The sequence below is a fragment of the Arthrobacter sp. B10-11 genome (assembly GCF_033142195.1).
In the GTDB taxonomy this organism is placed as follows: Bacteria; Actinomycetota; Actinomycetes; order Actinomycetales; family Micrococcaceae; genus Arthrobacter; species Arthrobacter oryzae_C.
The window spans coordinates 340,725-398,395 of record NZ_JAWMTH010000003.1; the positions used below are offsets into that span (position 1 = coordinate 340,725).

General features: G+C 66.2%; 53 protein-coding genes (2 of these 53 cut by a window edge). 11 read left to right on the forward strand and 42 right to left on the reverse strand.

Features of this window, described 5'->3' with window-relative positions; translation table 11 throughout:
- Window positions 1-362: the 3' end of a GerMN domain-containing protein gene (locus RW112_RS11500; RefSeq protein WP_317781873.1), read on the forward strand. Its footprint begins 604 nt before the window's first position; only the last 362 of its 966 coding nucleotides appear in the window; its start codon lies off the left edge, out of view; it ends in the stop codon at window positions 360-362.
- 48 nt (window positions 363-410) lie between these two features.
- On the opposite strand, the gene RW112_RS11505 is transcribed toward RW112_RS11500, so the two are convergent.
- From RW112_RS11505 to hrcA, 3 genes are all read right to left on the reverse strand, one after another.
- Entirely contained in the window at window positions 411-1,187 is a 777-nt protein-coding gene (locus RW112_RS11505) for a 16S rRNA (uracil(1498)-N(3))-methyltransferase (RefSeq protein ID WP_317781874.1), read from the reverse strand.
- A gap of 2 nt (window positions 1,188-1,189) precedes the next feature.
- Complete coding sequence (gene dnaJ / locus RW112_RS11510; RefSeq protein WP_305941155.1) at window positions 1,190-2,317, reverse strand: molecular chaperone DnaJ; 1,128 nt, start codon at window positions 2,315-2,317, stop codon at window positions 1,190-1,192.
- Between the two features lie 112 nt (window positions 2,318-2,429).
- Window positions 2,430-3,443, reverse strand: a complete 1,014-nt coding sequence (hrcA, locus tag RW112_RS11515; RefSeq protein ID WP_317781875.1) for a heat-inducible transcriptional repressor HrcA — start codon at window positions 3,441-3,443, stop codon at window positions 2,430-2,432.
- A gap of 247 nt (window positions 3,444-3,690) precedes the next feature.
- On the opposite strand from hrcA, the gene RW112_RS11520 reads away from it, so the two are divergent.
- Both RW112_RS11520 and RW112_RS11525 read left to right on the forward strand, forming a co-directional pair.
- Window positions 3,691-4,542 carry a DUF3097 domain-containing protein gene (locus RW112_RS11520; protein WP_317781876.1) on the forward strand — a complete coding sequence of 284 codons (852 nt, stop codon included), beginning with the start codon at window positions 3,691-3,693 and terminating at the stop codon, window positions 4,540-4,542.
- Between the two features lie 110 nt (window positions 4,543-4,652).
- Window positions 4,653-5,072, forward strand: coding sequence for a DUF4870 domain-containing protein (locus RW112_RS11525; RefSeq protein ID WP_317781877.1), 420 nt, complete (start codon window positions 4,653-4,655; stop codon window positions 5,070-5,072).
- Between the two features lie 48 nt (window positions 5,073-5,120).
- On the opposite strand, the gene hemW is transcribed toward RW112_RS11525, so the two are convergent.
- Both hemW and lepA read right to left on the reverse strand, forming a co-directional pair.
- Complete coding sequence (hemW, locus tag RW112_RS11530) at window positions 5,121-6,350, reverse strand: radical SAM family heme chaperone HemW (protein WP_317781878.1); 1,230 nt, start codon at window positions 6,348-6,350, stop codon at window positions 5,121-5,123.
- Window positions 6,351-6,386: 36 nt separating this feature from the next.
- A complete protein-coding gene (gene lepA / locus RW112_RS11535; protein WP_305941160.1) occupies window positions 6,387-8,240 on the reverse strand; it encodes a translation elongation factor 4 in 1,854 nt (617 codons plus the stop codon).
- Between the two features lie 178 nt (window positions 8,241-8,418).
- On the opposite strand from lepA, the gene RW112_RS11540 reads away from it, so the two are divergent.
- The gene (locus RW112_RS11540; RefSeq protein ID WP_317781879.1) at window positions 8,419-8,985 is read left to right on the forward strand and encodes a type II toxin-antitoxin system PemK/MazF family toxin; all 567 of its coding nucleotides are present in this window, start codon (window positions 8,419-8,421) and stop codon (window positions 8,983-8,985) included.
- Window positions 8,986-9,174: 189 nt separating this feature from the next.
- Window positions 9,175-9,435, forward strand: coding sequence for a 30S ribosomal protein S20 (rpsT, locus tag RW112_RS11545; RefSeq protein WP_011692086.1), 261 nt, complete (start codon window positions 9,175-9,177; stop codon window positions 9,433-9,435).
- Window positions 9,436-9,519: 84 nt separating this feature from the next.
- Here the strand turns inward: rpsT and holA are convergent, their stop codons facing one another.
- The 3 genes from holA to RW112_RS11560 are packed head-to-tail and all read right to left on the reverse strand — an operon-like array spanning window position 9,520 to window position 13,419.
- Window positions 9,520-10,536: a DNA polymerase III subunit delta gene (gene holA / locus RW112_RS11550; protein WP_317781880.1), complete on the reverse strand. Its 1,017-nt coding sequence runs from the start codon at window positions 10,534-10,536 to the stop codon at window positions 9,520-9,522.
- The gene (locus RW112_RS11555; RefSeq protein WP_317781881.1) at window positions 10,470-12,446 is read right to left on the reverse strand and encodes a ComEC/Rec2 family competence protein; all 1,977 of its coding nucleotides are present in this window, start codon (window positions 12,444-12,446) and stop codon (window positions 10,470-10,472) included. The genes holA and RW112_RS11555 overlap by 67 nt, the downstream gene beginning before the upstream one ends.
- A gap of 1 nt (window position 12,447) precedes the next feature.
- Window positions 12,448-13,419 (reverse strand): helix-hairpin-helix domain-containing protein, encoded by a 972-nt coding sequence (locus RW112_RS11560; RefSeq protein WP_317781882.1) that lies wholly within the window; start codon window positions 13,417-13,419, stop codon window positions 12,448-12,450.
- Between the two features lie 198 nt (window positions 13,420-13,617).
- Between RW112_RS11560 and RW112_RS11565 the strand changes: the two genes are divergently transcribed.
- The gene (locus tag RW112_RS11565) at window positions 13,618-14,091 is read left to right on the forward strand and encodes a hypothetical protein (protein ID WP_317781883.1); all 474 of its coding nucleotides are present in this window, start codon (window positions 13,618-13,620) and stop codon (window positions 14,089-14,091) included.
- 11 nt (window positions 14,092-14,102) lie between these two features.
- On the opposite strand, the gene RW112_RS11570 is transcribed toward RW112_RS11565, so the two are convergent.
- The 6 genes from RW112_RS11570 to RW112_RS11595 all read right to left on the reverse strand — a co-directional run bounded on the left by RW112_RS11570 (window position 14,103) and on the right by RW112_RS11595 (window position 22,615).
- On the reverse strand, window positions 14,103-14,288 hold the full coding sequence (locus RW112_RS11570; protein WP_317781884.1) for a hypothetical protein: 186 nt from the start codon (window positions 14,286-14,288) through the stop codon (window positions 14,103-14,105).
- 59 nt (window positions 14,289-14,347) lie between these two features.
- Complete coding sequence (locus RW112_RS11575) at window positions 14,348-15,352, reverse strand: DegV family protein (RefSeq protein WP_317781885.1); 1,005 nt, start codon at window positions 15,350-15,352, stop codon at window positions 14,348-14,350.
- A gap of 68 nt (window positions 15,353-15,420) precedes the next feature.
- Window positions 15,421-17,946, reverse strand: coding sequence for a leucine--tRNA ligase (gene leuS, locus RW112_RS11580; protein ID WP_317781886.1), 2,526 nt, complete (start codon window positions 17,944-17,946; stop codon window positions 15,421-15,423).
- 365 nt (window positions 17,947-18,311) lie between these two features.
- Window positions 18,312-19,826, reverse strand: a complete 1,515-nt coding sequence (gene glpK / locus RW112_RS11585; RefSeq protein WP_317781887.1) for a glycerol kinase GlpK — start codon at window positions 19,824-19,826, stop codon at window positions 18,312-18,314.
- A gap of 61 nt (window positions 19,827-19,887) precedes the next feature.
- Window positions 19,888-20,637, reverse strand: a complete 750-nt coding sequence (locus RW112_RS11590) for an MIP/aquaporin family protein (protein WP_317781888.1) — start codon at window positions 20,635-20,637, stop codon at window positions 19,888-19,890.
- Between the two features lie 160 nt (window positions 20,638-20,797).
- The gene (locus RW112_RS11595; RefSeq protein WP_317781889.1) at window positions 20,798-22,615 is read right to left on the reverse strand and encodes a glycerol-3-phosphate dehydrogenase/oxidase; all 1,818 of its coding nucleotides are present in this window, start codon (window positions 22,613-22,615) and stop codon (window positions 20,798-20,800) included.
- Between the two features lie 124 nt (window positions 22,616-22,739).
- Here RW112_RS11595 and RW112_RS11600 point away from each other — a divergent pair, with 124 nt between their 5' ends.
- The 4 genes from RW112_RS11600 (at window position 22,740) to RW112_RS11615 (ending at window position 26,661) form a co-directional block, all read left to right on the forward strand.
- The gene (locus tag RW112_RS11600) at window positions 22,740-23,702 is read left to right on the forward strand and encodes a sugar-binding transcriptional regulator (RefSeq protein WP_317781890.1); all 963 of its coding nucleotides are present in this window, start codon (window positions 22,740-22,742) and stop codon (window positions 23,700-23,702) included.
- A gap of 69 nt (window positions 23,703-23,771) precedes the next feature.
- Window positions 23,772-24,647, forward strand: a complete 876-nt coding sequence (locus RW112_RS11605) for an aldo/keto reductase (protein ID WP_317781892.1) — start codon at window positions 23,772-23,774, stop codon at window positions 24,645-24,647.
- Between the two features lie 11 nt (window positions 24,648-24,658).
- Window positions 24,659-25,588: an alpha/beta hydrolase gene (locus RW112_RS11610; RefSeq protein ID WP_317781893.1), complete on the forward strand. Its 930-nt coding sequence runs from the start codon at window positions 24,659-24,661 to the stop codon at window positions 25,586-25,588.
- Window positions 25,585-26,661: a glycosyltransferase family 1 protein gene (locus RW112_RS11615; RefSeq protein WP_317781894.1), complete on the forward strand. Its 1,077-nt coding sequence runs from the start codon at window positions 25,585-25,587 to the stop codon at window positions 26,659-26,661. Before RW112_RS11610 ends, RW112_RS11615 begins: the two co-directional genes overlap by 4 nt.
- Window positions 26,662-26,697: 36 nt before the next feature.
- Here RW112_RS11615 and RW112_RS11620 read toward each other — a convergent pair whose 3' ends face one another.
- From RW112_RS11620 to pyrR, 13 genes are all read right to left on the reverse strand, one after another.
- Complete coding sequence (locus RW112_RS11620) at window positions 26,698-28,779, reverse strand: primosomal protein N' (protein ID WP_317781895.1); 2,082 nt, start codon at window positions 28,777-28,779, stop codon at window positions 26,698-26,700.
- 241 nt (window positions 28,780-29,020) lie between these two features.
- Window positions 29,021-30,256: a methionine adenosyltransferase gene (gene metK / locus RW112_RS11625; RefSeq protein WP_305941177.1), complete on the reverse strand. Its 1,236-nt coding sequence runs from the start codon at window positions 30,254-30,256 to the stop codon at window positions 29,021-29,023.
- Between the two features lie 80 nt (window positions 30,257-30,336).
- On the reverse strand, window positions 30,337-31,572 hold the full coding sequence (coaBC, locus tag RW112_RS11630; RefSeq protein ID WP_317781896.1) for a bifunctional phosphopantothenoylcysteine decarboxylase/phosphopantothenate--cysteine ligase CoaBC: 1,236 nt from the start codon (window positions 31,570-31,572) through the stop codon (window positions 30,337-30,339).
- Window positions 31,573-31,612: 40 nt separating this feature from the next.
- On the reverse strand, window positions 31,613-31,873 hold the full coding sequence (gene rpoZ / locus RW112_RS11635; protein WP_011692102.1) for a DNA-directed RNA polymerase subunit omega: 261 nt from the start codon (window positions 31,871-31,873) through the stop codon (window positions 31,613-31,615).
- Between the two features lie 39 nt (window positions 31,874-31,912).
- Entirely contained in the window at window positions 31,913-32,485 is a 573-nt protein-coding gene (gene gmk / locus RW112_RS11640) for a guanylate kinase (protein ID WP_305941179.1), read from the reverse strand.
- On the reverse strand, window positions 32,482-32,832 hold the full coding sequence (gene mihF / locus RW112_RS11645) for an integration host factor, actinobacterial type (protein ID WP_317781897.1): 351 nt from the start codon (window positions 32,830-32,832) through the stop codon (window positions 32,482-32,484). The genes gmk and mihF overlap by 4 nt, the downstream gene beginning before the upstream one ends.
- Window positions 32,833-32,940: 108 nt before the next feature.
- Window positions 32,941-33,807 (reverse strand): orotidine-5'-phosphate decarboxylase, encoded by an 867-nt coding sequence (gene pyrF / locus RW112_RS11650; RefSeq protein WP_317781898.1) that lies wholly within the window; start codon window positions 33,805-33,807, stop codon window positions 32,941-32,943.
- A complete protein-coding gene (gene carB / locus RW112_RS11655; protein ID WP_317781899.1) occupies window positions 33,800-37,099 on the reverse strand; it encodes a carbamoyl-phosphate synthase large subunit in 3,300 nt (1,099 codons plus the stop codon). Before carB ends, pyrF begins: the two co-directional genes overlap by 8 nt.
- Window positions 37,099-38,385 carry a glutamine-hydrolyzing carbamoyl-phosphate synthase small subunit gene (gene carA, locus RW112_RS11660; RefSeq protein WP_317781901.1) on the reverse strand — a complete coding sequence of 429 codons (1,287 nt, stop codon included), beginning with the start codon at window positions 38,383-38,385 and terminating at the stop codon, window positions 37,099-37,101. The genes carB and carA overlap by 1 nt, the downstream gene beginning before the upstream one ends.
- On the reverse strand, window positions 38,366-38,887 hold the full coding sequence (locus RW112_RS11665; RefSeq protein WP_317781902.1) for a hypothetical protein: 522 nt from the start codon (window positions 38,885-38,887) through the stop codon (window positions 38,366-38,368). Before RW112_RS11665 ends, carA begins: the two co-directional genes overlap by 20 nt.
- Window positions 38,887-40,278 carry a dihydroorotase gene (locus RW112_RS11670; RefSeq protein ID WP_317781904.1) on the reverse strand — a complete coding sequence of 464 codons (1,392 nt, stop codon included), beginning with the start codon at window positions 40,276-40,278 and terminating at the stop codon, window positions 38,887-38,889. The genes RW112_RS11665 and RW112_RS11670 overlap by 1 nt, the downstream gene beginning before the upstream one ends.
- A complete protein-coding gene (locus RW112_RS11675) occupies window positions 40,278-41,306 on the reverse strand; it encodes an aspartate carbamoyltransferase catalytic subunit (RefSeq protein WP_317781905.1) in 1,029 nt (342 codons plus the stop codon). The genes RW112_RS11670 and RW112_RS11675 overlap by 1 nt, the downstream gene beginning before the upstream one ends.
- Entirely contained in the window at window positions 41,303-41,887 is a 585-nt protein-coding gene (pyrR, locus tag RW112_RS11680; protein WP_305941187.1) for a bifunctional pyr operon transcriptional regulator/uracil phosphoribosyltransferase PyrR, read from the reverse strand. The genes RW112_RS11675 and pyrR overlap by 4 nt, the downstream gene beginning before the upstream one ends.
- 221 nt (window positions 41,888-42,108) lie before the next feature.
- Between pyrR and RW112_RS11685 the strand changes: the two genes are divergently transcribed.
- Entirely contained in the window at window positions 42,109-43,389 is a 1,281-nt protein-coding gene (locus tag RW112_RS11685; protein ID WP_317781906.1) for a PrsW family intramembrane metalloprotease, read from the forward strand.
- 80 nt (window positions 43,390-43,469) lie between these two features.
- On the opposite strand, the gene nusB is transcribed toward RW112_RS11685, so the two are convergent.
- The 15 genes from nusB to RW112_RS11760 all read right to left on the reverse strand — a co-directional run.
- Window positions 43,470-43,880, reverse strand: coding sequence for a transcription antitermination factor NusB (nusB, locus tag RW112_RS11690; RefSeq protein WP_011692113.1), 411 nt, complete (start codon window positions 43,878-43,880; stop codon window positions 43,470-43,472).
- On the reverse strand, window positions 43,880-44,443 hold the full coding sequence (gene efp / locus RW112_RS11695; RefSeq protein WP_028267136.1) for an elongation factor P: 564 nt from the start codon (window positions 44,441-44,443) through the stop codon (window positions 43,880-43,882). The genes nusB and efp overlap by 1 nt, the downstream gene beginning before the upstream one ends.
- Window positions 44,444-44,586: 143 nt before the next feature.
- Window positions 44,587-45,105 carry a tetratricopeptide repeat protein gene (locus tag RW112_RS11700; RefSeq protein WP_411709905.1) on the reverse strand — a complete coding sequence of 173 codons (519 nt, stop codon included), beginning with the start codon at window positions 45,103-45,105 and terminating at the stop codon, window positions 44,587-44,589.
- Between the two features lie 14 nt (window positions 45,106-45,119).
- Window positions 45,120-46,211 (reverse strand): 3-dehydroquinate synthase, encoded by a 1,092-nt coding sequence (gene aroB, locus RW112_RS11705; protein ID WP_317781908.1) that lies wholly within the window; start codon window positions 46,209-46,211, stop codon window positions 45,120-45,122.
- Window positions 46,208-46,747, reverse strand: coding sequence for a shikimate kinase (locus RW112_RS11710; RefSeq protein ID WP_317781909.1), 540 nt, complete (start codon window positions 46,745-46,747; stop codon window positions 46,208-46,210). Before RW112_RS11710 ends, aroB begins: the two co-directional genes overlap by 4 nt.
- Window positions 46,748-46,806: 59 nt before the next feature.
- Window positions 46,807-48,006, reverse strand: a complete 1,200-nt coding sequence (gene aroC / locus RW112_RS11715; protein ID WP_317781910.1) for a chorismate synthase — start codon at window positions 48,004-48,006, stop codon at window positions 46,807-46,809.
- A gap of 26 nt (window positions 48,007-48,032) precedes the next feature.
- Complete coding sequence (locus RW112_RS11720; protein ID WP_317782189.1) at window positions 48,033-48,893, reverse strand: shikimate dehydrogenase; 861 nt, start codon at window positions 48,891-48,893, stop codon at window positions 48,033-48,035.
- Complete coding sequence (gene mltG / locus RW112_RS11725) at window positions 48,890-50,623, reverse strand: endolytic transglycosylase MltG (RefSeq protein ID WP_317781911.1); 1,734 nt, start codon at window positions 50,621-50,623, stop codon at window positions 48,890-48,892. Before mltG ends, RW112_RS11720 begins: the two co-directional genes overlap by 4 nt.
- Window positions 50,620-51,219, reverse strand: a complete 600-nt coding sequence (gene ruvX / locus RW112_RS11730; RefSeq protein WP_317781912.1) for a Holliday junction resolvase RuvX — start codon at window positions 51,217-51,219, stop codon at window positions 50,620-50,622. Before ruvX ends, mltG begins: the two co-directional genes overlap by 4 nt.
- Window positions 51,220-51,226: 7 nt before the next feature.
- A complete protein-coding gene (gene alaS / locus RW112_RS11735) occupies window positions 51,227-53,905 on the reverse strand; it encodes an alanine--tRNA ligase (RefSeq protein WP_317781913.1) in 2,679 nt (892 codons plus the stop codon).
- A 111-nt stretch (window positions 53,906-54,016) separates the two neighbouring features.
- The gene (locus RW112_RS11740) at window positions 54,017-54,247 is read right to left on the reverse strand and encodes a DUF6167 family protein (protein WP_305941194.1); all 231 of its coding nucleotides are present in this window, start codon (window positions 54,245-54,247) and stop codon (window positions 54,017-54,019) included.
- 17 nt (window positions 54,248-54,264) lie between these two features.
- Window positions 54,265-54,639, reverse strand: coding sequence for a DUF948 domain-containing protein (locus RW112_RS11745; RefSeq protein WP_011692124.1), 375 nt, complete (start codon window positions 54,637-54,639; stop codon window positions 54,265-54,267).
- A 143-nt stretch (window positions 54,640-54,782) separates the two neighbouring features.
- A complete protein-coding gene (gene rpsD, locus RW112_RS11750; RefSeq protein WP_078027880.1) occupies window positions 54,783-55,409 on the reverse strand; it encodes a 30S ribosomal protein S4 in 627 nt (208 codons plus the stop codon).
- Between the two features lie 198 nt (window positions 55,410-55,607).
- Entirely contained in the window at window positions 55,608-56,006 is a 399-nt protein-coding gene (locus tag RW112_RS11755; protein WP_317781914.1) for a cupin domain-containing protein, read from the reverse strand.
- A gap of 243 nt (window positions 56,007-56,249) precedes the next feature.
- Window positions 56,250-57,671: the 3' portion of a replication-associated recombination protein A gene (locus RW112_RS11760; protein ID WP_317781915.1), read on the reverse strand. 6 nt of this gene lie beyond the right edge of the window; 1,422 of the gene's 1,428 nt are visible here — the last part of the coding sequence; its start codon lies beyond the right edge, outside the window — the gene reads right to left on this strand; it ends in the stop codon at window positions 56,250-56,252.

The following is a 57,671-nucleotide window of genomic DNA, read 5'->3' on the forward strand; positions in this document are numbered from 1 at the left end:
CCTTCAACCACGTCAGGCTGGGCACTCCCACTCCCCGCGCAGCGGGCATGGTGGCCCCCGTATGGATCATCGATCCGCAGGAAGGCGTGGGCGTTGCCGACGGCAGCGTCAAGATCAGCGGACGGAGCACGCTTCCCGGGGCGAAACTTCGGTGGAAGATCCTTAAACTTGTCGGCAGCAGCGACAAGACCGCGTATTTGGGCGGCGAGGTGACGGCGTCGGCGGAACAGAACCAGTCAGGGCTGTTCTCGCTGAACGTCAACCTGGCGCCCGGAAACTATGAGGTCCGCGTTTCACAGATCGACCCGGGGGCTCCCGACCGTGAGATGAACGTGGACACCCGCAGCTTCAAGGTCGAATAGCGGCTGAGTAGCGATTAAGCTGCCGGCGGTCCGCTGCCGGCAGCCTTACTACCAGCGGCCCAGGATATCGCTGGCCAGCACTGTCGCCGCAGGACCTGCCGTAGAAGACCTGAGCACGTGGTGCCCCAGCAGGGCCGTTACGGCGCCGGCGCCGCAGAGCCTGGTGACTTCCCGCGGACTGATGCCGCCCTCGGGACCCACGATGAGGAGTATTTCGCGGGGCCCCGGGGCCGGGATCCCGCCGTCGCCCTCGCGCCATGACTCCAGGACCCTCCGGAGCGGGCGGACGGCATCCTCGTGGAGGATGATCGCCAGGTCCGCCGCGGAAACCGCTGCCTGCAACCCGGAACCGTCGACGGCGGCACGCACCTCGGGGATCCACGCCCGCCGCGCCTGTTTTGCCGCCGCAGTCACCACGGACTGCCATTTGGCGTGCGCCTTGGCTGCGCGCTCCCCTTTCCACCGGACGATGGAGCGTTCCGACTGCCACGGGATAATGGCGTCGATCCCCAGCTCGGTGGCGGTTTCAGCGGCGAGTTCGTCGCGGTCCCCTTTTGCCAGCGCCTGGACCAGGACCAGGCGGAGATCCGGGCGCTCCTCCGATTCGAGGACGGAACATTCCACCGTCAGTTCGCCGTGGCCGACGGCCGCGACAGTACCGGTGAGCCTTTTGCCGGCACCGTCCGCTATGTCAACGGACTCCCCCACGGTGATCCGCTTGACGGTGACCGCATGACGGGCCTCGGCACCCTGCAGGACAAAGTGCGAACCGGGCCCCTGGTCGTCCAGGGCGCCCGGGTTCGCGAAAAAGACCGGATTGCTCACCGCTACAGGTTACCGAGACGGTCCCGCAGCTTGGCGAAGACCCCGCCGCTGGCGGAGAGTTTTCCTTCGGTGTACTGCTCGCCCCGCAGTTTGGCGAGCTGCCGGAGCAGGTCTTCCTGCGCGGCGTCAAGCTTGGCGGGGGTTTCGACCTGCAGGTGGACTTTCAGGTCGCCGCGGCCGTAGCCACGGAGGTGCGTGACTCCGAGCCCGCGCAGGGTGATCACCTCACCGGACTGGGTGCCTGCCTTGACGTCGATCTCCTGCTGGCCGTCAAAGGTGTCCAGGCTGAGCTCGGTGCCCAGGGCCGCGGCTGTCATCGGGATGTGCAGGGTCGCGTGGAGGTCGTCGCCGTCGCGGACGTAGGTGGCGTCATTGTTGACCCGGATCTCCACGTACAGGTCGCCGGAGGGGCCGCCGGCAGGTCCGGCTTCGCCCTGGCCGCCAAGCTGGATCCGCGTTCCGGTGGCTACGCCGGCGGGGACCTTGACCGTCAGGGAACGGCGGCTGCGGATGCGGCCCTGTCCGTTGCACTCGTTGCAGGGATCCTTGATGACGGTCCCGAAGCCTTCGCAGGAGCCGCAGGGCGCGGCAGTCATGACCTGGCCCAGGATGGAGCGGACGGCCCGCTGGACCTGGCCGCTGCCGCCGCAGATGTCGCAGCGCACGGGGTGGCTGCCGGGCTGGCAGCAGGAGCCCTCACAGGTGGGGCACGTGACGGCAGTGTCCACTTCCAGCTTCTTGTTGACCCCAAAAACGGCGTCGCGGAGGTCGATGCGGACGCTGATGAGGGCGTCCTGCCCGCGGCGGACCCGCGATGCCGGGCCGGCCGAGCCGCCCGCACCGAAGAAGGTGTCGAAGATGTCCTGGAAGGCAAAGCCCTGCCCCGAGTAGCCGGCGCCGCCGAAACCGTTGTCGGTGCCGTTCTCGTTACCGGTGGTGTCATAGACACGGCGCTTCTGCGGATCGGACAGCACTTCATAGGCGTGCGTGACGGCCTTGAAGCGGTCCGAGGCATCCTCACCGGGGTTCACGTCCGGGTGCAAGGTGCGCGCAAGCTTTCGGTAGGCCTTCTTGATCTCTTCGCCCGTCGCTTCGGGCGAGACTCCAAGAACGTCGTAGTGGCTGCTCAAAGTTCGTATCTCTTCCTGGTTGTACTGCCTGTAATGCCTTGGGTGTCTATGATGCTGCTGCCGTCCCCCGGAAGCCGGGGCACGGAGGCCCGGGTGGCTGATGTATTACCGTTTACGGCCCGAGGATCCTGGAAAGGTAGCGTGCCACGGCACGAACCGCGGCCATGGTGGTGGGATAGTCCATCCGGGTGGGGCCCAGCACGCCCACCTTGGCACTGGAACCGGGGCCGTAGCCCGTGGCCACCACCGAGGCTTCCGCGAGGCCGTCGTACGGGTTCTCCCGGCCGATACTGACCGTGACGCCGCGCGGGTCCTGCGCCATCTCGCTCAGGAGGCGGAGCATCACCACCTGCTCCTCGAGGGCTTCGAGGACCGGGCCGATGCTGAGCGGGAAATCAACGTTGGACCGCGCGAGGTTGGCGGTACCGGCCATGACCATCCGCTCCTCGCGGGTGCTGCTGGCAAGGGCGTCCAGGCCGCGGGCCAGCCCTTGGGCTGCGTGCCGGCGGGAGGGTTCGCAGCCGGCGACGACGGCGGGAAGCGCCTGCGGGAGCAGGCTCAGAGGCGTCCCGGCCAGGCTTTTCAGGAACCGTGTCCTGAGTCCTGCGAGGGCCTCGTCGCTGAGTTCCTGTCCGACGTCGATAACCCGCTGCTCGACTTTTCCTGTGTCCGCAATGAGAACGGCAAGGACCTGGCGCGGGGCCAGCAGCACGAATTCGATGTGCCGCACCATGGCCCGGCTAAGGTGCGGATATTGCACCACGGCCACCTGGTTGGTCAGCTGCGACAGCAGCCGCACCGTGCGCTCCAGGACGTCGTCCAGGTCCTCCGACCCTTCCAGCAGCGTTTGGATGGCGCGGCGCTCAGCCGGCGACAGCGGCTTGACGGCAGAGATCTGGTCGACGAACAGCCGGTAGCCCTTGTCGGTGGGGATCCGGCCTGCGCTGGTGTGCGGCGCCGTGATCAGGCCCTCGTCTTCCAGCGCTGCCATGTCATTGCGGATGGTGGCGCTGGAAACCCCGAGGTGGTGCCTCTCCACCAGCGCCTTGGAGCCCACAGGTTCGCGGGAATGGACGTAGTCCTCCACGATGGCGCGCAATACTTCAAGCTTGCGTGGTTCGCTCATTCTCCACCTCCGATCGGCTTTGCCGGGCTGCGGCCCCGGTGCGGGGACCAGCGCATCTGCCCGGGCGACAGTTAGCACTCGTCATGTCTAAGTGCTAACCAGTCTAATATGAGTCGCCCCGTTGTTAGCATTGGTACCGCTCCGGGCGAAACTCCGGCGCGGAACAGGACGTGCACGCCGCATAGCCGCAGCCGGCCTGTTCGCTTCCCTTCTTTCACTTTTTCTAGCGCAAGGTTGTGTCTAACGGATGTCGTACCAGAACTGGGGCCCGCAGGACATCACGGTTCCCCGGAAATCGGAGCTTCCCGAAGTGCCGGTGGAGCGGGGCATGGTGCTGGAGGACGTCCAGTCCGGCTGGGTGGGGGCCGTCACCAGGGTGGAAAAGTCCGGCGGCATGCATGTGGTGGCCCTGGAGGACCGGCGCGGCAAGTCACGCACCTTCCGGCTTGGCTACGGCTTCCTCCTGGAAGGCCTGCCGATCCGGCTGATGCCACCGGCGCCCCGGGCGCAGTCAGCTTCCGCGGCAGCCGGCAGGACGGCGTCGGGTTCGGTGCGGGTGGCCGGCCAGCGTGCGCAGGTGGCCAAAGCCAGCCGCATCTGGGTGGAAGGCAAGCACGACGCCGAACTCGTGGAAAAAGTCTGGGGTGACGACCTCCGCGTGGAGGGCATCGTCGTCGAGCCTTTGCACGGCATTGACGACCTCGCTGCGGCAGTGGCCGCGTTCCGGCCCGGCCCCGGCCGGCGGCTGGGAGTGCTCGTGGACCACCTGGTTGCCAATTCCAAGGAATCACGGATCGCTGAGGCCGTGATGGCCTCCCCCGGTGCCGCCGGTAACGTGCTGATTGTGGGCCACCCGTACGTGGACGTGTGGCAGGCCATCCGGCCGGCCGTCCTCGGCATAGACGCGTGGCCGGTCGTCCCGAGGGGCGTGGACTGGAAGACCGGAATCCTGACGGCCTTCGGCTGGCCGCACGAGACCAAGGAGGACATCGGCCTCGGCTGGCAGAAGCTACTGGGTGCAGTCCGCAGCTACGCGGACCTGGAACCGTCGCTGCTGGGCAGGGTGGAAGAGGTCATCGACTTCCTGACGGTCCCTTAGGGGCAACTTGCACTCCTGACCCAGTATTCTTGATACGGCGGTTGTTGCTTTTCTTGCAGCGTCCGCTTTTCCGGGAACCACCGCACCACTGCAATCCGAAGGACGACACCGTGGCAGAAGACGCACGCGAACAACGGGACAACCAGGCCGGCCATGGCCAGCCCCAGTATCATGGTGTCCCCGCCAATGCCCTGCCGCTGACGGCCAACGAAGACCGGCAATGGGCAACCCTCGCCCACTTCGGCGGCATCCTAGGGTGCGTCCCGTCGCTGTTGATCTACCTTATTTTCAAGGACCGCGGCCCGTTCACGGCGCAGGAATCCAAGGAAGCCCTGAACTTCACCCTGCCGCCCACGATCGCCGCTGTCATCTGCAACGTCCTGGTGATGCTGCCTGTGGTGGGCAATATCTTCGCGGTGCTGGCCACACTGATCTGGATCGCCGTGACGTGCTTCTCGGTGGCAGCCGGGATCCACGTAAACCGCGGACAGCCGCACCGCTATGACTACAACCTGCGCTGGATCATGTAACCAGCCGGATTCAACCGGCCGGGACGGCAGCCGGCCGGATCCCGCAACTTAGTCGGGCAGGATCCTTCTGACCACGGCGTCGGCAAGGAGCCTCCCCTTCAGGGTGAGGACAAGCCGGCCCCGGAAGGCCGCTGCGGGATCCACCAGGCCATCCGCGATCAGCCCGGCGACGGCGTGCCGTCCGGAGGATCCCAGCTCTGACACCTCAAGTCCGCTGCTCAGCCTCGCCTCCAGCATCACGCGCTCGACGTTCCGGGTCTCGGCGTCGAGCGTTTCCCTGCCGGCTGCCGGCGATGCCCCGGCGGCGAGCCTGCCCGCGTAGGCGGTGGGGTGCTTCACGTTCCACCAGCGGACTCCGCCGACGTGTGAGTGAGCCCCGGGGCCGATGCCCCACCAGTCGTCCCCGCGCCAGTACGCCAGGTTGTGCCGGCACGCCTGCTCCGGCGTACGGGCCCAGTTGCTGACCTCGTACCAGTCCAGGCCGGCGGCGGTGATGAGTTCGTCGGCGAGTTCGTACTTGGCCGCGTGGTCGTCGTCGTCGATTCCGGGAACTTCGCCCCGGCGGATCTGGGCGGCCAGCTTGGTGCCGTCCTCCACGATCAGGGCATAGGCGCTGATGTGGTCCGGCCCGTACGACAAGGCGGTTTCGAGCGAACACCGCCAGTCCTCGAGGGATTCGCCGGGGGTGCCGTAGATGAGGTCCAGGCTGACCGCTAGGCCGGCGTCACGTGCCCACTGCACCACCTGCGGCACCCTGCTGGGCGTGTGGGTGCGGTCGAGCACCTTCAGAACATGCGGGACTGCGGACTGCATCCCGAAGGAAACGCGGGTGAAGCCGGCATCAGCCAGCAGCTGCAGCGACTCGGGTGTGACTGAATCCGGGTTGGCTTCGGTGGTGACTTCGGCCCCGGGCGCCAGCCCCCATTGCGCTATTGAGGCGGCGAGGATGCGGGCCAGGTCCTCCGCGGGCAGCAGTGTGGGCGTGCCGCCGCCGAAAAAGACGGTGCCGAGCTGCCGGGCAGGCAGTCCGCTGCCTTGCAGCGCCTTGGCGGCGAACTCCACCTCGGTGATGGCCGTGGAGGCGTAGGCGTCCTGCGATGCCCCGCCGCCGAGCTCGGTTGCGGTGTAGGTGTTGAAGTCGCAGTAGCCGCAGCGGACGGCACAGAAGGGAATGTGGACGTAGAGTCCGAATCCCCGCTGCGCAGCTCCGTCGGCGGCCTGCTCGGGAAGCAGGCCGTCCGACGGCGCCGGGTCGCCCAGCGGTAGAACGCTAGGCACGGGTGCGGCCTCCGGAAGTTCCGGCCACGATCATCACTACTTCTTGGCCTTGTCCTTGGATTCGTCCGTGGTGAGCGCTGCGATGAAGGCTTCCTGCGGCACTTCCACACGGCCCACCATCTTCATGCGCTTCTTGCCTTCCTTCTGCTTTTCCAGAAGTTTGCGCTTACGGGTGATGTCACCGCCGTAGCACTTGGCAAGGACATCCTTGCGGATGGCGCGGATGCTTTCACGGGCGATGATCCGGGAACCGATGGCCGCCTGGATGGGCACCTCGAACTGCTGCCGGGGAATGAGCTCACGCAGCTTGGTGGTCATCATCACGCCGTAGGCATAGGCCTTGTCCCGGTGGGTGATGGCGCTGAAGGCGTCCACCTGTTCACCCTGGAGCATGATGTCAACCTTCACAAGGTCGGCAACCTGGTCGCCGTCGGCCTTCCAGTCCAGCGAGCCGTAACCACGGGTCTTGGACTTGAGGATGTCGAAGAAGTCGAAGACGATTTCGGCCAGCGGCAGGCGGTACCGGATTTCCACCCGGTCCTCGGAAAGGTAGTCCATGCCGCCCATCACGCCGCGGCGGCTCTGGCACAGCTCCATGATCGCACCGACGAACTCGTTCGGCGCGAGGATGGTGGCGGACACCATCGGCTCCCGGACCTCGGCGATCTTGCCGGTGGGGTATTCGCTGGGGTTGGTGACATGGACAACCTTCTTGTCCTCCAGGGTCACCTCATATTCCACGTTGGGTGCGGTGGAAATCAGGTCCAGCTTGTACTCGCGTTCGAGGCGTTCACGGGTGATTTCCAGGTGAAGCAGGCCAAGGAAGCCAACTCGGAAGCCGAAGCCCAGGGCGGCCGAGGTCTCCGGTTCGTACACCAGTGCGGCGTCGTTGAGCATCAGCTTCTCCAGCGCATCCCGGAGCACCGGGTAGTCCGTGCCGTCCAGCGGATACAGGCCGGAGAAGACCATGGGCTTGGCGTCGGCATAGCCCGGGAGGGATTCCGCGGCAGGCTTGGCAAGGTTGGTGACAGTGTCGCCCACCTTGGACAGGCGGACATCCTTCACGCCCGTGATGAGGTAACCCACTTCGCCGACCCCGAGGCCCTTGGAAGGCGTGGGCTCCGGGGAACTGACTCCAATTTCGAGGAGTTCGTGAGTGGCGCGGGTGGACATCATCTGGATGCGTTCGCGAGGGTGCAGCATGCCGTCGACCACGCGGACGTACGTGACCACACCGCGGTACGTGTCGTAGACCGAGTCGAAGATCATGGCGCGGGCGGGCGCGTTCGGGTCGCCCACGGGGGCCGGCAGGTCGCGGACGATCTTGTCCAACAGGACCTCGACTCCCATGCCCGTCTTGCCGGAGACACGCAGCACGTCATCGGGGTCTCCGCCGATCAGGCTGGCAAGTTCCTCCGCGTACTTCTCGGGCTGGGCGGCGGGGAGGTCGATCTTATTAAGGACCGGAATGATGGTGAGGTTGTTCTCCATCGCCAGGTACAGATTGGCGAGGGTCTGTGCCTCGATGCCCTGGGCCGCGTCAACAAGCAGCACTGCACCTTCGCAGGCGGCAAGCGACCGGGAGACCTCGTAGGTGAAGTCAACGTGCCCGGGAGTGTCGATCATGTTCAGCGCGTAGCTGGTGCCTTCAACTTCCCATGGCATGCGGACGGCCTGGGACTTGATGGTGATGCCGCGCTCACGTTCGATATCCATGCGGTCCAGATACTGGGCCTTCATGTCGCGGGACTGAACGACGCCGGTGTACTGCAGCATGCGGTCGGCCAGAGTGGACTTACCGTGGTCAATGTGCGCAATGATGCAGAAGTTCCGGATGATGGCCGGATCTGTTGCGGCGGGCACCGGGGCGGTGCGGGCCATGGGAGACACGCAGGGTCCTTACTGTTGGCATTTCCGCGGCTGTGCTCAGGATGGCCAAGGCCATCGCGCGACCGGCCGCACGTGAACTTCTAGTGTCCCACGTCCAGCCGCCACACAGTGCATTGTTAGTACGGCCGGTCCGCGGGAACGCCTCCGGCACCGTCCGGGGGCACAGTATCGTTGCAGGATGGCTTTCAATCTCCGCTCCCTCGGCAGGGCTGTCCGCACCGCCCTGCGCCTTCTGGAAGGGCGCCCCGCAGTCCCTGCCCCACGCGCCGGAACCCGCCCGGCGCCCGCCCGAACAACACCCACCCGGTCCACACAGCCGCGCGACGCCGTCGCCGGTATCCGCGGAAACTACCCGGGCGACTTTAAGGGCACCGCGACTATCAAGTACGCCCCCTCCCCCAACGGCAAGCCGGAACCGGGCGAAGTGGTGTGGACGTGGGTCCCCTATGAAGAGGACCACTCCCAGGGCAAGGACCGGCCGGTCCTCCTGATCGGCAGCCGCGGGCGCTTTCTGTTGGGTCTGATGCTCACCAGCAAGGACCACGACCGGGACCGCCGCGATGACGCGAACTACGTGGATATCGGAACGGGCAGCTGGGACCGGCAGCGCCGGCCCAGCGAAGCCAAGCTGGACCGCGTCATCCAGATCAGCCCGGATGACATCCGCCGGGAAGGCGCAGTCCTGGACCGGAAGCGCTTCGACAGCGTCTCGACCGTCCTTCGCGAGCTCCACGGCTGGAGATAAAGGACTGTCTCACCGAAAATGGCGGAAGGACACCGGCATTGGCGCGCGTCTGCTATTATTGACAGCTGTGTGTCCGTGCAGGTCGACGGCCACTGATGGTTGGCCGCCATAGGTATCCCCACGCCGCTCAGTCAATGGCCAATCTGAAAGCCCTCTAGACCATTTCCGCATTAAAAAGAGAGTTCACACGTGGCTAATATCAAGTCCCAGAAGAAGCGCATCCTCACCAACGAGAAGGCTCGCCTGCGTAACAACGCAGTCAAGTCCGAGCTGAAGACGGCCATCCGCGCCGTCAACACTGCCGTTGAGTCCACCGACAAGGATGCCGCTGCTGCTGCGCTGGTTGCTGCAAGCCGTAAGCTGGATAAGGCTGTCAGCAAGGGCGTTCTTCACAAGAACAACGCTGCAAACCGCAAGTCGGCGATCTCCAAGAAGGTCAACGCACTCTAAGGTTTTCCAGTTCAACTGAACTGATGATTGTGGCCGGCACCCCGTACGGGGTGCCGGCCACATCCATTTAACGACGGCATGGAACTAGTTGCGGCGGACCGACGTGGCGATGACGGTGACGGCGTGCTCCACCGCATACACCGGATCCCGGGACAGGCCCTTGACCTGCGCGTCCGCCTCGGCAGTTACCTGGATGGAGCGGACCAGGCCGTCCGGAGTCCAGCGACGGACGTCCCGCTGCGCCTGTTCCACCAACCACGGCTGCATGCCCAGCTGCCGCGCGATCTGGGCCGATGACCCCTGCGCGCCGGCAACTTTCGCCACCGTGCGAAGTTTGGCGGCCAGGGCAGCCACCAGCGGAACGGGGTCAGCGCCCGTCGCCAGGGCGTGGCGAAGCGTGGAGAGGGCCAGCGGGGCGTTGCCTGCCAGCGCGGCATCGGCGACCTTGAAGGCTGTCGCCTCGATCCGGCCGCCGTAGTAGCGGTCCACCATGTCGGTATCAACGGCTGTGGCAGCGTCGGCGATGAGCTGGCTGCAGGCGGCGGCGAGTTCCGAAAGGTTGGCTCCTACCGCATTGACCAGGGCATGGACGGCTTCCGGCTCGATGCGGCGGGAGGCGCCCCTGAATTCGGCTGTGACGAACGCTGATTTGTCCGCATCCTTCTTCAGCGGCTGGCAATCAACCACCGGCCAACCGGCCGCCTTAATAGCATCGAGCAGCTTTTTGCCCCGGACGCCCCCGCCGTGGCGGACCACCAGGACGGCGTCGGGTTCGGGGTCAGCCAGGTACTTGAGGGCGTCCGCCAGGAAAGCGTCGTTCATCGCTTCCGCGGACTCCACCTCGATCAGCTTGGATTCGCCGAACAGCGACGGGCTGACGTTCATGGCGAGGGAGCCGGGTTCGTAGCTGCCCGCGTTGAGCCTGGTGATTTCAACATCGGGGTGGGCCGCACGGACCTGTGACCTGATGCGGTCCATGGCGCGGATGCCGAGATACTCTTCGGGCCCGCCGATCAGCACCACAAGGGCGGGGGTTACGTCACGCCAGGTGGCCGTCGCCGACGTCGCCGGCTTGGATCGTGCTTTTTGCGCAGCGGCCACTCTTGGTTCCTCCCGGACATCAGATTAATACCTCTAAGACTCCCATGGCAGCGGCGCTCGTCCAAGCCGGCCATGGGCGGCCATAGCTCCAGCAGATCGATGGTCTTTTGGTGTGCCGCCAGAACCAGCCGCCACACCGTCCGCGGGTGCAGAACGGTCCAGAGCAAGGCCGTGGTGCAGGCCGAGAATGATGCCATGGTGGCTGCGCCGAATACTCCCTCCGGCCACGGCAGGGCGGCCCCGGGGAGGGCAGCGAAAAACCTGGCAACGCCGGCAACTCCGGCAGAGAATACCCCCGCCACCGCGATGGGAACGGCAGCTATCCACGGGGCAAATGGCACCACCGGGACCGCGGCGGTGCCGAGGATGGTGACCGGTGCCACCAGCGGCGCAGCCACCATGTTTGCCAGCAGTGCGTAGGACGAGAACTGCGGCTGCAACAGGACTATCACCGGGCCGCAGAAGAGCTGTGCGGAGAGCGGAACGGCCAGGCCGGCGGCCAGCCAGCGCGGAACAACGGGCGGCAGCCATTCCATCATCCGCGGGCCGGCAACCACGATGCCGAGCGTTGCCAGAACGGACAGGAGGAAGCTGAAACTGGTCCCCAGTGCCGGATCCGCCATGAGGAGTCCGATCACCGCGAGGCTGAGGAAACTGAGTCCGCGTCCGGTCCGGCCCCCGGACAGGGACACCAGTCCGATCGCTCCCATGAGCGCGGCGCGGAGGACGCTGGCGTCCGGGCCCACCATCAGGACGAACAGTGCCAGGCCGGCGAGGGCGGCTGCGGCAGCGGGAGCCCTCGGTAGGCGAACAGTCCGGGCTGCCAGCAGGAGAGCCCCCAGGATGAGGCTGCAGTTTGCCCCGCTGACAGCCGTCAAGTGGGTCATTCCCACGGTTTTCATGGCACTTTCGAGCTGTTCATCGAGAAAGGTCGTGTCACCCGTAACCATTCCCGGCAGCAGGCCGCGGGCATCCCCGCCGATCCATTCCGCTGCCGCAGCGAACCCGCTACGCAGGGCGCCGGGCCCCTCCTGCAACACCGAGGCAGCAACCGTGGTGGCCGGGCCCGTGGTGGCTGACAGGGTGCCCGCCTGCGTTTGGCCGTCTTCGGCCGGCCTCAGCTTTCCCGTCGTCCGGATCCGCTCGCCGGGCACCACGTGCTGCCACTCTGCTCCGCCCACAATCAGCAGGCGGGCCTCGCCCCTGATAAGGGCGCCCTTGGCAATGATCCCGAACGCCGTGGCCTGGACCGCCCACCGGCCCGACCCGGCCCGGCCGGGAACCTTGAGCTGGCGCGGAGTCCCGGTGATTTCCGCCTCAACCACCACAGCAGCGCCGGCCCTCACGGCACCGGCCACCGGCCCGTCATGCTTCTGCGAGGCGGCAATCGCCGAATGGGACGCGACCGCTGCCGACAGCAGCAAGGCAACGGCGAGGGTCGTCAGGAAACTGCGTGCGGCCAGCCCGGACCCGGGGGCGCGGACGCGCCGACGGCGGATCGCAACGAGCAGCACCGCGGCCGCCACGAGGAATCCCCCGATCAGGACACTGAGAGCCGGCAGCGGCAACCAGACGCCCGCGACGGCGGCCGCCCAGGCGAGGAGGACGGGAGGCGCCAACCGCAGGTCAGTCCGGCGCCGCGGCCTGTCGCCCGTTCCGGATGCAGCGGCCTTTCGCGAGCTGCCCGCCTTTTCCTCGGGCCCCGGAAGCAGCCGGCCGGCGAGCATTCCGCGCAATCCTGTCGACGTCCGCGGAAGGATGCCCTTTATCCCGGCGGCGCGGACTGCCGGTCCCGCCTGGGGTGCAGCCATCGAGTCCCGGGAAGCGTCCGGTGGCAGCGGTTGGGCTGCGTGCTGCTCACCCCGGACTGCGGCTTCGACGAAACGGTGCCACGGGCTCGGCCTGCCCATCTCAGGAAATCCGCACGAGTGGCAGCAGCGTTTCCAGCATCTTGGGCCCTACGCCGTCCACGGCGTCGAGTTCTTCAACCGAACTGAACCGCCCATGTTCCTTGCGCCAGTCCACGATGCGCTGGGCCAGGACCGGACCCACCCGGGGCAGTGCCCCCAGTTCCTCCACGGATGCCGAGTTCAGATCGATTTTGGCCCCGTCTGCTCCGGGTTCGCCGGCCCCGGACCCGCCTCCGTCGGACCCGGTTTCGCTGGCTGCAGTCCCGGGTGAATCCGCCGGATCGCCGAGCTGCGGAACATGGATCTTCTGGCCGTCGGTCAGGACAGCAGCCAGGTTCAAGCGGTTGAGGTCCGCTCCGGGCCCGCTGCCACCCGCCGCGGCGATCGCCTCGTGGATCCTGCTCCCCGGCGGCAGTTCCACCACGCCTGCCCTGTTCACCGCCCCCGCGATGTGGACCACGATCTTCGCACCGGATGCGGCATCCCTGGCCCCCTCCGCTGCCGGGCCACCGGACTCCGGCGGCGGCCCGGCGCCCGGCCCTGCTTCCGGCTGCCCGCGTGCCTCCGGGCTGCTGACGTCGCTCAGGGGCACCACGTGGGGACGGCTGACTGCAACGTCCCACCAGAACCAGCCGCCCAGCAGGAGACTCAGGATGCCCAGCACTACCGCAACGCGCAGCCCGGTACGCCATCTGTATTTCGCCGGGGCCAGGGTCCCGTGGCCGGCAGACGCGTCGATGCCTCCCGGAGCCTGCTGCGCACCGCCGTCGTACGTGAAGGGCTGACTCCCCACGGTTCCGGCCACCTGCTGCAAGAGTCCCGTCAACCCCGTTTTGTCCGTCCCCGCCGCATTGCCGTCGTCACCGCCATTATGGTCCTCACCGGTGGCTGCCGGGCTGAGGGAAGCCGTCAGCCGCCGCCGTGCGCGGGTGGCCGCGGCAGGTGCTCGCGCTTCCGCGTTCCGGCGTGACATACAGCCCACGCTAGAAGCACAAGCCCGGGAGAAACAGCGGGAACGGCCGTATGTGGAAAGCACAGCGCGCCAAGGGCCCCCGGCTGGCGCGCGGGACTTTCACCATTCACTGGAGTTATTGACCGCGAAGGCCGACCGGGCCTACGATTTTGCCCTGCCCCCGAAAATCGGCGGCAGTTCTGAGCGATGGGGGCGGTCATGGTGTCGAAAAAGTCTGTGCTCTTTTCCGGTTGCGGCGTGGGTTTGGTGCTGGTGTTTGCGGCCGGGGCGGCGCCAGCCAGCGCGGCCAGCAGCGACGGCACGCAATTCACCGAAACCTCCACGTGCGTCACGGATGAGGTCTCAGGGTGGACGTTCTGCCAGACGGGCTCGGAACGGCACATCGAGGTGCGGACGCCAAGCGGAGTCGCTGTCTTCCAGGGAAGCGGCCAGGTCAGCGCCACCCAGGTCTCCCCCGACGGCGAAACCACCACCGTGGACAACACGCACACGTTCGTCAGCGTGTTTTCCTACTACGAAAGCCCCTGGTCCTTCGACCCTAATGTCATCAAGACCGACGCAACCAGCGTCTACACCTTCCCCGGCGGCGCCACCTGCACCATCGTGTCGGACAGCATCAGCGTCCTCGAGGATAGCCGCTACAACCGCGACACGGTGACCTGCAGCCCCTGAAGAGGGGCTTGTTACTTCTGGTAGGTGATGTAGGCCTCGTACTGGACCCGCCAGGAGTCCGGGGCTTTCGGATCGGGAACGCTCGTGGTCAGGAACTGGACGCTTGTCACCTGGCCTTTGAGATATTTCAGCCAGTTGGTCACTTCCTCCGACACGTCCTTGTCGAACTGGGCAACATGGTGCACCTGCATTGTCATGGGAGCCTCCTTGCTCGGCGGAGAGCTTGCTCGGTGGGGAGACTGTACTACCGGCGCAGCTACTGGACCAGAGCGGGTTCCTTCTGCGGCGTGCTGCTCTCCCCCACGATCACGGCGAGCACGCCCAGCCCGGCGTGGGCCGCGAGGACTGCCGGCAGCGAACTGATCTGGGCCGGGGGCACGTCCGGGAGCGACGCCGAAAGCCTGTCCGCAAGCTCAGCGGCTTCCCCGGGGTTGCCGAAGTGGTGGACGGCCAGGCGGGCCTGGCCGGTTGGCCGTCCCGCGGCATCGGCAACCACGATTTCCTCGAGCCGCGCCACAGCCCGCACGGCGGACCTGACCTTCTCCATTGGAACGATCTTCCCGTCCTCCACCGCGAGGATCGGCTTGATGGCAAACACGGTCCCCCAGAGGGACGCCGCCGCTCCGATCCGGCCTCCGCGGCGAAGCTGCTCCAGGCTCGGGACGTAGAAATACACCTTGGTGCGGGCCAGCCGTTCTTCGGCAAAGGTGCGCACGTCGGCCGCCACCCGGCCATCGGCAGCCGCGACCACCGCGCTCTGAACGCCCATGCCCAGCGCCATGCCCACGGTTTTCGAGTCGACCACTTCCACGGGGATGTCCACGCGTGATGCGGCAAGCCTGGCAGAGTCTGCAGTCCCGGACAGCGCTCCGGAGATGTGCACTGAGACCACCGCTTCGAAGCCGCGGCGCTGCGCCGCAAGATAGGCCTGCTCGAACTGGCCGGGCGACGGCCGTGACGTCTTGACCGGCGTGCCCGTGGCCAGCGCCACCGCAATGGTCTCGGAGATGTCGTCTTCGCCTTCGCCGTAGATCTCCGGCCCCACCATCACGGGCATGGGAACCACGGTCAGCCGCCCGTCGGCGGCGAAGTCCCTGACCCAGTCGGCGGGAAGGGCTGCGGCCGAATCCGTCACCACCGCGGTGCGCACGACGACGGCCGGCACCACTGCTTCCGGTGCAGCTCCCGTTCGGGAAGACTGCCGCAGGCGGATCAGCCGTTCCTTCAGCCACGGCCAGCCGGCCGGTTCACGGTCGTTCACGGCGTCCCCCTGCTGTTCCGGCCAAACGTGGTGAACGGCCGCCGGCATGCCGGCGGCCGGTGTCCCGGCTACGACGGGACGATGTTGACCAGTTTAGGGGCTCGCACGATGACCGTGCGGATACCCCGCCCGTCGAGGGCGCGCTGGACATTATCCGACGCGAGGGCCAGTTCACGCAGCTCGTCCTCGCCGATCTCCGGTGAGACCTCAAGGCGGTCGCGGACTTTGCCCTGGACCTGGACCACAGCGGTGACGGTCTCCTGGACCAGCAGTGCTTCATCGTGGGCAGGCCAGCCGGCGTTCGCCACCGACGCGGGGTGCCCCAGGACGTTCCACATGTCCTCGGCCGTGTACGGCGCGAAGAGGCTGAGGATGACGGCGACTGCCTCGGCAGCTTCGCGGACAGCGGGATCCGCCCCGCCGGCGCCGGCATCGATGGTCTTGCGGGTCGCGTTGACCAGCTCCATCAGCTTGGCCACCACCACGTTGAACTTGTTGCTGTCCAGGAGCGTAGCGGCATCCGCAATAGTGCGGTGCGTGACGGACCGCAGGGCACGGTCCCCCTGCGCTGCGTCCGCACCGGGCGCGCTGGTGACGTCCTGCGCCAGGCGCCAGGCCCGGGCCAGGAACTTCGCAGAGCCCGACGGCGAAACATCCGCCCAGTCGACGTCGTCCTCCGGCGGGGAGGCGAAGATCATGGTGAGGCGCACGGCGTCCACGCCGAATTTGTCCAGCTGCTCACCGAGGTCAACACCGTTCCCCAGGGATTTGCTCATGGCCTTGCCCCCGTTGAGGACCTGGCCCTGGTTCAGCAGCGCGCTGAAGGGCTCGTCGGCGTCGATCATGCCCAGGTCATGGATGACCTTGGTAAAGAACCGGGCGTACAGCAGGTGCAGGATGGCGTGCTCCACGCCGCCCACGTATTGACCCACGGGCATCCAGTCGTTGATCTTCTCAGGATCGAACGGGCCCTCGGTGTACTGCGGGGAAACGAACCGCAGGAAGTACCAGGACGAGTCGACGAACGTGTCCATGGTGTCAGTGTCGCGCTTTGCGGCACCGTGGCAGTTGGGGCACTCAACGTTGACCCAGCCCTCGGCCGCGGCCAGCGGGGAGGTGCCCTTCGGGGAGAGGTCCTCGCCGCGCAGGTCGGCCGGCAGGGTGACCGGCAGCTGCTCGTCGGGAACAGGAACTTCACCGCAGGCGGGGCAGTGGATGATCGGAATGGGCGTGCCCCAGAAGCGCTGACGGCTGAGCAGCCAGTCACGAAGGCGGAAGTTGACGAATTTTTCGCCCGTGCCCTGCTTTTCCAGCATGGCGATCGCTGCCGGAATGGCTTCGGACTTGGGCAGGCCGTCCAGGTTGCCGGAGTTGATCAGCGTTCCCTCGCCCGCGGTGGCCGTACCGGTCACCACGGGGTCGTCTTCGCCGGTGTCCAACACAGCACGAACAGGCAGGTCGAACGTCTTGGCGAAGTCGAGGTCGCGCTGGTCGTGGGCCGGAACAGCCATGATGGCCCCTGTACCGTAGTCGGCCAGCACGTAGTCGGCGGCCCAGACCGGCAGCTTCTCCCCGTTCAGCGGGTTGACGGCGTACCGGCCGGTGAACACGCCGGTCTTCTCGCGCTCGGTGGACTGGCGTTCGATCTCGGACAGTGCCTTGACCTGCTCGCGGTAGGCGTCCAGGTCGGCGGCGTGGGCCTCCGTCACCAGCTCAACAGCAAGCGGCGCGTCTGCCGCCACCACGAAGAACGTCGCGCCGTACAGCGTGTCGGGCCGGGTGGTGAAGACGGTCACGTCCTTGGCGGGCTTGCCGCCGTCGGCTTCAATGACGAAGTTGACATGGGCACCTTCGGAGCGGCCGATCCAGTTCTTCTGCATGGCCAGCACGCGCTCGGGCCAGTGGCCGCGCAGTTCGTCCATGTCATCCAGCAGGCGGTCGGCGTATTCGGTGATCTTGAAGTACCACTGGTTCAGGGACTTCTTGGTCACGGCGGTACCGCAGCGTTCGCACGCACCGTTGACCACCTGTTCGTTCGCCAGCACGGTCTGGTCCTTGGGGCACCAGTTGACCGGTGAATCCTTGCGGTACGCCAGGCCGCGCTCGTAGAAGCGCTTGAACAGCCACTGGGTCCAGCGGTAGTACTCGGGATCCGATGTGTGCAGGCGCCGCGACCAGTCCGCCGAGATGGCGTAGCGCTTGAAGGACGCCGCCTGGGTGTCGATGTTGGCGTAGGTCCACTCGCTGGGGTGTGCATTGCGCTTGATGGCGGCGTTCTCCGCGGGCAGGCCGAAGGAGTCCCAGCCGATCGGGTGCAGGACGTCGAAGCCCTTCTGCCGCAGGTACCGTGCCACGACGTCGCCCATGGCAAACGCTTCAGCGTGGCCCATGTGCAGGTCACCTGAGGGGTAGGGGAACATGTCGAGGACGTAACGGCGCTCGCGCGAGCCGTCATCAACGGGTGTGAACACCTTGAGGTCTTCCCACACCTGCGGCCACTTGGCCTCCATCGCGGCAAAGCTGTAGGTGCCCTCCTCGGGGCCTTCCGTCGCGACTGCTGCTGTTCCGGTCTCTGTCTCCGGCTGAACGCTCACTGCTGCCCTCTTCTGTTCTGTACCGCTTTTCGTACGGCCACGGCGTGCTGTCCCGCCCCGGCCCCCTGATCCCCTGCTTGCGGGCCGGGAAATACCCCAGACACACAAAAGCCCCTCGACATGGAGGGGCGGCCGCTCGGCAATCCGTATTTGGTCGGGATACCGGGCGGCTAGCTAAGCAGAAGGATCGCACGCATAGAACTACTTTAGCGCACCCTCACCCTGCGCTAAACGTAAGTCGCCACGAGCGGCTGAAGTAGGCAAGTGTGCGAAGAGGGGGGCCGGTGACTCCCCGCCATGGTGTGGTGGGCACCGCGAAGCGGGCGGGCGGGAGTCACCGGCCCCTCTCTCATCTCAACTCACGCCTACTTCACGTCCTCGTCGACCCAGTCCATGGACTTCGTGACGGCCTTCTTCCAGAGGCGCATCTGGCGGTCCCGTTCAGCCTCGTCCATCTGCGGTTCCCAGCGCTTGTCCTCGGACCAGTTGGCCGAGCACTCCCCCAGGTCCTTCCAGAAGCCGACGGCCAGGCCTGCGGCGTAGGCGGCACCGAGGGCCGTGGTCTCCACAACCTTCGGCCGGATCACCGGAACGCCCAGAATGTCCGCCTGGAACTGCATCAGGGCGTCATTGGCAACCATGCCGCCGTCGACCTTCAACTCCGTCAACGGAACCCCGGAGTCCGCGTTGACGGCGTCGAGCACCTCACGGGTCTGGAAGGCCGTGGCCTCCAGGGCCGCGCGGGCAATGTGGTTCCTGTTCACGAAGCGGGTCAGGCCAACGATGGCGCCGCGGGCGTCGGACCGCCAATAGGGTGCGAACAGTCCGGAGAACGCCGGCACGATGTAGACGCCGCCGTTGTCCTTAACCGCGGCCGCCAGCGTCTCCACCTCCGGGGCGCTGCTGATCAGGCCGAGGTTGTCACGCAGCCACTGGATGAGGGATCCGGTGACGGCGATGGAGCCTTCCAGCGCGTAGTGCGGAGCCGCGTCCCCCAGCTTGTAGCCCACGGTGGTCAGCAGGCCGTTCTTGGAGTGGACGATTTCCTCACCGGTGTTGAAGATCAGGAAACAGCCTGTGCCATAGGTGTTCTTGGCCTCGCCGGCGTCAAACGCCGCCTGTCCGAACGTGGCCGCCTGCTGGTCGCCCAGGATGCCGGCAACCGGCGTTTCGCGGAGCAGCTGGGACGTGTGCACGGTGCCGTAGACCTCGGAGGAGGACTTGATGGCGGGCATCATCGACGCCGGAACGCCGAAAGCGTCCAGGATCTCCTGGTCCCAGGAGAGCGTGTCGAGGTCCATGAACATGGTCCGCGAGGCGTTGGTGACGTCGGTGACGTGCACCCCGCCGTCCACACCGCCGGTGAGGTTCCACAGCACCCAGCAGTCGGTGTTGCCGAAGACGAGGTTGCCGGCTTCGGCCTTGGCGCGGGCGCCTTCCACGTTGTCCAGGATCCACTTGATCTTGGTGCCGGAGAAGTACGTGGCCAGCGGCAGGCCCACCTTCTGCTTGAAGCGCTCCGGCCCCCCGTCCTTGGCGAGTTCATCCACGATGTCCTGGGTCCGGGTGTCCTGCCAGACGATGGCGTTGTAGACGGCCTCACCGGTTGTTTTGTCCCAGACCACGGCCGTTTCGCGCTGGTTGGTGATGCCGACGGCGGCGATGTCGTGCCGGGTGAGGTTCGCCTTCGACAGTGCGGAGGCAATGACTTCGCGGGTGTTGTTCCAGATTTCGGCGGGGTCGTGCTCCACCCAGCCGGCCTGCGGGAAGATCTGCTCGTGTTCCATCTGCCCGGAGGAGACGATGCTGCCGCTGTGGTCGAAGACGATGGCGCGCGTGCTGGTGGTGCCCTGGTCGATGGCGATTACGTACTGGTTCATGTTGACGTCCTTGTCTGTTGTCTGAAGTGCTTGGAGTGGGTCTTGGTCCGCAGGGCGGGAATCAGGAGGCTGCGGCGGCGATGATGGGGACAACTGCCGCCACGGCACCGGCCAGGCTGCCGCCTACCAGTGGCCCGACAACCGGGATCCACGAGTAGCTCCAGTCGCTGGAGCCCTTGCCCTTGATGGGGAGCAGGGCGTGCGCGACACGGGGCCCAAGGTCACGGGCGGGGTTAATGGCGTAGCCGGTGGGACCGCCGAGGGACACGCCGATGCCGACAACCAGCAGGGCCACAGCGAGCGGGCCCAGGCCGGACGGGGTGCCGCCGAACGTCAGGATGACGAAGACGAGCACGAACGTGCCGATGATCTCGGTGATCAGGTTCCAGGGGGTGGAGCGGATGGCGGGGCCGGTGGAGAACACGGCGAGCTTGCTGGCGGGTTCCGGTTCGGCGTCAAAGTGCTGCTTGTGGGCCAGCCACATGACCACTGCGCCCAGGAACGCACCCAGGAATTCACCGCCGAAGTAGGTCAGCGTGGACGCGAAGTCGACGCTGACGCCGGGAGCATACTCCGCCTTTCCGTTGACCAGCAGGCCAAGGGTCACGGCCGGGTTGAGGTGCGCGCCGGACCTGGCGGCGACGTACACGCCGGCGAAGACTGCGATGCCCCACCCCCATGTGACCATCAAGAATCCACCGTTGTTGCCCTTGGTGCCTTTGAGCGCGACGTTTGCCACGACGCCGCAACCCAGCAGGGTCAGCATCGCGGTTCCGAATACTTCGGAAAGGAAAACTATTCCAAGAGACATCTTTGACTCCTCTATTTTCTGTTGTCAGCCCCTCGCGAGTTTGAGGGGCTGTGGGGCCGGCATCGTTTGTGCGATGCCGGCCGGCTGCTGCGCCGGTGCTCCTCCAGCGGAACCGCGCAGCCCTTGCGCCCGGGCATCGCCGCCCGGGCACGCAAGCTTTCTAAGCGACCAGGCTGTGGACCTGGACGCCGTGGAAGCGTTCAAGCACCTCCTGGGCATGGTGGATTTCGGCTGTCTTGGCGGCGGCGTCCCAGCCCAGCGGACCAGCGAGGACGTCCGCAACCTCGTTAAGGAGCTCACCGGTCACCAGCCCGCGGAAGGCCAGGGACGTGCGCCGGATCAAGATATCGACGAGGTGTCCCACCTGTTCGTTCCGGGCCATGAACTCCAGTTCGCGGACGCTGAGTTCCCGCGTGGAGTGCAGGGGCCGGTCCGGTCCGGCATCGAGGTAGCGCAGGACCTCTTCGGCGCGTGTGCCGTAACGGGTCAGCAGTCCGGAGATCCGGTCGGCGTCGCGGCCGGCGGACATATGCGCCTTGATCCACTGCTGGATTCCCGCGTCGGTATCCGGGAACCCGGCCCCGCCGCCGATGGCGAGCTTCGCCGTCGAAACCTTCCGCTCCAGGCCCAGTTCCTTGAGCACGTCATTCGTGAGGTGCTCGGCCAGCGCCCGGAACGTAGTCCATTTGCCGCCCACCAAGCTGAGTACGACGGCGCCGCTGGCTGACGTTGCCTGTCCGCCGGACACCGCTTCATGCCCGCCGGCCCTGCGTTCGATGCGGTAGTCGCGGCTGACGAAGCCGGGCTGGGTGGCGTCGTGCTTAGGCAGCGGGCGGACGCCGGCAAAGGTGTAGACGATCTGGTCCCTGTTCACGGCAACTTCCGGGAAGACGTGGCCGATCAGGTCGAAGAAGTAGTCGATCTCGGCGTCGGTGCAGACGGCGTCTTCGGCCATGTCTGCGTCCACGTCGGTGGTGCCCACGAGGACGCGGTCGCCCATCGGATAGATGAGGACAATCCGGCCGTCGGTGTGTTCGAAGAAGATTTCACGGCCGTTGCAGGCTTCGAGGAGCTCCGGGTGGTCCAGCACGATGTGCGAGCCCTTGGTGCCGCCCATAAAGGTGGACGCGGCGCCCATGGCCTGGTTGGTCAGGTCCACCCAGGCGCCCGTGGTGTTCACGATAACGTCCGCTGTGAAGTCAAAGACCTCGCCGGTAAGCTCGTCGCGCAACTGGACTGTGCTGCCGCCCGTGGAGCCCGTCGGGTTCCCTGCCGCTCCGCCCATGGACAGGAGCGAGAGGTAGTTGCTGGCCCGCGCGTCGCTGTGGCCGCCGGCGCCGGCTTTCTCGCCGTCCTGGAGGACGTCGAGGGTGAGGCGCTCGGGGTTGTGGACCGAGGCGTCGAAGTAGGTGGCCGCGTACTTGATGCCCGGGTGCAGCCGCGGCAACTCTGCCAGGGCCTGGGTCCGGCCGCGGAACTGGTGGCGCGGAACCGTGCCGCCGTCGCGTGAGAAGAAGTCGTACATGCTGAGGCCGAGCTTGATCAGGAAGGCACCGCGTTCCTTCGGTTTGCCCTGCTGCTTGTGGGTCAGGAACCGCAGCGGCGCGGACAGTACACCCGAGAAGGTACTGAAAATGGGGATAGTGGTCTGGAGCGGCTTGACGTAGTGGGGAGCGATGCGCAGGAGCCTGTTACGTTCGACGACGGACTCCTGGACCAGCCGGAACTCACCGTTCTCCAGGTACCGGATCCCGCCGTGGATCATGTGCGACGACGCACCGCTGGCCCCCTGGCAGTAATCACCCCGTTCAACGAGCGCAACGTCGACGCCCTGCAGTGCCAGGTCGCGGAACGTGCCGACTCCGTTGATCCCGCCGCCGATGATCAGGACTTGTGCGCGGGGCCGCTGGCGCAGGCTCTGCACTGATGACCGCTGGCGGCTGGAAGCCGGATGGCCGGATGAATCGTTGGTTCCCAAATCTGCTCCTTTGGGTTTGGTCCTGTGCGGCGCGCCTCACAGCGCGGCGCCGTTCACCACTATTGTTTGGAGTAATGGAAAATGGAGTCAAGCACTATGCACAAACGTGCAGAACGGAAGCCCGATGCCGCGTTCACGCCACTCAGAAGCCCTCAGGGCTGCACAACTGTATTACCTCCAGGACCTGACCATGGACGCAATAGCCAGGGAGCTCAGGACCTCAAGATCCACGGTTTCACGGCTTCTTTCGGCTGCCCGGGAGACCGGGCTGGTCCAGATCCAAATCCGCAATCCGCTGGACACCGGCCCGGAACTGGAGAACATGATCCGGACCCAATACCGGGTGGATGTCCACGTTGTTCCGGTGGTGGATACCCTGAATGAGGCGGAGACCCTTGACAGGGTAGCCATGCAGGCCGCAAGGACCATCGGCCCGCTGGTTGACTCCAACGCCATCATCGGAGTCGCCTGGGGCTCCACCCTCAGCGCCGTGAGCCGGCACCTCACCCGGAAGATCACCCATGACAGCGTGATCGTCCAGCTCAACGGCGCCGGCAACATGCAGACCACGGGCATCACCTACGCGAGTGACATCATGCGCAGGTTCGGCAGCGCCTACGGCGCACGCGTTGAACAGTTTCCCGTTCCGGCCTTCTTTGACCATGCGGCCACCAAGACCGCCATGTGGAATGAACGCAGCGTCCAGCGCATCCTGGAACTACAGTCGCGCATGAGCATTGCCATCTTCGGCGTGGGATCCGTGGACGCCGACTACCCGAGCCACGTCTACGCCGGTGGCTACCTCGACGAAAGCGACCTGAACATCCTGGCCAACTCGGATGTGGTGGGGGACGTAGCCACGGTGTTCTTCCGCGGCGACGGGTCCTCCGACGGCATCACCCTCAACGAAAGGTCCACCGGCCCTGCGCTGGCGCAGTTGCGGCAGGTCCGGCGGCGCATCTGCGTCGTTTCGGGTGCTTCGAAAATCAACGGGCTGCGCGGCGCCCTCGCCGCAGGGCTTGCCACGGACCTGATCCTGGATGAGGCCACGGCACGGCGACTGGTGAGTACTGACGGGCTGTCCTGACCCCTGCTGCCAGCCACGTCCGGCCTGTCCAGGGGAGGATGGCGGTGCCGAGTCGGTAGAGTCAGTGCTATGAAAAATTCGCCCCGGCTTAGCCTTAATAACGGTGTGCTGATCGACCAATTGGGCTTCGGGCTCTACAAAGTTCCGCCGGCTGACGCTGCCGGCCTGGTGACCATGGCGCTCGAGGCCGGTTACCGCCACTTCGATACCGCCGCCATGTACGGGAACGAAACCGGGGTGGGCAAGGCCATTGGCGGGCTCTCCGGCTTTGCCGGAGTCGGTCCGGCCGGAGGCTCCGGAGAGGCGGCACCATCCCTCTCCCGTGAGGACCTCTTCGTCACCACGAAGGTGTGGAACGACGACCATGGCTACGACGCAACGATGCGGGCTTTCGACACCTCCATGTCCAACCTGGGAATGGAGTACGTTGACCTCTACCTCATCCACTGGCCATGCGCCGGCCGCGGACTCTTCACGGAAAGCTACCGGGCCATGGAGACGCTTTACCGCGAAGGCAGGATCCGGGCCATAGGCGTGTCCAACTTCCAGCCCGCCCATCTTGAGCGACTGCTGGAAACCGCCGAGGTGGTCCCCGCCGTGAACCAGATTGAGCTCCACCCCTGGCTGCAGCAGGAGGAACTCCGCCAGCTGCACTCCCGGCTCGGGATCCGCACCGAGGCCTGGAGCCCGCTGGGCCGGGGCAAGGTACTGGAGGATCCGGTGGTCCTGGAACTGGCGGCCGCACACCGCCGGACCGCGGCCCAGGTCATCTTGCGCTGGCACGTGCAGCTGGGCAACGTGGTGATCCCGAAAGCCAGCTCCTCCACCCGGATCCGCGAAAACCTGGACATCTTCGGCTTTGCGTTGAATGACCAGGACATGGCCGCACTGGCCGCCCTGGAACGCGGCCAGCGGACAGGTTCCCACCCGGACAACGTCAATTAGGATTCAACAGCATGGAACAAGTGGACACCGGACCGGCGCAGGCCCCGCCCCTCTTCAGCGGGCAACTCGATGACAGGACGCGGGCCGCCAGTGTGGACCTGCACGGCTGCAATGTGGACTACTGGGTCTACGAACCGCTCAGCGTGACGGCTGAGACGAGGACGATCCTGGTCATCCACGGCTTCCGCGGCGACCATCACGGCCTGCTCCGGGTCGCGGACCAGCTCCCGGACATGCGGCTCATCATGCCGGACCTGCCCGGTTTCGGCAGTTCGGATGCGTTTACGGACGGCGAACACAGCGTCAGGCGGTACGGGCAGTTCATCAGCGACTTCATGGCGGCCGTGGGCCTCGGTCCTGACACGGTGCTGCTGGGACATTCCTTCGGATCCATCATTGCCGGCCATTTCGTGGCGGCGAACCCGGGGGCGGTGTACCCGCTGATACTCATCAACCCCATCGCGGCGCCGGCACTGGAGGGACCCAAGGGCGTAATGACCAAGCTTGCCGTCCTCTACTACGAGGCCTCCGCCAGGCTGCCACGCGCACTGGGACTTTACCTCCTCCGCAGCCGGCTGATCGTGAGAGTCATGAGCATGGCCATGGCCAAGACCCGGGACAAACGGCTCCTGAGCTTCATCCACGGGCAGCACAGCGCGTACTTCTCCGCTTTCGCCAACCGGGACAGCCTGCTTGAATCCTTCAAGGCATCCGTCGGGAGCAACGTGTCCGAGGTTGCCGCTGACCTGGCACTGCCGGTACTGCTGGTTGCCGGCGAGAAGGATGAGATCGCGATGCTTCCGGACCAGCACAAGCTGAAGGCGCTGCTGCCGGACGGCACCCTGGAGGTCATTCCCGGCGTGGGGCACCTCATCCATTACGAGACACCTGAACCGGCCGCCGGCTACATCAGACGCTTCCTGAAGGACCATCCCGCGTGAAAATAATCATCGACGCCCGCTTCACCCGCCTGGACCACCACGACGGCATCAGCAGGTACGGCGCCAGCCTGATCGCGGCCACGGCCAAAATTGCCGACGTCTCAATGCTCATCAGCGACCCCAGGCAGTTAGCCCTGCTCCCGGATGTGCCTTACACGCTGATCAACAGCCCGCTCTCCCCCGCGGAACTGTTCGTGGCTGCCAAAGTCAACAAGCTGGGCGCCGACGTCGTGGTCTGCCCGATGCAGACCATGGGGACGCTCGGTCGGAAATACGGCCTGGTGCTGACACTTCACGACCTGATCTACTATGAGCACCCTGCCCCGCCGGGCTTCCTCCCGGCGCCTGTCCGCGTGCTCTGGCGCCTCTACCACAAGGCGTACTGGCCGCAGCGCATGCTCTTGAACCGGGCGGACGTGGTGGCCACCATCAGCCACACCACCGAGGCCCTGATCGCAAAGCACCGCCTCACCCGGCGGCCGGTCCGGATTGTGGGGAACGCCCCGCAGCACGGCCACACACCGCGCGACCCCGGAGCCGGCGCTGACCGGACCCTCCTCTACATGGGTTCGTTCATGCCGTACAAGAACGTGGAAACCATGGTGCGCGGGATGGCCGAACTGCCCGACATGACGCTCCACCTCCTCAGCCGCATCACGCCGCAGCGTAGGGCGGAACTCGAGGACCTGGTGCCGCCTGGCGCCGAGGTTGTGTTCCACAACGGCGTCACGGACGCTGAATACGAGGAACTCCTTGCCCGGACCACGGCGCTGATCAGTCTTTCGCGTGCGGAGGGTTACGGACTCCCGCTCGTGGAGGCGATGTCTCACGGCACACCCGTCATCGCCAGCGACATCCCGATTTTCCGTGAAGTAGGGCACGACGCCGTGAGCTATGTCCATCCGGATTCCCCGTCCGAATTCGCCGAAGCTGTGCGGAGGCTGGAAGAGCCGGAAGTATGGAAGGCGCTGTCCCGCCGTTCCGTGGAACGGGCAGCGGAGTTCAGCTGGGACCACTCCGCGCGGCAACTCGTGCAGCTGGCCGAGGAAGCCGCCGGTCTCAACCGGCGCTGAGGCCCGGCTGCCGGGGCTCCTCCGATACAGGACGCCTTACAGGACGTCCACGCCGTCGAGCCTCAGCTGGACGGGATCATCGCCGCGGCGCGCGGCCGCCGCCGCTTTGACCGCCCGCATCACGCGCGTCGCCTCGGCCGCCTGGGCGTACGGAATGAACAGCAGGGTCCGGACGTCCTCGCCGGTGTCCCGGCGGGGCGCCCGTGCGTCCGTCAGCACCAGGGGCGCCGGACCCGCTGTCCGAAGGTGGATCCCCTGTCTGGCCAGCTGCTGCTCAATCGCTTCGGTAAAGTGCCCGACGGCGGTCCGGCCGCCGGTTACGGAGGCAATCCTGACCGCCGGCGGCAGCTGGAGTTCCTGCCGCAGTGCGAGCTCGCGCCGGGCGTACCCTCCGGCGTCCCAGCGAAGCAGCGCACCGACTCCGGCAGTGTCATCGGCGGTGATCACCACCAGCCCGCCCTCGCGGGCAGGCTTGACGAGCGCTGCGGCGTTGAACCAGCGCCGGACGGCGTCCTCCCCCGCCCGGAGATTTTCGCGGCGCAGCAACGAGTCTCCGTCCAGGAGCAGCGCTGCGGCATAGCCCCCGGCTGCCACCGGTTCCGCTCCAATCGTGGCCACGACGAGGGACTTTGTGTCCAGGACAGTGGCTTTGACGTGGTCCCCCGACGAAGTGACCACGGGTTTGCCGGGAAACGCCCGGCCGAGTTCCTCCGCGGTGCGCATCACCCCGGTGGCGGAGCGGCGCAGCCTGGGGCTGGTGCAGTGGCTGCAACGCCAGTCCGGCGCGGAAGCGGAACACCAGCGGCATTGCGGCACGGCTGAGCTGCCGGCGGCACCGGCAACAGCGAGGGGTCCACTGCAGACAGGACACCGGGCCGGTTCCCGGCAGGAATCGCAAACCAGCGACGGCGCGTAGCCGGACCGGGCCACCTGGATGAGGACCGGACCGCGCTCCAGGCCTTCCTTGGCGGCACGCCAGGCCGCCCCGGGCAGCCTGGCGATCCGGGCAAGGGGGTCGCGTTCCTGCTCGAAGCTGTCTGCCGTATTGACCACGCGCGGCACGGTGCGGCGGACTTCCTGCCGGCCGGCTTCCACTGGCCGGGCCCAGCCCGCCTCCACCAGTCGCTCGAGTTCGGTGCTGCGGGTGTGTGCCGCCAGCAGGCACGCCGCACGTTCCTGCTCCGCCCGCAGGAGCAGGACGTCGCGGGTATGGGCATAGGGCGACCGCTGTTCGATATGGAGGTCGTCGCCGTCGTCCCAGCACACCACTAGGCCCAGGTTGTGCACGGGAGCGTAGGCCGCCGAGCGGGTACCGACCGCCACCCCGGCGCTGCCGGTGAGCACACGGAGGTAATTGCGGTAACGGGGCGTCGGACCGTCGTCCGCGGTAAGCCTGGCGATGTCTTCGCGTGGAAGGAGCAGGGCCAGCGCCTCCTCGACGCGGTCCAGGTCGCGGTAATCCGGAACCACCACCACCGCACCCCGGCCCGAGGCCCGGACGCCCGCCACGGCCTCGGCAATGAGGGCGGGCCAGCCAGCCGGCCCGAAGCCCTGCAGGGCGCTCAACACGGCCCGCGGCGACTCGCCGGCCCGAAGGTGCTGCAGGAATGCCGCTCCGCTGACGTACTTAGACCAGTTCCCGGGCGCCTGGTCCCGGCCCGTTGCGGGACCCTGGTCAGTTACAGGCCCTGGGCAGGCCGTGGCACCGGAAGCGGCCGGGCTTGCGGAGAGTACGCCTTCCGCGGCGAGTTCCTTCTCGAGCCGGGCTACCCGCGGCGGAATGGCCACGCGCAGCACGTCACTGATGGTGCCGGCATAGCGGGCAGCAACCTTCCCGGCGAGGTCGGCCAGTTCCGGAGTGAGTACCCGGACAGACGAAACCACCTTGTGGAGCGGGACGAGCGCGTGCCCGGCATCGGATTCAACTATCCGGTCCAGGATGTAGCCGCTGAGTTCCTGCCCGTTGAATTTGACCTTGACGCGCACCCCCGGCTGCGCGGCGTCGTCGAACGCGGCGGGCACGCTGTAGTCAAAGGGCCTGTCCAGGTGCGGCAGCGAGGACTCGATGAGCACCCGGGCGACGGGCAGCGAGGGGGCGAGGGCAGGACCGCCGGGCATTTGCGGGCGGCCGGCCGGGAAGCCCTGCAGCAGGGACAGCTGGAGCGGCTCGTCGGTGGCCGAAGTGTCGCCCGGAAAGGAAGCGATGGGACCAACCTCCGTTCAGCATGCTGCCAGTAGTGGCGCCAGTGGTTCCGGCGCCATGAATGCAGCGCCATCAGCGCCGGAAAGCACTGTAGCAGGGCCGCCCGGACGGGGGCCCTGCTACAGCCAAACACATGGCACCGACAGTAATCGGTTCTCAGGCGTTGAAGAACGCCTTGAGGTCGTCCACGCGGTCAAGCCGTTCCCAGGTGAAGTCGGGATCGTCGCGGCCGAAGTGTCCGTGCGCCGCGGTTTTGGCGTAAATGGGCCGCTTGAGGTCCAGTGCGTCGATGATGGCGCGGGGACGGAGGTCGAAGATCTCCGAAATCGCTGCGCTGATGCGGTCCGGGTCCACGGTTTCGGTGCCGAAGGTCTCCACGTAGGTGCCCACGGGGCGTGCCTGGCCGATGGCGTAGGCGATCTGGATTTCGGCCCGCTTGGCAAGTCCTGCGGCAACTACGTTCTTGGCCACCCAGCGCATGGCGTAGGCCGCCGAGCGGTCAACCTTGGACGGATCCTTGCCGGAGAAGGCGCCGCCGCCGTGGCGTGCCATGCCGCCGTAGGTGTCCACGATAATCTTGCGGCCGGTCAGGCCGGCGTCGCCCACGGGTCCGCCGATCACGAACGCACCGGCAGGGTTAAGGATGTTGCGGGTACGGGAGATGTCCAGGTTGGCCGCCGCCAGCACGGGATTGATCACATGGGTGGCGAGGTCGGCGCGCAACTGCTCGAGGCTGGCGCCTTCCGCGTGCTGGCTGGAGATCACGATGGTTTCGACGGAGACCGGCCGGTCACGGTCGTAGCCGATGGTGGCCTGGGTCTTGCCGTCCGGGCGGAGGTAGGGAAGCTCGCCGTTCTTGCGCACTTCGGTAAGCCGTTCAGAAAGGCGGTGCGCGATCCAGATCGGCACCGGCATGTAGGACGGCGTCTCATCGCTGGCATAGCCGAACATGAGGCCCTGGTCCCCGGCGCCCTGGAGGTCGTAGTCGTCTTCCTGGCGGCCTTCACGGGCCTCCAGGGAATTGAACACGCCGCCGGCGATGTCGTTGGACTGCTGGCCGATGGACACGGAGACACCGCAGCGGGCACCGTCGAACCCGTTGGCGGAGGAGTCGTAGCCGATCCCCAGGATGGTCTCGCGAACGATCTGCGGGATTTCCACGTAAGCGTCGGTGGTGACTTCACCCGCAACGTGAACCAGCCCGGTGGTGGCCAGCGTCTCAACGGCCACGCGCGACTCGGGGTCCTTCGCCAGCAGGGCATCCAGGATTGCATCGCTGATCTGGTCGCAGATCTTATCCGGATGGCCTTCAGTCACGGACTCGGACGTGAAAAGGCGAAGGGATGGCGGCGTCGCGCCATGGGAAGCGGGAATGTGCAGCGGTAAAGTCACTCAACTACCTTACTGGTTGGGGATCGGTCAGGCCTCAGCATGTGTCCCCCTGCTAAGGAGGCCTTGCACACGCCGGGCCCTCAGGCTCTTGGAAAAACGCGGCTCAACTCGGAGCTGATGCGGTCAATAACGGCGGCCGCAACATCGTCCTTCGAACCGGATGCCGCTTGTGGTTCGGAGCCGGAGCGGGAAAGGATGACCACCGAGTTGTTGTCCTGTCCGAACACCAGGCCCTCACCTACGTGGTTGACCACCAGCAGGTCGCAGCCTTTCTTGCGCAGTTTGGCTTCGGCGTGGGCCAGCACGTCCCCGTCGGCGTCGCCGGTTTCCGCGGCAAAACCCACGATCAGCTGACCGGGCCTGGTCGTCCCGCGCACCTCCACGAGTTCCTGCAGGATGTCCGGGTTGCGGAGCAGGTTGATGACGGGGTCGGCGGTATCTTCACGCTTCTTGATCTTGGTGTCCGACACCTCAGCGGGCCGGAAGTCCGCCACGGCGGCGGCCATGATGACGACGTCGGAATCGGCTGCCGTGCGCAGCGCCGCTTCCCGGAGCTGCAGCGCCGTTTCCACGCGGACCACCTCCACGCCGTCGGGAGCCGGCACGTCCATGTGGGCCGCCAGCAGCCGGACGCTCGCGCCGGCATCGCGGGCCGCCGCGGCAAGCGCAACTCCCTGTTTGCCGGAGGATCGGTTGCCGAGGAACCGGACGGGATCCAGCGGTTCGCGCGTGCCGCCGGCACTGATGGTGACGGTGCGCCCGGCCAGCGGCAGCTGCCCGGCAATTCCGCCGTCCTGCATCAGGGCCATGGCGGCTGAGAAGATGGCCTCGGGTTCGGGCAGCCGGCCCGGACCCGAATCGGAGCCGGTGAGCCGGCCGCTCGCAGGTTCAAGGACGGTGACACCACGCCGGCGCAGCGTTTCCACGTTGGCCTGGGTGGCGGCGTGCAGCCACATTTCGGTGTGCATGGCCGGTGCCATCAGCACGGGACCACTGGCCATCAGCAGCGTGTTGGTCAGGAGGTCGTTGGCATGGCCGCCGGCGGCACGGGCCAGGAGGTCGGCTGTCGCCGGAGCCACCACGATGAGGTCCGCCTCATGCCCCAAACGAACATGGTTGACCGACGGAACGTCGTCGAAGACGCTGTTGCTGACGGGGTTACCGGACAGGGCCTCCCACGTGGCGACCCCGACAAAGCGGTTCGCCGCCTCCGTGGGAATCACCGTGACGTTGTGTCCGGCTTCAGTAAAAAGCCGGAGGAGCGATGCCACCTTGTAGGCGGCAATCCCTCCCCCGACTCCGAGGACTATGCGCACGTGACCTCCGTCAACAGGCAGTCTGTGTATGTGCGGAGATCTACTCTGCAGGCTCGATCGGCGTGGAAACGAGCTTGCCTTCGTTGATCTCGCGCAGGGCGATGGACAGCGACTTCTCGTTCAGCTTGGTGTCGACCAGCGGGCCAACGTATTCGAACAGGCCCTCGTGCAGCTGGGCGTAGTATGCGTTGATCTGACGTGCACGCTTGGCACCGAAGATCACCAGGCCGTACTTGGAATCAGCTGCCTTCAGCAGTTCGTCGATCGGCGGGTTGATGATGCCTTCAAGGTTCGTGGACACGAATTCTCCAAATTCTAACGGGCCGATCCGACCCGGCGGCTAGTGCGGGTGCGGGGTCAGCCCCATGAGTGAAACAAGCTCGTCCGCTGCGCGTCGAACGTCATCATTGATGACGGTGTGATCGAACTCCGGCTCAGCGGCAAGTTCTAGTTTAGCGGTTTCCAGTCTCTGCTGCTGTTCGTCGGCTGTTTCCGTGCCGCGGCCCACCAAGCGGCGGACCATTTCCTCCCAGCTCGGCGGTGCCAGGAAGACGAACTGCGCCTCCGGAACGGCCTGCTTGACCTGGCGTGCGCCCTGCAGATCGATCTCCAGCAGCACGGAGCGGCCATCGGCGATGGCGGCGTCCACGGTGCTGCGGAGCGTGCCGTAGCGGTTACGGCCATGGACCACGGCCCACTCCAGGAGCTCCCCGCCGGCCACCAGGGCGTCGAATTCCTCGGCTGACTTGAAGAAGTAGTGAACCCCGTCCTGCTCCCCCGGCCGCGGCGGACGCGTGGTGGCCGAAACGGAAAGCCAGACTTCGGGGTAGTTGTCCCGGATGTAGGTGGACACGGTGCCTTTGCCAACAGCCGTCGGACCGGCGAGGACTGTCAGTCCCGGTTTCTTGCTCACATATTCCTTTGGGCGTTATTCGGATGGACGTGATTCTCGTTCATAAAATCTACCAGCGCCCGGCGCTGGTGAATGCCGAGCCCCCGCAGCCTGCGGGATACGGCAATACCCAGCTCGTCCATGATGGCGGCCGCCGTGACGCGGCCCACGCCTGGGAGCGCCTCCAGCATCTCGGAAACCTTCATCCGCGCGATGGCGGGATCGCCGTCGCCGGACGCGAGAAGGTCAGCCACGGAGAGTGTTCCTGACTTAAGTTGCTCCTTGGCTTCGGCCCGGGCCGCGCGGGCCGCTGCCGCCTTGCCGAGGGCTTCTGCGCGTTCCTGGTCCGTCAGGGGCCGCAAGCTCACTCAAGTCACCCCCGAATCGTCAGTCCGAACCAAGGCAAAGGCCGTTGGAGTCCTCCTGAACCTACCCTTTGCCCGGCGCGGAAATCAATGGACACAGAAATCAGCAAATCAGTTGGATAGCAGGGGCTCCAGAGTACGCACGGCAGCCTCCCGGAGTCCGCTCACGGTGGGCCCTGCCGAGAGGATGTCCCGGCTCGACGTACCCAAAACCTGCGGGTACGCTGCACCGAACGTTGCCCGCAAATCAGCGGCCGTGGCGCCCTGTGCACCGAGTCCGGGTGCAAGGATGATCCCCCGCACCGCAGCCAGGTCCAGCTGCAGCTCCTGCAGGGCTCCTCCCACCGTGGCGCCAACCACCAGGCCCACAGAGCCCAGCGTGCCCGGGTACCGGCGGTTTTCGCCCGCCGCCGCCTCGACAATCCGGCGGGCCACCGAATCCGTGCCGCCCACGTGCTGGACGGAGGCGCCTTCCGGATTGGACGTCAGCGCCAGGACGAAGACCCCGCGGCCGTACTCCGCCGCAAGGTCGAGGGCGGGGCGCAGTGACTCGAAGCCAAGGTAGGGGCTCAGGGTCACCGAATCCGCGGCCAGCGACGAACCGTCGCGCAGCCAGGCGTCCGCGTAGGCCGCCATCGTGGAGCCGATGTCGCCGCGCTTGGCGTCGGCGATGGTCAGCACGCCGGCATCAGCGGCGGCTGCGAGGGTGCGTTCAAGCACCGCCATACCCGCAGAACCGTGCCGTTCGTACAACGCCACCTGCGGCTTCACGGCGGCAGCGAGCGAACCCACGGCCTCCACAACGGTGAGCGAGAAGCGTTCCAGGCCGGCGGCGTCGTCGTTTAGTCCCCAGGACTTCAGGAGCGCGGGGTGCGGATCGATCCCGACGCATAGCGGACCGCGGTCCGCCATGGCCCGGCCGAGCCGGGAGCCGAAAGACTCCCGGCCGGCCGTGGCTGGTGCCTCGTGATCAGCCATTCTGCAGTGCCTTCAGGTTAGCGGCGTGTTCCTGCAGGCTGGTCACGGACCATTCGTAGGTGCGCTGGGCTTCGATGGCCTGGACTGCTGCGTTGAACTCGGCCACCGTGGTGATGCACGGAATGCCGATGGACGTGGCTGCGGCACGCAGTTCATAGCCGTCGATCCGGGCTTCCCCGCCGGAAGGAGTGTTGAAGACCATGTCGATCTCGCCGGCGACGATGAGGTCGGCAATGGTTCCTTCGCCTTCGGCGCTGCTGCCCTCGGCGACCTTGCGGACCGGGGTTGCCTGGATGCCGTTGCGGCGCAGGACGTCCGCGGTGCCGCCGGTGGAGACGATCTCGAAGCCGAGGTCGGAGAGGCGCTTCACGCCCATGATCACCGAGCGCTTGTCCCGGTTGGCCACGGAGACGAAGATCTTCCCTTCGGTGGGCAGCGCGTTGTTGGCGGCGGCCTGGCTCTTGGCGAAGGCAGTGTCGAAGTGCTTGTCGATGCCCATGACCTCGCCGGTGGACCGCATTTCCGGGCCGAGGAGGGAGTCCACAACCTTGCCTTCCGGCGTGCGGAAGCGGCTGAACGGCAGCACTGCTTCCTTGACCGAGACGGGTGCATCGAACGGCAGGGTGGAACCGTCACCGGTTTCCGGCAGCATCTTGTAGGCGCTGCGGAGCTGGTTGATGGTCACTCCGGTGCCGATCAGGGCTGCCGCCTTGGCCATCTGGACGCCCGTGGCCTTGGACACGAAAGGCACCGTGCGGGAGGCCCGCGGGTTGGCTTCGAGGACATACAGCACGTCGGACGCCAGGGCGAACTGGATGTTGATGAGGCCGCGGACGCCCACGCCCTCGGCGATGGCCAGGGTGGCGGTCCGCACGCGTTCAATCACGTTGTTGCCGAGCGTGATCGGAGGGAGTACGCACGCGGAGTCACCGGAGTGGATGCCGGCCTCTTCGATGTGCTCCATGATGCCGCCGAGGTACATCTCGGTTCCGTCGTAGAGGGCGTCGACGTCGATTTCGACGGCGTCCTCCAGGAAGCGGTCGATCAGCACGGGGTGTTCGGTGGTGATCTCGGTAGCGTTGGCGATGTAGCGCGAGAGGTTGGGCTCGTCGTAGACGATCTCCATGCCCCGTCCACCCAGCACGTAGGACGGGCGGACCAGGACCGGGTAGCCGATTTCGTCGGCGATCTTCTTGGCATCCTCGAAGGACACTGCGGTGCCGTTCTTAGGCGAGATCAGCCCGGCCTCGTCCAGCACGCGGGAGAATGCGCCGCGGTGTTCGGCGAGGTCGATCGCTTCGGGTGACGTGCCGAGGATCGGCACACCGGCGTCGGCGAGCTGCTGCGCGAGCTTGAGCGGGGTCTGGCCGCCGAGCTGGACGAACACGCCCATGACACCGCCGGTGCGCTCCTCCGCCGCGATGACTTCAAGGACGTCCTCAAGGGTCAGCGGCTCGAAGTAGAGGCGCGTGGAGACGTCGTAGTCCGTGGAGACGGTTTCCGGGTTGCAGTTGACCATGACGGTCTCGTAGCCGGCCTTGCGGAGCGCCATCGAGGCGTGCACGCAGGAGTAGTCGAACTCGATGCCCTGGCCGATGCGGTTCGGGCCGGAACCCAGGATGATGATGGACGGCTTGGAGTGCAGCGCCACCTCGTCCTCCTCGTCGTAGGACGAGTAGTGGTACGGGGTGTAGGCGGCGAACTCCGCGGCGCAGGTGTCCACGGTCTTGTAGACGGGACGGATGCCCAGCGCCTGGCGGACACCGCGGACCACGGCCTCCTGGTTGTTGGTGAGGGCGCCGATCTGCTCGTCCGAGAACCCGTGGCGCTTGGCGCGCTGCAGCATTTCCCGGGTCAGGGCGGTGGACTGGCGGATCTCCCGGGAGATCTCGTTGAGCAGCTGGAGCTGGTCCAGGTACCAGGGGTCGATCTTCGTGGCCTCGAAGAGCTGCTCCACCGTGGCACCGCCGAGCAGCGCGCGCTGCACCTGGTGCAGGCGTTCGGTGGTGGGCCGCTTGGCCTTTTCGATCAGCTCCGGGACTTCCCATTCCGGAACGTGGCTGAAGTCCAGCTGCGAGCCCTTCTGTTCGAGGGAACGCAGGGCTTTCTGCAGGGCTTCGGTGAAGTTGCGGCCCATGGCCATGGCCTCGCCCACCGACTTCATGGTGGTGGTGAGCGTGGGGTCCGCTGCCGGGAACTTCTCGAAGGCGAAGCGCGGAACCTTGACCACAACGTAGTCCAGCGTCGGCTCAAAGGAGGCCGGCGTCTTCTGGGTGATGTCGTTGGGGATCTCATCCAGGGTGTAGCCCAGGGACAGCTTGGTGGCGATCTTGGCGATGGCAAAGCCGGTGGCCTTGGACGCCAGCGCGGAGGACCGGGAGACGCGCGGGTTCATTTCAATAACGACGACGCGTCCCGTGTCCGGCTCGACGGCGAACTGGATGTTGCAGCCGCCGGTGTCCACGCCGACTTCGCGGATGACCGCGATGGAGATGTCGCGCAGGCGCTGGTATTCGCGGTCCGTGAGGGTCAGGGCGGGGGCCACCGTGATGGAGTCGCCGGTGTGGACGCCTACGGGGTCGAAGTTCTCGATGGAACAGACAACAACCACGTTGTCGTTCTTGTCCCGCATCATCTCCAACTCGTATTCCTTCCAGCCGAGGATGCTCTCTTCGAGCAGGACCTCGCTGGTGGGGCTGTACTGCAGGCCCTGGCCGACGATCCGGCGCAGGTCATCCTCCGTGTAGGCGAGGCCGGAGCCGAGGCCGCCCATGGTGAAGGACGGGCGGACCACCATGGGGTAACCGAGGTCTTCGGCCGCCTTCAGCGCCTCATCCATGCTGTGGATGATGTGGCTGCGGGCGGACTCCGCACCGCAGCGCTCCACCACACCCTTGAACTTCTCGCGGTCCTCGCCAAGTTCGATCGCCGCGATGTTCGCGCCGATGAGTTCGACGTTGTATTTTTCCAGCACGCCGTTCTTGTCCAGCGCGATGGCGGTGTTGAGGGCCGTCTGGCCGCCCAGGGTGGGCAGGATCGCGTCGGGGCGTTCCTTGGCGATGATCTTCTCCACCACCTCGGGGGTGATGGGCTCCACGTAGGTGGCGTCGGCGAACTCGGGGTCCGTCATGATGGTTGCCGGGTTGGAGTTGACCAGGATAACGCGCAGGCCTTCCTCCTTGAGGACGCGGAGAGCCTGGGTACCGGAGTAGTCGAATTCGGCGGCCTGGCCGATCACGATGGGACCGGAACCGATGACCAGGACGCTTTTAAGGTCAGTTCTCTTGGGCATTACTTCTTGTCCTCAGTCTTGGAATCGGTGGAAGTCTTGTTTTCGGCGCCAACCGAAGCGGTGGCAGCCTTCTTCGTGTCCGCCATCAGTTCGATGAAGCGGTCAAAGAGGTACGCGGCGTCGTGCGGTCCCGAGGCGGCTTCCGGGTGATACTGCACCGAGAAGGCGGGGATGTCCAGGCAGGAGAGGCCTTCCACGACGTCGTCGTTAAGGCTGACGTGGCTGACTTCCACGCGGCCGAACCGCTCCTCGGGAGCCTGGGTGGCGCCGTCGAGGGGGGCGTCCACGGCAAAGCCGTGGTTCTGCGACGTGATCTCAACTTTGCCGGTGCGGCGGTCCATGACGGGCTGGTTGATGCCGCGGTGTCCGTAGCGGAGCTTGTACGTCCCGAAGCCGAGGGCGCGGCCCAGGATCTGGTTGCCGAAGCAGATCCCGAAGTAGGGCAGCTTCTCGTCCAGCACCGAACGGAGCAGCTTGACCTGGTTGTCGGCCGTGGCGGGGTCGCCCGGGCCGTTGGACATGAAGAACCCGTCCGGGTTGACAGCCTGGACGTCAGCCAGGGTGGCCGTGGCAGGCAGGACGTGCACGCGGACACCGCGCTCAGCGAAGCGGATGGGCGTCATCCGCTTGATGCCGAGGTCGATGGCGGCGATGCTGAAGCGCGGTTCGCCGTCCCATCCCCAGTCCTTGGGCTCCACAATGTAGGCCTCGTCAACGCTGACTTCCTCAGCGAGGCGGGCGCCTTCCATCGGGGCGCTTGCCAGTACGGCGTCAAGCAGTTCCTTGTCCGTGGCGGTGGCCGCCTCGCCGGAGAAGATCCCGGCACGCATGGTCTTGTGCTCGCGCAGGTGCCGGGTGATGGCCCTGGTGTCCACGCCTTGGATGCCCACAATGCCTTGCTCCACGAGCTCGTCGTCGAGGGAGCGCTCGGAGCGCCAGTTGGAGGGCCGGCGTGCGGCGTCGCGGACAATGTAGCCGGCCACCCAGATGCGGCGGGATTCGGCGTCGTCGGCGTTGACGCCGGTGTTGCCGATGTGCGGTGCCGTCTGGACCACGAGCTGGCGGGCGTAGGAGGGATCGGTGATGGTCTCCTGGTAACCGGTCATGCCGGTGGCGAAGACTGCCTCGCCGAGAGCCGTGCCGGTGGCGCCGTAGCTGGTGCCGCGGAAGATGCGGCCGTCCTCCAGTACCAGCACCGCGGGCACGGAAGTTCCGTGTTCAGGTGCAGTAGCTGCGTTCGCTGTTACTTCGGTTTCTGTCACGTTGTTACTTTCCACTATCGGCATCTGCCTGAGGGGCTGCGGAGATCAATTCTTGAAAGGCTTCGAGGACGGCCGGTTTGTCGTCGGCCCGCCGGGTCCGGAACCCCGTATCCAGTTCCCGGCCGCCCAGCGTCCAGCTGACCACCAGGAGTCCGTCTTTTTCGACGAACTTTCCGGCCATGCCGCTGTCCTGGCGGACGCCGGTGACCCTGTTCGCCGGGATGAACAACGGCCCGGCTCCGGAACGCTCGAACAGCACGCCTTCCGGGTGGACGGTGAGTTCGGCGTTGGTGCGGATCCCCAGTCCGTGGACGGCGATGCGGTCCAGCCAGTCGCCGGCCGTGGTGGTGGCGACGTACTGGCCGTCGGCGGCGGCCAGCGGCAGGCTCAGTTCCTGCGGAACCGCGGGCAGCTGTTCGACGTCGGACTGGCGCCGCAGGCGGTTGCGCCAGCCCAGTCCGATCATGAGCAGTACGACGGCGATCAGCGGCAGCGTGATGACCAGCGTCAGGATTTTGTTGTCCATCAGGACCCGCTGGCCGGCGTTGCGGCCGGGGCTGTTTCCTGGCCCGAACCGTGCCTGTACGGGGTGTTGAGCTTGCCGTCCAGGACAGTGGGGTGGCCCTTGAAGAAGGTCGCCACAACCTTGCCCGGGAGCTCCCTTCCGGCGAACGGAGAGTTACGGCCCATGGTCGCCATCTTGGAAGGGTCCACCGTCCAGCGCGCAGCCGGGTCCACCAGTGTGACATTCGCGGCTTCGCCGGCCTCCAGCGGCCGGCCCTGGTCCGCCACCCGTCCGATCACGGCGGGCACGGTGGACGTGACGCGGGCGAAGTCCGCCCAGCCCATGAGGCCGGTTTCGATCATGGTCGCCTGAACCACGGAGAGCGCCGTTTCAAGGCCGGTCATGCCCATGGCCGCCTGCGCCCATTCGCATTCCTTGTGTTCGCTCGGGTGCGGGGCGTGGTCGGTGCCGATGACGTCGATGGTGCCGTCCGCCAGGGCGGCGCGCAGTGCCTGCACATCGGAGTCCGTGCGCAGCGGCGGGTTGACCTTGTAGACGGGATCGTAGCTGCGGACCAGTTCGTCGGTCAGGAGCAGGTGGTGGGGGGTCACTTCGGCGGTGACGTTGATCCCCCGCGCCTTGGCCCACCGGATGATCTCCACCGAACCTGCCGTGGAAACGTGGCAGACGTGCAGCCTGGACCCGACATGCTGGGCCAGCAGGACGTCGCGGGCAATGATGCTTTCCTCGGCCACCGCAGGCCAGCCGGCCAGGCCGAGGACGGCCGAGACGTCGCCCTCGTTCATCTGGGCGCCGGCGGTGAGCCGGGGCTCCTGCGCGTGCTGTGCCACCACGCCGTCGAACGCCTTGACGTATTCGAGCGCACGGCGCATGAGAACGGGATCGTGGACGCAGATGCCGTCGTCGGAGAAGACGCGTACCTGGGCGCGGGAGTCGGCCATGGCGCCGAGTTCAGCGAGCTGCTCGCCCGCGAGGCCGACGGTGACGGCACCCACGGGGCGCACATCCACCCAGCCGGCGGCACGTCCGAGGGTGTGGACTTGTTCCACCACGCCTGCGGTGTCTGCCACGGGGTTGCTGTTGGCCATGGCGTGCACCGCAGTGTACCCGCCGAGGGCTGCGGCGCGGGTGCCGGTTTCCACGGTTTCGGCATCTTCGCGGCCGGGTTCGCGGAGATGGGTGTGGATGTCCACCATGCCGGGCAACGCCACCAGGCCGGCGGCCTCGATGACGGTGGCACCGTCAGCTGCGTCTGTCCCGGCGAGGTCGGCGCCGCGTGCGGCGATGATGCCGTCGCGGATCAGGAGGTCTTCGGCTGCGCCGCCGAGGATCGCTGCGCCGCGGATGAGGTATGCCCCGGTGGTGGCTGCATCCTGGTGATCGTGTGCCATCAGTGGCTCTCCTTGGTGGAATAGGCGGCGTTGGAATAGGCGGCGGTGGAGGCTGCGGCTGGTTCGCGGGTGTCCCCGGAAAGCAGCAGGTACAGGGCGGCCATGCGGACGGAAACGCCGTTGCGCACCTGTGCCAGCACGGTGGAACGGGGCGAATCCGCAGCCGCGGAGGAAATCTCCAGCCCGCGGTTCATGGGGCCGGGGTGCATGATGATGGTGTCCTTCAAGCCAAGGCTGTCCAGGGCACGGAGGCGGTTGTCGTCGAACCCCCAGCGGCGGGAGTACTCGCGCGTGGTGGGGAAGAAGGAGGCGTTCATCCGTTCGCCCTGGACCCGCAGCATCATGACGGCGTCCACGCCCTTCGCCAGGGTTTCGTCCATGTCGTAGCTCACGCTGCAGGGCCATTGTCCGACGCCGATGGGCAGCAGGGTGGGCGGGGCCACCAGCGTGACCTCGGCACCGAGGGTGCGCAGCAGCCACACATTCGAGCGGGCCACCCGGGAGTGCAGGACGTCCCCGGCGATGGCGACGCGCATGCCCTTCAGGTCCCCGCCGGCGGACGGCGTCCCGTGAAGCCTTGCCCAGTGCCGCCGCATCGTGAAAGCGTCCAGGAGCGCCTGGGTGGGGTGCTCATGGGTGCCGTCGCCGGCGTTGATCACGGCGGCGTCGATCCAGTCCGTGGCCGCCAGCCGGTGCGGCGCACCGGAGGCCCAGTGGCGGATGACGACGGCGTCCGCCCCCATGGCGGCCAGCGTCTGGGCGGTGTCCTTCAGGGATTCGCCCTTGGAGACGGACGATCCCTTCGCTGCGAAGTTGATGACGTCCGCGGACAGCCGCTTCGCCGCCGCTTCGAAGGAAATGCGGGTGCGGGTGGAATCCTCGAAGAACAGGTTCACCACAGTCCGGCCGCGGAGGGCCGGGAGTTTCTTGACTTCGCGGTCCCCGACGGCGGCCATCTCTTCGGCTGTGTCGAGGATGCGGATGGCGTTGGCCAGGCTGAGGTCTTCGGTGGAAAGCAAGTGCTTCATGCGCCTGCCTCGATGACCACTTCGTTGACCGGTGTGCCGTCAATGGAGTCGGTCTCTTCGAGCCGGACCCGGACCTTTTCGGAGGAGGAGGTGGGGAGGTTCTTGCCGACGTGGTCTGCGCGGATGGGCAGTTCGCGGTGGCCGCGGTCAATCATGACTGCCAGCCGGACAATGCGCGGACGGCCAAGGTCAACGATGGCATCCAGTGCGGCGCGGATGGTCCTGCCGGAGTACAGCACGTCATCAATCAGGACCACGACCTTGTTGTCGATGCCGGTGCGGGGCAGCTGCGTGGGATAGGGCGGCCGCGTGGGCTGGTGGGACAGGTCGTCCCGGAACATGGTGACGTCCAGCTGGCCCACGATGGCGGACGCGTCCACGGCCGGATCGGCGGCGGCGATTTTCCTGGCAAGGCGGACGGCCAGCGGATAACCGCGGCGGGGGATGCCCAGCAGAACCAGATCCTGGGAACCCTTGTTGGCCTCGAGGATCTCATGGGCGATACGAGTGAGTGCACGGTCAATGTCCGCAGAGTTGAGCACAACCCTGGCCGGAACCGGTGCTTCTGTGACTGATGTCAACGCTCGTCTCCCCTTTCCCCGCCTCACGGGACGGAATTAAAAAAGGAACATTTGCTCTTCAAAATTACCACACGCAGCTCCCCTGCCCGCGTGCCCGGCTGACGCCGTGAGCGCGTTTAACATCACACCCGCGGGATGGTGAGTCCCGCCCCGGGGAAGGCCCACCCGCCGTCCGCCCGTTGCCTTGGAAGGACCGGTTACGGGCACGTAGGCTCGGTCCCATGACATCGAACGCGCCTTGGCCGCAGCACGATCCCGCGGGCGGCCACCGAAACGGGCAGCCGCCCGCACGGCCCCGGCAGGACTTGCCCCGGCAGACCAACCCCACCTGGATGGGCCAGGTCCGGCCGGATCAGTACCGTGCGGCGCCCGCCAACACGTACGCTCCCGCGGTGACCCCCGTAATGCCGCCGGCTGCCACCCTCAACCGCTCGGGGGCGGGCGTGATGGCCCTCGTAACCGGCGGCGGATTCCTGGCCTTCGCCAGCCTCTTCCTGGTCCTCCCCTACCTTGTAGGCAGCACCGGCATCACCGGGTTCGTGATCGGCTTCATCGCGTCACTGCTACCGTTGAGCGCCGTCCTCCTGGCCGTCTACGTCATTGACCGCTGGGAACCCGAGCCCAAGCGCCTGCTGCTGTTTGCATTCCTCTGGGGTGCCATGGTGTCCATTTCCGTCACGATGCTCATCCAGCCGTTCTTCGCGCTGGCGGCGGCGCCCCCGGCCGGCATGGACTACAGGACCTTTGCCGTCACCGTCCAGGCGCCGGTGGTGGAGGAATTCGCCAAGTCGCTTGGCCTGCTGCTGCTCCTGCTGCTGGCACGGAAGCACTTCGACGGTCCGGTGGACGGCGTGGTGTTTGCCTTCACGATTGCCGGCGGATTCGCCTTCACCGAGAACATCCTCTACTTCGGCCGGGCCATTGCCGAATCGGCTACGCCGGGCGCCGACCTGGCGGTGGTCTTCTTTCTCCGGGGCGTCATGTCCCCGTTCGCCCACGCCATCTTCACCGGCACCACCGGACTCATCCTGGGCTTCGCGGCGCGGCGCTGGCACACAGGAATGCTGGTGGTGGCATTTGGCGTCGGCCTGGTTCCGGCGATGATCCTGCACAGCATGTGGAACAGCATGGGCCAGAACTTCCTGCTGCAGTACATCGTCGTGCAGGTGCCCATCTTCGTGCTGGCCGTCGTCGTCATTGTCCTGCTGCGCGTGGCGGAAAACCGGCTGACGCGGCAGCGGCTGCTGGAATACGCGGCGGCAGGCTGGTTCACGCCGCCGGAAGTGGACATGCTGGCCACGGCGGGCGGGCGCCGTTCCGCCGTCAGGTGGGCGAAACAGTTGGGCCGGGGGCCGCAGATGAAGGCTTTCCTGCACGCGGCCACGCAGCTTGCCTTCACCCGGCAACGCATCCTCAGCGGCCGGGATGTTCCCGCCCACCAGCTCGACGAACACCGCCAGCTCGCGGAAATCGTGGCCTGCAGGGACGCAGTCCTCCGCTGAGCAGGCCAGCAAAAAGAGCCGGTGTCCGCCACTATGGGCGGGCACCGGCTCTTCTTCTGTGCTGCTAAGCCACTAAGGACCTAAGCCAGCAGCGAAGGCTTCAGCTGCTGCAGCCTGCCCAGCAGGCCGTTGATGAACGACGGCGATTCGTCCGTGGACAGCGTCTTGGCCAGGGCTACGGCCTCGCTGACGGCCACGCCGTCCGGAACGTCGTCGTTGTAGAGCAGTTCCCACGTGCCGATCCGCAGGATGATACGGTCCACCGAAGGCATGCGCTCCAGTGTCCAGCCCTGGGAGTAGGTCTCCAGGAATTCATCGATCGCAGCCTGGTGGGACACCACGCCTTCGACAATCTCGAGCGTGTAGGGGTTGACGATCTGGTCGGTCTTTTCACGGCGGGACCGCAGCACATCAAAAGCCGAGAGGGAGCGTTGCTCCGCCTCGAAGAGAACATCCAGGGCCCGGTTACGGGCCTTACCGCGGGCGCTCACTAGTCGTTGACCCGGCCGAGGTAGCTGCCGTCGCGGGTGTCGACCTTCACCTTGGTGTTGTTCTCAACGAACAGCGGCACCTGGATCTCGTAGCCGGTTTCCAGCGTTGCCGGCTTGGTGCCTGCCGAGGAGCGGTCGCCCTGCAGGCCCGGCTCGGTGTAAGTGATTTCGAGCACGACGCTCGGGGGCAGTTCAATGTACAGCGGGGTGCCTTCGTGGATGGCGATGTTGACCATCTGGTTTTCCAGCATGAAGTTGGTGGCGTCGCCTACCGTGGCGCCGGAGACGGTGATCTGGTCGAAGTCCTGCGTGTCCATGAACACGAAGTCCGCGCCGTCCTGGTACAGGTACTGGTAGTCGCGGCGGTCAACAGTGGCAGTCTCGATCTTGAGGCCGGCGTTGAACGTCTTGTCGACCACCTTGCCGGACATAACATTGCGCATCTTGGTGCGGACAAAAGCGCCGCCCTTGCCCGGCTTGACGTGCTGGAACTCGATAATGTTCCAGAGCTGGCCCTCAAGCTTCAGCACGGTTCCGTTCTTGATGTCGTTTGTGGTTGCCACTGGTATCCTCTGGTTTGTCTCTGACTGCTTTAGCTGCCAGCCGGTTATGTCACGCAGGCGCGCCGAAAAGGCGGCCAGCGAGTATTTGTCAAAAATCCAAGAACCATTCTACCGGTAATGCCGGCGGACTCCTGCGTCGGCCGCTACGAGGCCATTTCCAGGACGTTCCGGGCCCGTTGCAGTGCGACGGTGGATGAGTAGATCAGCGCGGCGTCCGCGGCCCCGGCTACACGCAGGTCCAGGGCTTTGGCGAACTCCTCGACGGCGGCCGCGGTGTTGCCCCCGGCGTAGAGGGCGCGGCCTAGGTGCTGGTGCGCGAGGGCCTCCAGCCCGGTTCCCTGAACCTCGGCCAGGAGCTGGCGGTAAAGGTCCACGGCCCGGTCATAGCGCTTGGACACCCGAAGGACTTCAGCTTCAAAGGCGCGCAGCCGGAAGGACTCGGGATCGTTGTAGCGGGCTTCGGCCAGGAGCTCCGCGGCGTCGCCGGCATGGCCTTCGGCCAGGAGGACCATGATGCGGTCCGCCGGATCGGAGGATGCCTGGAGCGCGGAGTTGCAGGCTTCTTCGTTGACGATTCCCGGCATCAGGGTGTCCGGGTTGATCTTGATGCCCGGGAACCCCGCATCCGGCCACTCGCTCGTTCCGCCCATGGCGTCCATCATGACGTCGCTCATCATCAAGAGGCTATCTCCTGGTAGGCGGCGAACAGCAGGGACGTGTCCGGTACATCGAGGATTCCCGGGCGGGCAACGCCGTCGAGCACCACAAAACGCAAGAGGTCGCCCCGCGACTTCTTATCGCGCCGCATGCCGTCCAGGAGTCCCTGCCAGCGGTCCCGGCGGTACGTGATGGGCAGTCCCAGCGTTTCCAGGATCGTGCGGTGGCGGTCGGCGTCGGCATCGCTGAGGCGCCCCACACTGCGGGCGAGTTCGGCAGCGAACATCATTCCCACGGACACGGCAGCGCCGTGCCGCCAGGAATACCGTTCCACAAGCTCGATTGCATGGCCCAGGGTATGGCCGTAATTGAGGAATTCCCGCCGGCCCGTTTCCTTGAGGTCCTCGGATACGACGTCGGCCTTGACGGCGATGGCCCGTTCGATGAGCTCGCGCAGGACCGCTGACTGCGGATCGGTGACGGCGGTCGGGTCCTTTTCGATAAGGTCCAGGATGGCGGGATCTGCGATGAACCCGCATTTGACGACTTCGGCCATCCCGGAAATCAGTTCGTTCTTCGGCAGGGTGTTGAGCGTGTCAAGGTCCGTGAGGACGGCGGCGGGCGGGTGGAACGCGCCCACCAGGTTCTTGCCTTCGGCTGTGTTGATGCCGGTTTTGCCGCCTACTGCTGCGTCCACCATGCCGAGCAGGCTGGTGGGCATGTGGATGACCTTGACTCCGCGGAGCCAGGTTGCGGCCACGAACCCCGCGAGGTCGGTGACGGCGCCGCCGCCGACCGCCACCACGGCGTCGGACCGGGTGAAGTCGTTTTGTCCCAGGACCTGCCAGCAGAATGCGGCGACCTGGATGTGCTTGCCTTCTTCGGCGTCGGGGATCTCGGCGGTGAGGGCGGTGAATCCGGCCGAGGCCAGTTCATCGCGGACAGTGTCGCCGGTGAGCCGGAGGGCCCGGGGGTGGATGACCAGGACGCGTTTGACGCGCTCCCCCAGCAGTTCCGGAAGGCGTTCGAGCAGGCCGCGGCCCACAACGACGTCGTAGTTGTCAGCGGCAGTCTTGCCGGTGACTTTGATGACGGTTGATTCGCTACTCACTTTTCAACTTCCTTTGTTGCGGCCACTGGCTCCGCCGCTGCGGTCTGCGCCGCCGCGTACCCGCGCAGCGCCTCTTCCAGCCGATGCCCCAGATCCGCCACGGACCCCTTGCGGACATCGAAAACAAGATCGGCAAGCCGTTCGTACACGGGCTGCCGGGTGGCAAACAGCGCACGCCAGCGGCCCATGGCATCGCCGGCCAGGAGCGGGCGGCCGGAGTTCCGGGCAATGCGCTCGGAAACGGTGTCGGCGTCGCACTCAAGGTAGACAACGGTGCACCTGCCCAGCAGTTGCTGAGTCCCGGAGTCAAGCACCGCTCCCCCGCCGAGGGAAATGACGGTGGCGGTATTCTGCGCCTCTTCGATGACCCGGGCAACGGTCCGGGCCTCAATCTCACGGAACGCACGTTCGCCACGGGCTGCGAAGATGTCCGGGATCGTGCCGTGGTTTTCCACGATCACGACGTCGGTATCGACAAACGCCGCCCCAAGCTGCTGTGCCAGCTGATGGCCGATTGCCGACTTGCCGACAGCCATGGGTCCGATAAGGGCGATGGGCCGCGATGGTGCGGCGCCGTTCCTGCTGCTGACGGGCACTACTGGCCGATCGAGTCCAGGGACGCCGGAATGTTGTCCAGGTAACCCTTGATGTTTCGAGCGGTCTCCGCGACCGAATCTCCGCCGAACTTCTCCGCCACTGCCTCGGCAAGGACCAATGCCACCATGGCCTCGGCCACGACCCCGGCGGCGGGAACGGCGCAGACGTCCGAGCGCTGATGGTGCGCCTTGGCGGCTTCCCCGGTGCTGACATCGATGGTTTTCAGGGCTCGCGGAACGGTGGCAATGGGCTTCATGGCGGCCCGGACGCGCAGCACGTCGCCGATGCTCATGCCGCCCTCGATGCCGCCTGCACGGTTACTGGTGCGGATGATCCGGCCGTCTGAGTCCTTGACGATTTCGTCGTGGGCGGCAGAGCCCCGGCGGGAAGCGGTGAGGAAGCCGTCGCCGACCTCGACGCCCTTGATGGCCTGGATGCCCATCAGGGCGGCGGCCAGGCGGGAGTCAAGGCGGCGGTCCCAGTGAACGTAGCTGCCGAGTCCGGGTGGAAGGCCGTAGGCCAGCACCTCCACCACGCCGCCAAGGGTTTCGCCTTCCTTGTGCGCGGCATCCACCTCGGCCACCATGGCGTCCGAAGTTTCCCGGTCGAAGCAGCGGAGCGGATCCGCATCGAGGGCGATCACGTTGGCAGGCACGGGCAGCGGGCGCCCTTCTGGGACGGCAACGCTGGCGATCGAAACCGTGTGGCTGACCAGTTCGATGCCCAGTTGCTTGAGGAACTGCGACGCCACCGTTCCCAACGCAACGCGGGTGGCGGTTTCACGGGCACTGGCGCGCTCCAGTACGGGCCGCGCTTCGTCGAAGCCGTACTTCTGCATTCCGGTGAAGTCGGCGTGGCCGGGGCGCGGCCGCGTCAGCGGCGCGTTGCGCGCCTGGTCGGCGAGGACCTCGGGGGCCACGGGGTCCGAAGCCATGATCTGCTCCCACTTGGGCCACTCGGTGTTGCCCACCTGGATGGCCACCGGACCGCCCTGCGTGATGCCGTGGCGCACGCCGCCCAGGACGGTCACGACGTCCTGTTCGAACTTCATCCGGGCACCGCGGCCGTACCCGAGGCGCCGGCGGGCGAGGGCATCGGCGATCTGGCTGCTGGTGAGTTCCACACCGGCAGGGACGCCTTCAATTATTCCGACCAGTGCCGGTCCATGGGATTCACCGGCAGTCAACCAACGCAACATAAAATCCATCCTGCCACGTAGGGCGGTTAGAACACTCGTCGAGGTGCCCCGACTGCGTCACACATCACATCTATGACTTCGGCCGTGACGTCATCGCCAAGGCCGCTGAAAAACCGGACCTGCTCCACTGCCTGATACAGCAGCATCTCCAGTCCGGGGACCACGGCGCCTCCCCCGTCGCGCCAGACTGAGGCAATGCGGCTGGGCCAGGGGTCGTAGGCGACATCCAGCAGCACTCCCGGGGTCAGGGTCCGGAGGCCGGCCAACTCCTCCGCCAGGGCATCGGCCCCGTGCGGCGGGAGGGTGGAAATGACGACGTCGGCGGCGGCCATGGCGGGTGCCGCGCCGGAGAGCGGGAGAATGCGGACCGGAAGGCCCACGCCCTCCGAAGCGGCCCGTGCTTCCGCAGCACGGCCCACGTCGCGGACGTAGATATCGGCGGACGGCGCGCCCAGATCCTTGAGCGCTGCGATCGCGGCCGCGGCAGTTCCGCCGCCGCCCAGGACCACAGCTGACGGTGCGGACACCACGCCGGCATGGCGCACGGCGTTGACGATCCCTGCGACGTCGGTGTTGTAACCGACCCGGCGGACGGCCGGACCGTCGGCTTCAAACACAACGGTGTTGACCACACCGAGAATGCGTGCCACGCCGCGGACCTCGTCCACTTCGGAGAACATGGCGGTCTTGAGCGGCATGGTCACGGACAGTCCGCGCCAGCGTGGCTCGTTGCGGGCTGCGGCCATGAAGGCCGGAAGGTCAGCGACGGTGACGTCGATGGCGGAATACTCCACGTCCACGCCCAGGCGGGCGTAGGCGGCACGGTGGAGCGCCGGGGACTGCGAATGGCCGATCGGGTGCCCTAGAACGGCAGCCTTCAAGGTCACGTGCAGCGGCCCGCGTTGGCGGCACACCATGCGTTGTACTGCTCCACGTAGACGTTGTGCTCAGCCAGCGTCTTGGAGAACTTCGTCTCCTTGGTGTCCAGGTTGATGGTCACCCAGTACATGTATTCGTTCGCCTTCGGCTTCGCAGCCGCATCGATGGCATTCTTGCCCGGCGAGCCGATGGGTCCCACCGGGAGCCCCTGGTTGGCGTAAGTGTTGTACGGGTTCGACTTGTCAGCCTTCTGGTCCTCATCGATGTGGAAGCTCTTGATCCCCAGCCCGTAGGTCACCGTGGCATCGGACTGGATCAGGCCGGCCGTCTCGGTGTTGTTCGGCTTGAGGCGGTTGTAGATGGCACCGGCGACGTCGCCGTACTCGGCCTGGCCGCCTTCAGCCTGCACGATGCTGGCAACCGTCACGACGTCGTACTGCTTCGCGGGATCGGTCACACCCTGTGCCTTGAGCTCGTCGACTGTGGTGGTCACGAGGTTTTGGAGGATCTCCTTGGCCGGCGTTCCCACCGGGAAGCGGTGCTCGCCGGGCGCGAGGTAGCCCTCAAGGTTCTTGGCCTTCTCCGGCAGCCCGAACTGGGCCGGGGAGTCGCTGAGGGCCTGCAGCTCCGCCACCGGGATACCGGACCCCTGGGAGATGGCCTGCAATGACTCGCCGATCCGCAGTCCGGCGCTCAAGGCAAAGTACATGACCTTGCCTTCGCCCTGGCCCAGCAGCACGGCCACGGCATCGGAGTTCTTCATTTCCTGGCGGAACTGGAAGTCACCCGGGGCAATGGTGCCCCCGGACGCGGTCAGCTCGCGCAGGAAGGTGTCCGCATTGGCGACAACCTTCTGGTCCTCGAGCTTCGTGGCGACAGACCTCGTGCCTTCACCGGGCTCGACAGACACATTCACTTCCCCGGTGCCGGGGCCGGGGTAGTCGGCAATGGTGTCCCCGCCGAGCAGCGGTTTCAGGAACTGGGCGCCCACCACCAAGGCGGTGACGAAGACCCCGAGCGTCAGCAGGAGCGCGAACCACCTGCGGCGGCGGCGGACCTTCTTGGATTTGGCAGGGGCAGCAGCGACAGACCCGGCTCCGGCCATCAAAGGGTGGTCCGGTTCGTCAAAGTGCTGCTCGGAGTGGTGCTCCGCTGCATAGACGCCGGCATCCTCGTAGACGTGGTGTGCCTCGTCCTCGTGGTGTACCGCGTAGTCCGGGTGGTCCACGTAGGCGGGGTGCCCTGCGTCGTCCGGGTGCGCGACGTCGGGGTGCCCGGCATAGGCGTGATCCGCAGCGTAGGTGTGATCCGCGGCGAAGTCAGGCTGACCGGCTACGCCGTGCAACTCAGCATGCGGGTCATGGGCGTCCGGCCCGGCATGCGGGTCGCCCTCCGCGGAGTCTTCTTGGTGCACGGGTTCCTCCTGGTGCGGCGGCACGTAATGGTGCGCGGGTTCGTCCTGGCGCAATTCCTCGTGCGCCAGCGGCGTGTGGTGCTGAACAGCGTCGTGCTGAACTGCGTCATGGTGAAGTGCGTCCTGCTGGACAGTGGGCGGTTCCGCCGGCATGGCGGGAGGAACCTGCGGCGAAGGGCCGGTTTCGAACGCCTGCGGCGGCACGACGTCATTGCCTTCGGTCGTCAGGGATTTTTCCCTGGCCCGAATTTCCTTGCGCGTCAGCTGACGTCCGGAGTCACTGAATTCCTCACCCGAGGACTCGTCGCTGTTGACCGGGCTCACTGTAGCCTTCCATTTTCCGAAGATTGCACATTGATTCCTGAGACGGCCTGCTCAGCGTCTTCCGCTGCGGCGTCTCCGGAAAGCCCCGGCCGGGAAGCAGCAATTACGCGGCTTCCCACATCCGTTCCCCTGGCTTTTTGCATGTCGATTGCGTGCTGCAGAATTCCTGCGGCGGCAACCTGATCCACTACCTTACGGTGATTCCGGCTGCTCATGCCAGCTTCGTGCAGGTTGCGGTGGGCGGTCACCGTGCTCAGACGCTCGTCAATAAGCTGTACCGGAATGTCAGAACCACGGCCCGCAAGTTCCTGTGCCAACAGCTCCGCGTAGTCCGTCGCCATCCTGGCCGACGCGTGCTCTTCGCCCTTGAGGGTACGCGGCAGGCCAACGAAGACCTGGACGGCGCCAAGCTCGGCGGCCAGGGCCGCCAGGACACGGACGTCCGTGTTCTTCTTAGCGTTCCTTTCCAACGTCTTCAACGGTGTGGCAAGGATGCCGTCGCGGTCGCAGACGGCAACGCCTACGCGGACGGTGCCCACGTCCACCCCCAGTTTGATGCCCTGGGGGTAGGCGCCGGATGCAGCAGATTGATTCACGGGTCGGCTATCGCCTCGTGATGGCGTCCACGACGGCGGTCAGCGCCGCCGGCACCTTCGCGGCGTCCGTGCCGCCGCCCTGGGCGACGTCATCCTTGCCACCGCCGCCTCCGCCGAGAATGCCGGCCGCGAGCCGGACGAGGGCTCCTGCCTTGACGCCGGCCGCACGGGCGGCCTCATTCGTGGCAACCAGGATTACGGGGCGGTCATTGCTGACGCCCGCCACCGCGACGGCGGCGGCCTCTGAGCCAAGCCGGCTGCGCAGGTCGAGCGCCAGTCCGCGGAGGTCGTCAGCGCCGCTGACCTGTCCGGCGTCATGGGCAATGACCTTGACGCCGGCGGCGTCCGTTGCCGTACCGACCAGCTGTGCAGCGGCAGCGGTCAGCTGCTCCTTGCGCAGGCGCTCCAGTTCCTTTTCCACGGTCTTGAGCTTGGTGAGGGTGGTGGCGATGCGGTCTGCCAGCAGGCCGGACGGCACCTTCAGCATTTCCGTGAGCTCCGTGACCAGTGCACGCTCGGCGGCGAGGTGGCGGAACGCCTCCATTCCCACGAAGGCTTCCACACGGCGGTTTCCGGAGCCTACCGACTGGTCACCGAGCAGGGACAGGCTGCCAATGAGCGAGGTGTTGGCCACATGGGTGCCGCCGCAAAGCTCGCGCGACCAGGCGCCGTCGATCTCCACGACGCGCACCTCGTTTCCGTAGTTCTCGCCGAAGAGCGCCATGGCACCGAGGGCTTTGGCCTCAGCCAGTGCCATGACCTTGGTCTCCACCTGGAAGTTGTTGCGGATGGCGAGGTTGGAAACTTCCTCGATTTCGGACCGGGTGGCAGCGCTAAGGCCCTCGCCCCACGCGAAGTCAAAGCGCAAGTAGCCGGGTTTGTTGTACGAGCCGCGCTGCAGCGCCTCCGGGCCGAGGATCTGGTGCAGGGCGGCATGCACGATGTGCGTTCCGGTGTGGGCCTGCTCTGCGGAGTGGCGCCGTTCGCGGTCCACCGCGGCCTGCACGAGCGAGTCAGCGCCGATTTCGCCCTCGCGGACGATCGCCTTGTGCACGCTCAGTCCCTTGACGGGCCGCTGGACATCCAGGACCTCGACGACGAAGCCGTCGCCCGTGATGAGCCCGGTGTCCGCGGCCTGGCCGCCGGCCTCCGCGTAGAACGGCGTCTCAGCAAGCACCAGTTCAATTTCCTCGCCCGTGGAGGCCTGGGAGACCTTGCGGCCGCCGGACAGGATGCCGCGGACCTTGGACTCGCCGGCGAGCTCCGTGTAGCCGGTGAAGACCGTCTCACCCCCGGCGAGCAGCTCCTGGAAGGCGCTGAGATCGGCGTGCGATCCCTTCTTGCCCTTGGCGTCCGCCTGGGCGCGCTGCCGCTGTTCCAGCATCAGCTTCCGGAATTCGGGTTCGTCAACCTTCAGGCCGGCCTCTTCAGCCATTTCCAGCGTCAGGTCGATCGGGAAACCGTAGGTGTCATGCAGGGCAAATGCGTCGGCACCGGAAAGCGGCTGGCCCGCTGCCTTGGAATCCTTGACGGCATCCTCGAGGCGGGCAGTGCCGGATGCAATGGTCCGCAGGAACGCCTTCTCTTCGGCGTAGGCGATCCGGCTGATGCGGTCGAAGTCGGTCTCCACCACAGGGTAGACACCCTTCATCGCGTCGCGGGATGCGGGGAGGAGATCGGGAAGGCAGGCCTTTTCGACGCCAAGGAGACGCATGGAGCGTACGGCACGGCGGATCAGGCGGCGCAGCACGTAGCCGCGGCCTTCGTTCGAGGGGGTGACACCGTCGGCGATCAGCATGAGCGCGGACCGGATGTGGTCGGCCACCACACGCATCCGGACGTCGTCGGTGTGGTGGGGATCGTCGGCGGATTCGGCGGAGGTGTATTCCTTGCCGGACAGCTCCGCGGCCTTGTCGATCACGGGACGGACCTGGTCGGTCTCGTACATGTTCTCGACATCCTGCAGGATCATTGCCAGGCGTTCCATGCCGAGACCGGTGTCGATGTTCTTCTTGGGCAATTCACCCGTGATGTCGAAGTCCACCTTCGAGCGCACGTTGTCGATCTGATATTGCATGAACACGAGGTTCCAGATCTCGACGTAGCGGTTCTCGTCGGCGATGGGGCCGCCCTCGACGCCATAGGAGGGGCCGCGGTCGTAGTAGATCTCGGAGCAGGGGCCGGCCGGGCCGGGCTGGCCGGTGGACCAGTAGTTGTCCGCCTTGCCCATCCGCTGGATCCGTTCGGCGGGCATGCCGGTGTTCTTGAGCCAGAGCTGCTCGGCTTCGTCGTCTTCTTCGTAAACGGTGACCCACAGCTTTTCGGGCGGCAGGCCGTAGCCGCCATCGGCGACGCTTGTGGTGAGCAGTTCCCACGCGAACTTGATGGCGTCTTCCTTGAAGTAGTCGCCGAAGGAGAAGTTGCCGCACATCTGGAAGAAGGTGCCATGGCGGGCCGTCTTGCCGACTTCCTCAATGTCGCCGGTGCGGATGCACTTCTGCACGCTGGTGGCCCGGTTGTAGGGCGCCTCTTCGCGGGCAGTCAGGTAAGGAATGAACGGAACCATGCCGGCCACCGTGAACAGCAGGGAGGGGTCGCTGGAGACCAGTGATGCGGAAGGCACCGCCGTGTGGCCCTTACTGACAAAAAAGTCGATCCAGCGCTTGGTGATCTCCTGCGACTTCATAACCTGGTTACTTACCCTTCTTGGTTCACGCGTTCTCCCGCGTGAAAGTTTGATTCAGATGGCAGTACCGAAATTCCGACTACTGCCTGTTTAATTCTCCCGCAACTGCGGCTAGCGCCGCACCACGTCCTGGGTGTCGATGCCCAGGGCTGCCCTGAGGTCGGACTCCCGTTCCTGCATGCCGTCCCGGACCGCGTCAGCGAAGTCGTAGATGCCATCGGCGAGCCGGCCCACTGCGCGGTTAAGGCCTTCGGGCCCAAGGGTGGACTGGGCTTCAGTGATCTTACGGAAGGCGATAACGCCAATGGCGACGCCGATTCCCATCCAGAGGATTCTTTTCATTGGGTGCTCCGTCAGGATTAGCGGCTGCGGCGGCCGGTGGCGGGTTTCTTGCGGGCGGACAGGGCGGAGCGGACTCCGTAGCTGAAGGCTGCCACCTTGATCAGCGGGGATCCCACGGTTGCCGCCACGAGGGAGGAAAGCGCGGAAATATTGGCCGAAGCGTCCGAGACGTTGGACGAGATGCCGTCAACCTTCTTCAGCTGCTGGTTGGTGGTGGAAACCGTGGCCGTGACTTCGTCCATGAGGGGTGTGGCACCGTCGCTGATCGAACGGATGGACGTCCGGACCTCGTCAAAAACCCGCCCGAGCTTCAGGATGGGCACGGCCAGCAGCAGCACCAGAAGCGCAAACACCCCTGCCGCGATCAGGCCGGCAATATCGCCACCAGACATAGACGTTCATCTCCTTGTGTTTCCGTGGAATGCTGCGGTTCCGCGCGGCATCATGGCCGCTCTTGCGGAACTCCCCCCAGTACCTTACATACAAAGAAGCCCGCGGCGCTTGCCACGGGCTTCTTTGTATACGCTGCTTTTAGTTAGCGTGCGTAGAATTCGACGACGAGCTGCTCTTCGCAGGTTACGGGAACCTCGGAGCGCTTCGGGCGGCGAACCAGGCGGGCCTGCAGGGCGTCAAGCTTGACGTCCAGGTAGGCCGGAACCTGGGGCAGGACGTCGCGGTGGGCGCCGGCTGCTGCAACCTGGAACGGAGGCATGGTCTCGCTGCGGCTGTGAACGTGGACCAGCTGGCCCTCGGAGACGCGGAAAGACGGGCGGTCAACGCGGATGCCGTCAACCAGGATGTGGCGGTGCACAACCAGCTGGCGGGCCTGGGCGATGGTGCGGGCGAAGCCGGCACGCAGCACGAGGGCGTCGAGACGCATTTCGAGCAGTTCGATCAGGTTTTCACCGGTCAGGCCCTTGGTGCGGCGTGCTTCTTCGAAGGCACGGGTCATCTGGGCTTCACGGATGCCGTACTGGGCGCGCAGGCGCTGCTTTTCGCGCAGACGTACTGCGTAGTCGGAGTCCTGCTTCTTGCGGGCACGGCCATGCTCACCGGGGCCGTACGGGCGGCGCTCCATGTACTTGGCGGCCTTGGGGGTCAGAGCAATGCCGAGTGCACGCGAAAGGCGTGCGGTACGGCGAGCACGAGTGTTGTTAGCCACTTGTGTCCTTCCAATATCTGCGGTGTGTCAGTGTTACTGGCCTCCACGATGGAGAGCATCGGCCAACCGCTGCCTTTTGCTACTGGGCACAGGCGTAACCTCATCAAAGAAACTTTGGTGGGATTGCGCGTCCGTGCCTTGCCAGACAACGAACTATCCTACCATGTTGCACACCCGTGCTCCCCCGGGAGCTCCGGGTCAGATCCGCGCGTGGACTCCGCGGCTGGCCGGCCGGCCGAAGGAAGCGGCGCCCAGGAACTCGACGGAGATGAACGGCTCGTTGCCCACTACCCACTCATCGTGGCCGGGAGGCAGCGTGTAGGTGTCGTTGGCATGGATCGTCGAACGGACGCCGTCGGAGGTTTCCACCTCCATCACACCGGAGACGCAGAATCCGAGGTGGTTGTGCTGGCAGAAGTCGGTTTTCTCGAACGGTTTGATGCTCTCGGACCACCGCCAGCCGGGGTTGAGGATCAGCCGGGCCACTGAGTAGTCGTTGACGGTGACAAGGTCGAATTCCGCCTTGTCGGGGCACCGCTTCTTGTCCGGGAGATCGAAGGACTTCACGGACACTGCTGTGACGAAATTTACGGACATGGGACACTACCTGAAAACTGGGACGGAGACGCATAAAGGTTGTGCCAAGCAAATTCTGTGCCGGCCGCCGACTTGGGGCCTGAGGATGCGAGTAACCGGCATTTGTGCGATGTCCCCCTCAAGGCACGCACGTCCAACAGATCTGTGCTGGCGTAATTCAACGTTAGCCCTCCCCCGCCGGAAGTCAACGGGGCGGACGCCGGCGGCCATTCGCCACGGCATTCCGGGTCCAGACGGTATCCCTCAGCCGCCGCGGATGATCTTCCGGAGCCGCTCCAGCCGGGTGGAAATGTCGCGTTCGGCGCCGTTGGCGGTGGGCTGGTAATAGTCCCGGCCCACGAGGTCGTCCGGCGGATACTGCTGCGTGGCCACGCCGTGCGGGGCGTCGTGCGCGTATTTGTAGCCCTTCCCGTGCCCGAGCTGTTTGGATCCCGGGTAGTGCGCGTCCCGCAGGTGGGCGGGGATGCCGTTGCCCAGTCCCGCACGCACGTCGGCGGTGGCCTTGTTGATGCCCATGTACGCGGCGTTGGACTTCGGTGCCGTCGCCAGGTGAACCACCGCCTCGGCAAGCACGATCCGCCCTTCGGGCATGCCGATCAGCTGCACGGCCTGGGCAGCGGCCACGGCGGTCTGCAGCGCCGTGGGGTCTGCCATTCCGACATCCTCCGCGGCTGAAATCACGATCCGGCGGGCAATGAACCTGGGGTCTTCCCCTGCTTCCAGCATGCGGGCCAGGTAATGCAGTGCTGCGTCCACGTCCGAACCGCGAATGGATTTAATGAAGGCGCTGGCCACGTCATAGTGCTGGTCACCGGCACGGTCGTACCTGACCGCGGCAACATCCAGGGCCCGCTCGGTGTGCCGCAGTTCCACTGTTACCGGACCGTCGTCGGCGTCGTCAGCATCACCGAAAGCCACCCCGGCGGCCGCTTCAAGCGCCGTCAGCGCACGGCGTGCATCTCCACCGGACAGACGGACCAGGTGGGCCAAGGCTTCCTCGCTGAGCTTCACCTTTCCGTTCAGCCCGCGTGCATCAGCGACAGCGCGCTGGACGAGTCCCTCGATGTCGGCATCCGTCAGCGGGCGGAGCGTCAACAGCAGCGAACGGGACAGCAACGGCGAGACGACCGAAAAGGAAGGGTTCTCCGTCGTTGCGGCAACCAGCACCACCCAGCGGTTTTCGACGCCGGGCAGCAGTGCGTCCTGCTGGGCCTTGTTGAACCGGTGGATCTCGTCGAGGAAAAGCACCGTGGTGGTCTTGTAGAGGTCCCGGGCCGTGAGCGCCTCGTCCATCACGCGCCGGACGTCCTTCACACCGGCGGTAATGGCGGAGAGTTCCACGAACTTCCGGCCCGGGCCCTTGGCGATCACATGGGCCAGCGTGGTCTTCCCGGTTCCCGGAGGGCCCCACAGGATGAGCGAGGTCGGTCCGGCCGGTCCGGCGGAGTCGGCTCCGGCGCCGGCGGCCAGCTGCCGCAACGGGGATCCTTGCCCCAGCAGGTGCTGCTGGCCAACGACGTCGTCCAGGGTCCGCGGACGCATCCGGACTGCCAGCGGGCTCCGCGGCTGCGTCCGGCCGGCGGCCAGCCCGGAAACCGCCGGCGCGGACGGCGCCGCTGTCCCGCCGTCGTCGTCGTCGTTATCCGGCCCCTGGCCAAAAAGATC

Coding starts and splice junctions, on each gene's coding strand:
- hrcA (WP_317781875.1), bottom strand. CDS start 3,443: ATGAGCGAACCACGCAAGCTTGAAGTATTGCGCGCCATCGTGGAGGAC.
- RW112_RS11520 (WP_317781876.1), top strand. CDS start 3,691: ATGTCGTACCAGAACTGGGGCCCGCAGGACATCACGGTTCCCCGGAAA.
- RW112_RS11540 (WP_317781879.1), top strand. CDS start 8,419: ATGGCTTTCAATCTCCGCTCCCTCGGCAGGGCTGTCCGCACCGCCCTG.
- RW112_RS11555 (WP_317781881.1), bottom strand. CDS start 12,446: ATGGGCAGGCCGAGCCCGTGGCACCGTTTCGTCGAAGCCGCAGTCCGG.
- RW112_RS11560 (WP_317781882.1), bottom strand. CDS start 13,419: ATGTCACGCCGGAACGCGGAAGCGCGAGCACCTGCCGCGGCCACCCGC.
- RW112_RS11565 (WP_317781883.1), top strand. CDS start 13,618: ATGGTGTCGAAAAAGTCTGTGCTCTTTTCCGGTTGCGGCGTGGGTTTG.
- RW112_RS11570 (WP_317781884.1), bottom strand. CDS start 14,288: ATGACAATGCAGGTGCACCATGTTGCCCAGTTCGACAAGGACGTGTCG.
- glpK (WP_317781887.1), bottom strand. CDS start 19,826: ATGAACCAGTACGTAATCGCCATCGACCAGGGCACCACCAGCACGCGC.
- RW112_RS11590 (WP_317781888.1), bottom strand. CDS start 20,637: ATGTCTCTTGGAATAGTTTTCCTTTCCGAAGTATTCGGAACCGCGATG.
- RW112_RS11600 (WP_317781890.1), top strand. CDS start 22,740: ATGCCGCGTTCACGCCACTCAGAAGCCCTCAGGGCTGCACAACTGTAT.
- RW112_RS11605 (WP_317781892.1), top strand. CDS start 23,772: ATGAAAAATTCGCCCCGGCTTAGCCTTAATAACGGTGTGCTGATCGAC.
- RW112_RS11610 (WP_317781893.1), top strand. CDS start 24,659: ATGGAACAAGTGGACACCGGACCGGCGCAGGCCCCGCCCCTCTTCAGC.
- RW112_RS11620 (WP_317781895.1), bottom strand. CDS start 28,779: ATGCCCGGCGGTCCTGCCCTCGCCCCCTCGCTGCCCGTCGCCCGGGTG.
- pyrF (WP_317781898.1), bottom strand. CDS start 33,807: ATGGCTGATCACGAGGCACCAGCCACGGCCGGCCGGGAGTCTTTCGGC.
- carB (WP_317781899.1), bottom strand. CDS start 37,099: ATGCCCAAGAGAACTGACCTTAAAAGCGTCCTGGTCATCGGTTCCGGT.
- carA (WP_317781901.1), bottom strand. CDS start 38,385: ATGCCGATAGTGGAAAGTAACAACGTGACAGAAACCGAAGTAACAGCG.
- RW112_RS11665 (WP_317781902.1), bottom strand. CDS start 38,887: ATGGACAACAAAATCCTGACGCTGGTCATCACGCTGCCGCTGATCGCC.
- RW112_RS11670 (WP_317781904.1), bottom strand. CDS start 40,278: ATGGCACACGATCACCAGGATGCAGCCACCACCGGGGCATACCTCATC.
- RW112_RS11675 (WP_317781905.1), bottom strand. CDS start 41,306: ATGAAGCACTTGCTTTCCACCGAAGACCTCAGCCTGGCCAACGCCATC.
- RW112_RS11685 (WP_317781906.1), top strand. CDS start 42,109: ATGACATCGAACGCGCCTTGGCCGCAGCACGATCCCGCGGGCGGCCAC.
- RW112_RS11700 (WP_411709905.1), bottom strand. CDS start 45,105: ATGATGGACGCCATGGGCGGAACGAGCGAGTGGCCGGATGCGGGGTTC.
- RW112_RS11710 (WP_317781909.1), bottom strand. CDS start 46,747: ATGGCTGTCGGCAAGTCGGCAATCGGCCATCAGCTGGCACAGCAGCTT.
- aroC (WP_317781910.1), bottom strand. CDS start 48,006: ATGTTGCGTTGGTTGACTGCCGGTGAATCCCATGGACCGGCACTGGTC.
- alaS (WP_317781913.1), bottom strand. CDS start 53,905: ATGAAGTCGCAGGAGATCACCAAGCGCTGGATCGACTTTTTTGTCAGT.
- RW112_RS11740 (WP_305941194.1), bottom strand. CDS start 54,247: ATGAAAAGAATCCTCTGGATGGGAATCGGCGTCGCCATTGGCGTTATC.
- RW112_RS11745 (WP_011692124.1), bottom strand. CDS start 54,639: ATGTCTGGTGGCGATATTGCCGGCCTGATCGCGGCAGGGGTGTTTGCG.
- RW112_RS11755 (WP_317781914.1), bottom strand. CDS start 56,006: ATGTCCGTAAATTTCGTCACAGCAGTGTCCGTGAAGTCCTTCGATCTC.